Origin of the sequence: Paenibacillus aurantius, assembly GCF_032268605.1 — a bacterium.
Lineage (GTDB): Bacteria > Bacillota > Bacilli > Paenibacillales > NBRC-103111 > Paenibacillus_AO > Paenibacillus_AO aurantius.
In genome coordinates this window covers 918187-975857 of sequence record NZ_CP130318.1, presented here as the reverse complement: position 1 = coordinate 975857, position 57671 = coordinate 918187, and the positions used below count along the sequence as shown (strand labels likewise).

Genomic DNA, 57671 nt, shown 5'->3' with positions numbered 1-57671 from the left:
GCTGCGAAAAGGAGCCGAGGCGGCCGTTATCATGTTTTCGATAAATTCGTAAGTTTGGGGCTCCCCTACCAGAAGAATGTCTTCCGTATCGGTGAAGGCTTGGGCATAATTCCATTTCAAAGCAGCGGCCAGATGGGCCAGCGTTTGAATGCACGGAATCACTTCCATCCCGAACAGCGCCGCGTAGGCGTCGATTTCCTTAAGCTCTTCCTGCGTATACCGTCCCCTCATGTAACCAAAGTAAGGCATTCCCTCGATCTCATAGGTGTCCTCGGTGTAGAGCATGAGCATATTGAGGCCCATGGCGGCCATGATCCGAACAAACCGTTTCACGCCCTCGACATGCATGACGGCATTCCGGGAGCAGTCGAACATCGCCCCGTTCAGATCAAACTGAGGGTATTCCGTTATCCGAATGGAAGGTTGAGACCCGGCTAACTCCTCCCAACGCTCGAATACGAGGGACAATCCCCGAAAAAAATGGTGAACGGCACCGAAGCGGATGATGATTTCCTTGGCATTCATCTCCAGCTCCAAAGCATCCTGCCGTTCGGTTCGAATGGCGATAAGCGGGATGCCGGAATCTTCCGATAAAGAAAACTTCAGATGTCCGGCCATTTCCTTTACGCCGAGTGCGATTTCGTCCCTATCCCCTTGCAGATGGATAACCCGTTTCACTTCCCCGCCTCCTTCTCTCCAATTGTTCCCTTATTAAAATGCCAATTGTCCGCCGTCCACGACGATGGTCTCGCCTGTAATAAATGCGGCATCCTCCGATGCCAAAAAAGCGAAAACACCCGCCACATCCTTCGGCTTCCCTACCCGTCCAAGCGGGATTTTCTCCCGGACATACCTCTCGATAAATTCCGGGGAATCAATCGCCTCGCTCATCGGGGTCTGGATGTAGCCCGGGCAAACCGCATTGACCCGAATATGGCTGGAACCGAGCTCGATCGCCATGGTTTTGGTCAGCAGCACGACTCCCCCCTTGGAGGCATTGTAATGCGCGTACCCCGCCTCACCGACCAACCCGTTCGTAGAGGCCATATTGAGAATAACTCCGCCCCCCTGCCGGGCCATGACGCGCCCCACCTGCTGCGCCACCCAGAACATCCCGTTCAAATTGACGTCCATCACCTTACGCCAGTTTTCCGCTATAATATCGAGCACGGGCTCTTCCCAGGCGATTCCGGCATTGTTGACGAGAATGTCAATTTTGCCGTACCGCTCGACCGCCGCCGCGACCGCCCTTTCCACCTGTTCGGGGTCAGACACATCGGCGGTTAGTGCAAGAACGGGAGTTCCGCCGCCGGCAAGCTCCTTTTCCGTCTGACGCAAATCCGGCTCATAATCCGATACGAGAACAAGAGCGGCCCCTTCTTGGGCAAAGCGCTCCGCGATCGCCCTCCCGATCCCCCGTCCACTGCCCGTAATAAAAACGACACTTCCGTCAAACCTGCTCATTAGGCTTTCCTCCTATTCCGGCAGAGCCGCAATGACGTCTATTTCCACCAGGATGCCGTCAAGCTCACCGCCGAAGCAGGTACGCGCGGGCATCGGCGCTTCAAAGTATTCCTTGTACACCTCGTTAAAACGCCCGAAGTGACTCATATCCGACAAGATGACGTTGACTTTCACCACATGGTCCATCGAGCAATGGGCCGCTTGCAGAATAGTTACGATATTATCCAAGGTCAACCGGGCCTGTTCCTCTATGGTTTCTCCTGTGACGTAGCCCTGGGGATTGATCGGCCCTTGGCCCGATACGAATAAGAAGCCCTTGGATACAATCGCCTGTGAATAGGGACCGTCCCCCGGTGATGCATCCTTCGTAAAGATCGCTTGCCTCATCTTCCTTCTCCTTTTCCATCCGAAATTCCACACCATTCCAGAATGATGCCGGCGTATATTTCGGTTAATCGGCAGAGGGACTCTATGTCCACATACTCATCAGCCGCATGCGCGTTGGCTCCCGAAGGACCCAGGACAACCGCAGGGGTAGGACTGTATAAATTAAAAATAAAAGCATCACAAGCAAACGGGGCGCCATGAAAAGCGGGCTCCCCTGCGGTCACGCGCCGAACCTGTTCCCCCATAATAGGAAGAAGAGGCAGATCCGGAAGCACCTGCGAGCCGGGCAGGAACCGGATCATCTTCTGGAATTCGGGTAACGGCGCATCCGGGCCGAACTGGCGCCGATACCCCGTTAAGATCTCCTCCTTCAGCGATTCCTCCGTCGTTCCGGGATGGCACTCCACCCATACATCGATAGCGCATTCTTCGGGACCTACATCGCAGAGGGGGGAGGCCAAATCACCCGCCGCGGCCCGTGTCGGAATAACCGGAAGTTCACCGGACGACGTATACCAGGGAGCGGGCCCTCCTCCCTTGCTGCGATCCCTTTCGAACTGCTCCAGATAAACCAGAAACTTAGCCGCGTCGTAAAGAGGATTGCGGATCGTTTCTCCGCTGAAGGCCAGCCCGGTTTGGCCGCGGAAGACGAGCCGCCACAGCGCTCCTCCCCGTGTAGCCGGACAAATGGCCAAGTTGGTCGGCTCGGGAATGATGGCCGCGTCCGCGTTATACCCCATCAATCTCCCGGCAAGGGTTCCGTTCGCTCCGCCAAATTCCTCGTCTACCACGGATTCCAGAATGACATCCCCTAAAGGCCTCAAGCCCAGCTCCATCAGGCACTTCACGGCCATAATCGAGGCCGCAAGCCCTCCTTTCATATCGAAGGAGCCCAGCCCGTATACTCTCCCCTGTTCAACCCGCGGTTCCCAAGGCGACGCCAGCCAGCCCGGAGCGACTACCGCCGTATCGATATGACTGGAAAACAGAAGTGACCTGCCGTTGCCCTGTCCTTTCCAAACGCCTGCCACGTTAGGGCGATGAGTATAGTCCTTTCCAGGAAAATAAGCCGGGTGGGAACGAAAAACCGGGGCCACCTCCGGGGAGTACAGCCTGGTTTCGAGTCCCATGCCTTCAAACAGAACCTGGAGCTCCCTTTGGCATTCCCCTTCCGTTCCGTCCGTCACTTGATTGACCGTTGGATGGCGAACGAGCCGGGCCGTCAATTCGACTATTCTATGCCGCTGGCCGGCCACCCAGCCGGCTATTTGTTGGGATATCTCGGATATGACCATCCTCCTCCTCCCTCCTCCCTCTATCGAACTTTGCCGCGAGCCGATACCTTCCACAGTTCCACCACATGCCCTTGACGGACAGCGGCTACCTGGTCCGTCAGATTAACCACGGCGCAGCAGTGAACCGGGATAACTTCCAGCTGCTCTCCTATCTTCAGCCCCTGCTCTTCCGGTGCCAACCGCAGCATCCCGTGCTCCTCCGTCATCCATTCCAGCGTAATGCCCGGGCGTCCGGGTACATACCCCCGGCCGGTACCGATAGGAGAATCTTCCCCATCGCTCGAGAATACTTTCGTCCCTGCGTCGATAACGGCCCGATCCTCCGCAGGCCGGCTGATTACCGTCACTTTAACCGTTAAAGCACAATGCTCCAGCTTGTGAGCCCCAAGCTTTACCTGCATCAAATCCCCGAACACGTAAGTGCCGGGACGTATTTCGGTAATGCCCGGCATCCCCGCCACATGAGGGCTAGACGGAGTGGAGCCTGCGCTCACTACCGTTATCTCGAAGCCTTCCTTACGGAGCCGTTCGGTCAGTTCTCTTACCGTCTCCGCTTCCAGCTTAACGGTCCGGAGCAGCTCCTCCGTATCCCCTGCGTCGTACGATTGGCCAGCAAAGGTCAACAACCCTTCCAGCTTAAGCCAAGGATCCGCCGCGATGGCCCTCGCGATCGCCAGTACGTCTTCCTCTTGGGTTATCCCCACCCGGTTAAACCCGCTGTCTACCTCAATCAGAACGGAGACCGTCAAGCCGGCCATCCGTCCGGCCTCCGAGACGGCCTTCATCCCATCGTAGCTTTCCACGACTACCGTCAAATGAGCTTTTGGCAGAAGCTCAGCCAGCCGTTCTATCTTTCTCGGGCCGATGATCGGATACGCGATCAGAAGATTCCGGATCCCCCCTTCGATCATGGCTTCCGCCTCCCCAAGCTTGGCTACGGTAACGCCTGACGCCCCGGCCTCCATTTGCAAACGGGCGATTTCCGGCATCTTATGCGTTTTGGCGTGCGGCCTGAGCTTAATTCCGTTTTGGTCTGCCACCGCCTGCATGGACGCGATGTTACCCATGACCAAATCAAGATCGATAAGAACGAAAGGGGTATCCAGTTCGTTTGTTTGGATCATGCAAGCCGCTTCCACTCTTTCCATCCAGGATTTTCCGAATCCCTTTCTTGTTTTCCCGTACATTTTATGCTTAAATGAAAAAGGTTTTGATATAGCAAAAAGGAGGGGGCCGTTATGACTAAAAGAAAATATTCGGTACCCGCCCTGGAAAAAGGGCTTTCGATTATAGAGACACTGGCCAACTCCCCGGTTCCGCTCGGGGTAACCGATATATACGAAACCAGTAAGCTTCCTAAATCAACGATCTTTATGATCCTGACCACACTGGAGGAGTTGAATTATCTCCAAAAAGCGGAGGACGGCAAGTACCGGTTAACGTTGAAGCTGTACAACATCGGGATGGAGATGCTGTCCAAGATGGATCTTCGGAATATAGCCAGACCCCTCATGGAAGAATTAGCTGCCGAGCTCCGCGTTACGGTCCATCTGGCCATTCTCGAGAACGGTAAAGCAACCTATATCGAGAAGGTCAAAGGCCCCGGCTTCGTCCAGTTCTCCACCGAAGTCGGTCAATCCATGCCCCTGCACAACTCCGGGGTAGGCAAAGTTCTGGCCGCCTTCCTGCCTAAGGACACCTTGGAGTCCTATTTAAAGCTTCACGGCATGCCGGCGACAACGGAACACACGATCACCTCCCACGAAGCGTTCACGAAATTTCTTGAGAATGTTCGCGAGAGCGGTTTCGCCATCGAGGATGAGGAGGGTGAACTGGGTATAAGGTGCATCGCCGCACCGATTTACGATCATACAGGAGCGGTCGCTGCCGCCCTCAGCATTACAGCGCTGCGCAATGAGCTTCCGAGTATTTCTTTCCCGGAAGTTGGCCGGAAAGTGAAGCAGAAAGCCATGCAAATTTCTTTTAGATTAGGCTATGACCGGACAGAGGAAGAGTAAGGAACCAACAGCACCTTCGCTACTTTTCCGGGATTGCTCAGGAGCTTATCATACCATTCCGCCCCTTCCTCCAGAGGGGCTTCCACCACCCCATCCGTCAAGCCTATCCGTCCTTCGGCTAACCAATTTAAAGCCGTTTGGAAGTTAACCGCGGAGTAAGCGAAGGAGCCGGCAACATGAAATTCGCTGCGAATCATCGTATTGACCGGCAGGACGGACTCCGCTTCATGCAGACCCGTATAAATGATGCGTCCCCCGGGAACCGTTACCTCCATACACTGGCTGCGGGTAAGGGATGCGCCGACCGCATCCACGGCAATGTCCGCCCCTCCGCCTGTTCTCTTTAGGACTTCCGCCACAACCTCGTCCTTCCTCGGAGAGAGTGGTACCGCTCCCAGCGCCTCCGCCATTCCGAGCCGCTCGGCGTGCAGATCCACAGCATAGATCTCTTTGACGCCATACACCTTCAAGGCCTGAAGAACGAACAGCCCGATGGGCCCCATCCCAAAGATAACGGCTTTATCGCCGGGCCGGGGAGAGGCCAGCTCCGCCACGCGGACGCCGCATGCGATCGGCTCTACCAAAGCCCCCTGCTGCAGGGTAAGATGATCCGGCAGAGGGTGGACGAAGGCAGCCGGAATTTTCACAAGCTCGGCGTTGCTTCCCGGCAGCGCGGCGCTCAACAATTTCCGGCCCCGGCAAAGCTGCTGGCGGCCGCTGAGACAATAACCGCAATGCCCGCAGGTGACGAGCGGATTGGCCGTGACCCGCTGACCGGGCTGCAGGCCGAAAACCTTCGACGCGTTGGCTCCCGCCTCTACAATCGTCCCCGAAAATTCATGCCCGAACACGAGCGGCGGCTTACGCAGCGCGTTATGGCCTAAATACCCGCTCAACTCTGAGCCGCAAATACCGGAGAACGCAACTTGGATGACTACCTCATCCTCCGTGATGGAGGGAGGCGCGATCTCGCGAATCCGCATTTCTCTCGGTCCCTCATATAGTAAGGCCTTCATCGATGTACCTCCCGCTTTATCTCCTTGTAAGGCTGGTACTAAACTAAACCGCGTAAGCCGAAGCCCCGGTGTGGTAGCCCAGCATGATCTCCCTCAATCTTTCCTCCGTGACAGGCAGCAAAGGAAGCTTGGTCTCGAAGCTTGAGAACACGCCAAGCTGATGAAGCAGCGCCTTGGTGGTTGCAATTTCATCTCCCGGCCCAAACAGGTGAATAAACGGAAGGATCACTTGGGAGAAGATGCGGAAGCTTTCCTCTCGGTTTCCCGATTGATAAGTGTCCCAGCACTCCCGAAAGGCCTCAGGATAAACAATCGGAGCGATAATCATGTTTCCGTCTATGCCGGCCTCAAAGGCCCGAAAGCAAATGATATCGTCGCCGCCGAACACGGCCAGAGAGGAGTTCTTCTTCAAGCTGCGGATTTTCTCGAAATGGTGATCCGTCATCTTTACCGCTTTGATCTGCGGTACGTCCCGAACCATTTGCAGAAGCTGATCGGCGGTATAATGCGTCTTCGTCGTAACAGGGTTATCGTAAAACACCAGGTCAAGACCGGTTTGTTCCGCCAGCTCCCCCATGTAATCCGTGACCATCTGCAGCGAGTTCGGAAAATAATACGGACTCGGCACGAGCGCCGAACGGACCCCGCTTTCCTTGGCGGCAACTCCGATGGCAACCGCCTCGCGAAGGTTCGTATGCCCGAGTCCGACGACAAGCTCCTTGCCGTCCGGCATCCGTTCGGACAGGTACCGGACGATATCGATTCTTTCCTGCAGGAGAAGCGACGGGGCTTCCCCTGTACTGCCGCACACCACATAACCGTCGAGCCTATCGATGGTTCGTTCCATCAGCCGGTCGAATCCCGCATATTCAATGGCTCCGTTCAGGAAAGGCGTTGGAATAACAGGGATATTTCCTTTTAATGACATAAGCTTCTCCTCCAGGCGTCATTTTTCATAATACCGAAAACTTGTTTTATCCTATATTCAGAAAAAGGTCTCACCATGGCGGCTGCTAAAGAAGATAGGCTGGTTTGAAGCCTTACATACACCTCCTTACCCCTCTGCTAGTACCGCAAGGCGATCATCACAAATTCGACATACAGAAAAACAATTTGTTATTACAAAAAAAGTCTACACTGTCATTTCAGCTTCGTCAACCCGATTCTATCGGACCTGTATCACACCTGTCGTGTCAATTAAGCTATCATGCTGATGGATAACTAAGCGGAGAGCCTTGTCGAGGAGGTCCATCCCCATAACCAAAAAGCCTGCCGACAGACGGCAGGCTTCGGGAACTATCCTTTCCCGCAGCGGGGGATTAAATGGCGGCGAGCTCCTCGGGACGCATGGCCTTCAGCTGCTTCTCGTACAGCTCCCGGTACATCCCGTTGCGCAGCAGGAGCTCCGGATGGCGGCCCCTCTCGACAATCGTCCCCTGGTCGACCACGAGAATCTGATCGGCCCGGACGACCGTCGCCAGCCGGTGGGCGATAATAAACGTGGTGCGGTTCTCCATCAGCTTCTCCAACGCCTTGGTGACCAAATATTCCGATTCGGCATCGAGCGCCGACGTCGCTTCGTCGAGGATGAGAATGCGCGGGTTCTTCAGCAGGGCGCGGGCGATGGCAATCCGCTGCTTCTGCCCGCCGGACAGCCGGACTCCCCTTTCCCCGATGACGGTATCGTACTTCTGGTCCCACTCCATAATGAAATCATGGGCATGGGCCGCCTTGGCCGCCTCCATCACCTGCTCCTGATCCGCATGCGGATTGCCGTAGGCGATGTTCTCATAAACGCTTCCCGAGAACAGGATGTTGTCCTGCAGCACCAGGGCGATCTGGCTCCGCACGGCGAATAGGTCATACTCGCGCAAATCCCGCCCGTCCAAATAAACGGTCCCTTCATCCGGATCGTAGAACCGGGGAATGAAGTTGATGATCGTGGATTTCCCGGCACCGCTTGGCCCAACGAGAGCAATGACCTCTCCGCTTTTCGCCTCGAAGCTTACGTTAAAAAGGGCTTCCCGTTCTTCTCTAACGATCGGAGGAGGCTCGGGGGCCGTTTTCGGCGGAAGCCAGTAGAAGCGCTTCAGAGGGACCAGCGGCTTCACAATCTCGTGATCCCCCTGGCCCTTCGGTTTGGGCACCGGCCTTTCGGAGACGTACGTGAAGCTTACGTTCTCGAAAACCACGTCACCCCGGCAGGTGGGTAGCGGCAGCGGATTCTCGCGGTTCTTCACCTCCGGCTGCAGGTCGAAGACCTCGAAAATCCGTTCCACGTTGCTGAGCGAATTCTGTATGGTAACGTTTACCTCCGAGAACCGCTGAATCGGCCCGTACAGCTGGGAAAGATACGCCTGGAAAGCGATCAGCTCACCCAACGTCATGGCCCCGTTCAGCACCATCGTCCCTCCGGCCAGCCATACCAGGATGCCGCCCAGATCCTGGAAGCTTTGGCTCGCCCGCCCGAGCAGGTTGGACAGCAGCTGGGCCTTCACCGTGTAGCGGTAATGATGCTTCGCCTGCCGGTGAAACCGATCCGCCTCGATCGATTCGCGGTTAAACGCCTGAACGATCTTCATTCCGGCCAGGCGCTCCACGAGAATCCCGGAAATGCGCTCCATCTGCTGATGGACCGAACGCCAGGCGAACCGGATGCGGACGTTCAGGTTCGTAAACGTCAGGTAGTAAAGCGGCAGCAGACACAAGGACAGAAGCGCGAGACCGGGATCGAGCCGAAACAGCATAATGGCCGCAAAACCAACCAGAAACAGATCGACGAGCAGGTTCAGCACCCCGCCCCCGACCAGATTCTGGGCACCGTTCACATCGTTAAGCACCCGGGAGACGATGCTCCCCACCTGCCGGCTCTCGAAGTAATTCTGGGAGAGGGACTGCATGTGCCGGTAAAGCTGCTCGCGGACGTCCACGATCATCCGGCTGCCGAGCCGGGAGATGGCTACCTGGTGAACGAACTTGAGCAGATTTCCGGCGACGTATACCCCGGCCAGCACCCCTACCACCTTATGCAGCGTCCAGAAGCTCTCCTTGCCGGGGAGCACTTCGTCAATCATAACCTTCGTCATCCAAGGCACCGTTAGCGGGACGACGAACTGCAGCAGCCCCAGGGCGACGATGAAGCCCAACCGGATGCGGTAAGGCTTCAAGAACGACAAATAGCGTCGGAAGAGCAGCGACCGGCTCTGTTTCTCCAATCCTTCTAACCCCCTTAGGCAATGGAAAGGTTTTCCTAACTAATGAGATTCTAGTTGATCTGGAGATAATCAGCAATCGTATCCTCCCCCCTTTAGAGCTCCTTATTGGCATAAAAAAGACCGCTCACGCGGTCTCTTTGCCATTCGCTTATTTTTCCTCTTCCACGGTGCCCGGGTATATGTTTTTGCCGTAGAAGATCTCGTCCATCTCCCACTGTACGCTCTCCGTGATGTCCTTCTGCTCCTCGTGGCTCAGCTTATCCTTGGTGTAGCCGAACAGGTAATTGTTCAGGTCAAAGTTCCTCAGCTTGCATTTCGTATGAAAAATGTTCTCCTGGTACACGTTCACGTCGATCATGTGGTACATGTCCTTGGCCTCGTCCGGAATGTAGTTCTGGATGGAGCTGATCTCGTGGTCGATGAACAGCTTATGGCCGCTCACATCCCGCGTGAAGCCGCGGACCCGGTAATCGATCGTCATGATGTCGGTGTCGAAGGAATGAATGAGGTAGGTCAGCGCCTTCAGCGGAGAAATCTCCCCGCAAGTAGACACGTCGATGTCCGCGCGGAACGTGCTGATCCCTTCGTCCGGATGGTACTCCGGATAGGTATGGACGGTGATATGGCTCTTGTCGAGCTGCATCACGACCGTTTCCGGCAGCGGCCCCGGGGTCTCCTCGAAATTCTCCGTCGGCACCTCGACGACCGGCCCTTCCGAGACAAGCATCGTCACGCTGGCCCCCTGCGGCACATAGTCCTGTTTGGCAATGTTAAGCACGTGGGCGCCGATAATATCGGAAACCGTCTTCAGGATATGGGTGAGCCGGTCCGAGTTGTATTGTTCGTCGATATACTCGAGGTAAGCCTCGCGTTCCTCCTTGGTCTTCGTGTAGCAGATGTCATACATATTGAAGCTTAAGGATTTCGTCAAATTGTTGAAGCCGTGTAAGGTGATCCGCTGTTCCGGTGTAAGTTTCATGGCAGATGTCCCCTTTGTTCTGAGCGTAGTATGGTCCTTACGTACTTTTATACCCTATTCTCCCCGTGGAAAAACATGACCGCTTTTCTTGGAAAAGCCGTCATAGGAGAAATCGCTCGCAGGAAAACACAGGGGCAGCCAGGATGGAAACAGGACAACGGAGAGCGGCCGGGGCGTCTTATAACCCTTTCTAGAAAAAAGAAGAACCCCAGCCTCCCGAAATAACCGCTGGATAGAAAAGTGCCGCAGCAGTTGGATTGACTCGTCTGTGGCTTGCATCTGAGCTTTCGAACCGTTCATTCGGCAGTTGTCCTCAGGCCGGAGGCTCTTCCTCCTTACTCCAGCCTGCTTAATATCCGGGAAAGCTTGACCAGGACATACTCGAGATCCGCCTGGTCCTCCTCGCCAAGCCCCTCCAGCTTCCGGCAAAGGGTCCCGTGAAGCCCGGCCCACCGCTCGTAGACCAAGGCTCTGCCTTTCTCCGTCAGCGTAAGCCGGACCGACCGTTTGTCCGCGGCATCCGCTTCCCGCCGGACATACTGCTTCTGTTCGAGCCGGGTGATCAGCGGCGTCAGCTGCTGCTTCGACACCAGGATGGTCCGGGCCAAATCGCTCATGGCGATCCCCTCTTCCCGCTGGTACATTTCCTCGAGAACATGAACCTGCAGGTGGGTCAGTCCGGTCGAAGGCCGCCGTCCCGCGGTCCCGGCTCCCGATGCGTCCAGCTTGCGGTAAAGCTGGGGAATCAGCTGCAGGTACCCCGCCGCCATTGTGCTGATTTTGGTATCCATGGGTTGCCCTCCGATAAGGTCTATTGACAAAAAGTAAATGTTTCTTTATTTTTTAACTAAATAAACCCAGAAAATATACAATAATTCATTAATGATTATTTACTTTATCACAGCCGGCAATTTGGAACAACAGCCGCTCCCAAGGAGGATGAGAGATGGATAACCGGAAGGGACTTTCCCTTCGGGGCGTGGTGTATGATGTGGGAACGCACACGAGAGGAGCGGCCGCTTCCACCCGCGAAGCTTTCGACCCGGAGGTGGTGCGCCAAGAAATCCGCATCATCAGCCGCGACCTGCAGGCGAACGCGATTCGCCTGACGGGACGGGACATCGGCCGGCTGACGCTGGCTGCGGAAGCGGCGCTTGCGGAAGGCTTGGAGGTATGGGTCTCGCCCGAGCGGATAGATGCCGGGGAAGAGGAAACGCTGGCCCATTACGCCGAGTGCGCCAAAGCGATGGAGAAGCTGCGGAAGAAAACGCCAAAAATCGTGTTTGTGGCGGGCTGGGAGCTCAGCTTTTTTATGAAGGGGCTGGTTACAGGGGATACCGCCTTCGACCGGATTAGGACGGTCATGAACCCGTTTCGCCTTCTGATGAGCACGATCCGGCTGGGCTCGTTTCACAAACGGCTGAACGCCTTTCTAAGGAAGGCCGCCGCGGTGGTGCGGGAGCATTTTCATGGGCCGCTGACCTATGCCTCCGGCACTTGGGAGAACGTGGATTGGAGCCTATTCGACTACGTGGGCATGGATTACTACCGGGACAAAGCCAACGCGGCAGCTTACCGGAGCAAGCTGCGGGACTATGCCAAGCATGGCAAGCCGGTCGTCGTTCTGGAGTTCGGAAGCTGCACGTACACGGGGGCCAAGGACAAAGGCAGCTACGGATGGATTATCGTCGACCGGAATGTCACCCCGCCCCGGCTCAAAGGGGATTACGAGAGGGACGAAGAGGAGCAGGCTCAGCAGCTTCGGGAGCTGCTCGACCTGTACGGGGAAGAAGAGGTCTATGGGGCCTTCTGGTTTACCTTCGTCATGCCTACCTATCCGTACGACGAGAATCCGGCGCATGACTTGGACCGGGCGAGCTATGCCTTGGTCCGGAGCTTGAAGGGGCAAACGGGCACCGCCTACCCCGGCATGCCGTGGGAACCGAAGAAGGCCTTCTATGCCTTGGCGGAGCGATACCGGAAGAGCTAGAGCCTTATCCAGTACCTTAGTTGGCGGGAAAGCCTCTGGACGCACACGAATACCAATAAGGAAGCAGAACAACACTCACGGATAAGGCACTGGTTCGCTTGGCGGTAGGAATCGTGGACGCCGGTATGTAAAGACCAAGGTACCGCCAAGGGAAACGGAAGGAAAGGTGTGGGGTAAGGCACGGGAGCGGCCATCGTGGTAAGCCCTAAGAGGAAGCCGCTGGTCGTCCTTCGGCTCCCCCTTGCCTCACCGTCCGAGGGCCCGCTCCAGCTCCTCCTTCTGCCGAAGGTGATGGCGGAAGTGCATTCCGACCAGCGCCAGCCACTCCGACGCATTCAGCCAGCCGAAGCCTCCATGCCTCACCTTAAGGTTCGGGTTCACCTCGTCCACCCTTCCCTCCCAGTCCTGCATCCGCCGCATGACCTCCTCCAGTCCGCGCCGGTGGTCGTCGGCCGTTTCCGTATTGTCGGGAATGTCTCCGGGGAGCTTGATCCGGACAGGAGGAAACCCGCCGAGCCGGTACAATTCCTCGCCGAATTCCGTTTTGCCGAGCGGCTGTTCCTCCTCCGCTGCCGCACAGGCTTCCACGAAATCCAGATATTCGAGAGACGCCAGCACCAAATGGTTGTACAGCTGGCCGAGCGACCAGACCCCCTCCGCCGTGACCCGCCTCAGCTCCTCCTCCGTATACCCGGCTAAGGCTGCCCGGAAGATTTCGATCGTTTCCCTGTCGGTTGGCATGATTGTTTCCTCCCTGTTTTCTAATCTTCTAAATTATTTTATGATTTCTGCTTTTTCTGAATCAATCTTGATCATGCTCGGTGCACTTTTGGGATATTGGTCCATCTCTATTTCCCATATATGGCAATCTGCATCGTAATTCATACCCTTAATAAATGCCTGCTTTCCTTGTTTTTCCTTTAAAGCGATTTTTGCAGCATCAAGTTGAGATAACTTTGGAGATAGGCTTCCCTTGAGTATTTTTATTGTTTTTGCCGTTATTCTTGCAGGTAAGGAGTCTTCTACATTCCCATTATAGCTGACATTAATCTTTAGTCCGGTCTGCAATTTAGCGGAAATGAAAATAGTGAATGCCACCAAGGATGATTTAACGAGTTGGCTTGAGCTTGCCTCTGAAGTTGAATATCTATTTGGTCCCATGATCAGCGACCGGAAATTCCTTCAGGCCTTAGAGAAAAATATAAACCAACAATCCGCTTTTTGCATTAGGGAACAGGACGGGATGCCAGGTACCCGTTTACTTGGCGGGATACTTTTTTCTTCTTCAAACGCTCCAATCTATAAGATTGGATGGTTATCGGTTTCATCTAAAGCAAGAAATACGGGTGTCGCAAGCAAACTATTAAGACATGTATTAGAACTTGTGATGGCTCCAGCAGAAGTGCTTGTCACAACTTTTGGTGATGATATTCCAGATGGACAACCCGCAAGAAATTTATATTTAAAATTTGGTTTCGTTCCACAAGAGAAGTCTGTTCTGAACGGTCCAGAAGGACGTAGTCGTCAAAAATTTAAGCTGGTTATTAAGTAAGGATAATTCAACCAGCCATTGGTGGCTTGTTTGGTTTACAACAAACAGTCTATTTATCGCAGCCACAAAATAAAAAACTCACTCCCTGTACGATTGGTGTCATACAAAGAGTGAGTTCTTTATTTGTTATTCTTACTGCTTACTCCTCGTCAAACTCGACGTTGTGGTAAACCTGCTGAACGTCCTCGAGATCCTCAAGGGCATCGATCAGCTTCTCGAATTGGACCTGCGCGTCGGCGGGCAGGGTGACGGAGGTTTGCGGCAGCATGGTGAGCTCGGCTACGCTGAATTCCGAGATCCCCGCGTTCTTCAGCGCCTCCTGAACGGCGTGGAACTGATCGGGCTCCGCGTACACGATGATGTCTTCGTCTTCTTCGACAATATCGCGCACATCCACATCGGATTCGAGCAGGATCTCCATCACTTCGTCCAGCGTCTTGCCTGTTACGCCGATGACCGCCGAAGCATCGAACATATAAGCGACGGAGCCGCTTACGCCCATGCTTCCTCCGTTCTTGTTGAAGGCGGCGCGCACGGCGGGAGCCGTCCGGTTTACGTTGTTCGTCAGGGCGTCGATGATCAGCATCGAGCCGTTCGGTCCGAAGCCTTCGTAGCGGAGATCTTCGTAGTTCTCTTCCCCGCTTCCCTTCGCCTTATCCAAGGCGCGGTCGATGATGGCCTTCGGCACATTGTACGTTTTGGCCCGCTCGAGCACGACTTTCAGCGCCCGGTTGGCTTCCGGATCCGGCTCGCCCTTCTTCGCGGCCACATAGATTTCGACTCCGAATTTGGCATAAACCCGGCTGGTGTTGGCATCCTTGGATGCTTTCTTCTCTTTAATGTTATTCCACTTGCGTCCCATATCGGTCTCACTTTCTACCTTGTACTTTAGTTCCATTATATACGATTTCACTCTTTTTCTCTATCTCCTGCAGACGAGTCCCTCCTTTCCTATAACTTCGCGCAAAAAGAACCTGCAGCCCAAGCCGCAGGTCCTTGATTAGGGGGATTATGCCGTATAAGAACGCCTATCCTTGCTTAGTAAACGTTCCAGTAAATCATGAATTCATCGTAGTACGCTTCAGCGGTAGCTCCCGTAGTCGTGGTGGCCACCAGCCGGGAAGAGGTCGTCCCCGCCGGAGCGGTTGCCGTCAGCTCCACATCCTGCCACTGGTTTAAGTTACCCGTCACATGGATGGACTGGGAGCCTATCTCCGTACCGCTTGCGTTATAGAAACGGAAATACAGGCTCGCCTGCCCCTGCACCAGGTATACCTTCGTCCGGGCGGTGTAGCTCATCCCGGCTACGGCACTGGCCGGATCGCTTACGAGTGTGATGGCCGCGGAGGTGGACGTATCCTTGAGCTTCAGGCTCTTCGTTCCCTTGTAGGAGATGGCGCCGCTCTGCTCGTAGGACACGCCCGAATTGACCGGCGTCGTCATCGTCCAGTTCGCGATCGGAGAGCCTGCCGTCTCCATTCCCGGATTCGCTACCGTCACGGGAGAATCCGCATACGCGGAGAAGGTAATGTCGTCGTAATACACGACACTTTGGGATGCGCTCGTCGTGTAGGCATAGATTTTGGCCGTCGCTGCAGCGCTCGGCGCCGCCAGCTTGGCCTCCACCGTCTGCCATTGGCCGTACTGGGTGTTCACATGAATCGGCTGTTCCGCAATCTGGGCTCCGGAGCTGTCGTAGAACCTCAGCATAAGGCTCGCCGTGCCGGATTCAATCCACATTTTGGCCCGGGCGGTGTATTCGGCCCAAGGACGAACCGGGATGGGGCTGCTGTACAAGGCAACGGAACCCGACGGATTCGTATCTGTGATCTTGAGACTCCGGGTACCGCCCGTTTTTCTCAAAGTGGAAAGCTCATAGTAGCCGCTCGCCGAGGTGGCGAAAGCAGACGTCCATCCCGTCGGATTTCCCGAAGCATCCGCCGTCTCGAAGCCGGCGTTCGTAACCGTCAGGTAAGTTTCGGGAGGCCCCAATAGGGTGACGGCGTCATAGTAAGCCGTTGCTTGGGCGTAGGACGTGGAGAAGGCGAAGAGACGGGCTGTCTTGGCTGCGGCCGGTGCCACCGAATACAGGTTCACCTCCTGCCACTGGCCGGCTCCTCCGGTGATATGCCGTTCCTCGCTGCCCACATCGCTGCCGTTTCCGTCATAGTAGCGGATCAGGAAGCTGGCCTGCCCGCTGACCAAATAGACGGAAGTCCGGGCGTTATAGTATTCGCCCGCCACCACCTTCACCGCATCGGTCTGCAGGGCCACGGAGCCGGTGCTGGAGGTATCGGTGATTTTGAGGGAATAAGCGCCTGACTGGCTCTTTTCGTTCGTGACGGCATAGGTCGTTCCCGCCGTTGCGCTCCAGCCTGGAATCACTCCGGCGTTAACCGGCAGCTCGAAATCCGAGTTAAGCAGGTTCACCGTCTGAAGCCCGGGAGCGTAAGGAACCTGGTTCTGCACCTTGATCCGGTACAGCTTCGTGCGGTCGGTGCTCGAGATGTAATACAGGTGGCCGTCGCTGCCGATGTCGAAGCTGTAGGCATCCGCCAGGAACTTAGAATGCATCGTATAGGGATCTATGACGACCAGCCGTTCGTCCATCATCGCATAAAGAAACTGGTCGTCCGAGGCATGCATCTCGATGCCGCCCCATACCCCGTAGGTCAGCGTCCCGTCCGGGAACAGCTTGGCGGATTTGACAACCTGATTGGATTCCGGATCGAGGGCAAAGACGAAGTTCTCCGCCCCGCCCCACAGCAGGCCGTCCGGTCCGAATACGAGGCCTCCGATGAATTTCGGATTGGAGAGTCCGGGAAGATTAACCGAGATTTCTTTAATTTTCGTGGAAGTCGCCGTATCCCAAACGAAAATTTTGGCCTCCGAAGCGGTGGCCGTCGAGCCCAGCCCGTTGTTGATCGAGGTCGAGCCGTAGATCCTGCCGTTCTTGTAGGCAAGCGAGATGACGCTCTGGTCCTGCACCACATTCCGGTACGTCTGCAGCGCATTCGTCGACGGATTATATACCGCGAGAGCCCCGCCGGTCTGTCCGTAATCCGCTATGCTGCCCATGAAAATTTTACCTTCCGCCGGAATCATCGCGTGAACGCGGTCCTGCCCGCTGCCCAGCACCCCGATGTCAAGCGGATTGGTGTCGTCGCTTGGCGGCAGGGCCGGATTGAAGCTCTGGAACTTGGCGCCGGGATAGACACCGAAGTACATCAAGCCGTTCAGCGGAGCCATCCCTCCGGCCTGCCCGAGATTGATGAACGTTCGGGTCCCGGTCGCCGGATCGTAGATGCCTCCCTTGCTGCTCTGCATCGCACTGGTGTAGAGCTTGCCGCCGGGCCCGGTCGCCACCTTGCCGTTAATGGCCGGCAGCGGCTGGACGACAGGCGGATACTGCACGACCTTGTTCGTCTGCATATTGAAGAACGCCACTCCGCCACCGTATTGAATGGTCACGAGACTAAGCCCCGGAAGAGCCGGATCGTCAATGGTGGCCCAATTCGCCCCTCGAAGCCCGCTTCCGTAAAGCATTCCCGTTCCTTGAACGGTCTGAGTAGCGAGATTATACCCCTTCAATTCCCCGTCCGCCATGAAATAAATGTTCCCGTTGTACGACTGCTTGGCGACGTGCAGTCCGTTGACGTTAGAGATGACGGTCGGGGACCACGTTCCGGTCTGGGTATCGTACACATAGGCGTTCTTGGAATCGGAGTAACGGGCGAACAAATACCGGTCATCGACCATGTTCAGGTCATAGACCGTGCCCGTTTCCCCGAGCGAGGCCGCTATATTGGTTTTGGCTCCGGTCGACACATCCAGCTTCACAATTTGATCGTGAGCCGTCCCCGCATAAACATAACCGTTGCTGTACGCAATAGAGCGGACATACTCCTGGGAGGTGGCCCCGATCATCCGGCCGTAATCGTAGACTTGGGAGGTCGTCGGATTGTATTTGTACACCTTTCCCCCGGGATAGGTTCCTACATAAACGTTGCCGTCCGGAGCGATATCCGCCGACCATGCATAAGACTCCCCTGGAAAAGTAGCCGCTACCGCAACGGTCTGCGTGCTGGGAGAGTACTTCCACAGCCGGGCCCCTCCTCCTGCAGAAGCGATATAAACATCCCCGTTCGGGGCTACATCATGAGACCAGGTTTCACTTACATCGGGAAGAGGGAGGGTTCTCAGCAGGGAATAGTCGTCGAGATCGATGACGTTGAGCACGGACGGGCTGCCTTTAGCGGTTGTATACATCACGTCGTGGCCGTTCTCCGAGCCGACCGCCCCATTGAAGATAATGGTCGTTTCGACCGGGTCGGTCAAATATTCTGGGGCGCCAAACCCTTTCTGGGTGATGCGGTCAACCTGGGGACTGAGGGCGTAAGCCTTCGGCTCTCCCCCGAAAGACGGGATTCCGATGCCGATCAGAACGGCAGCCAGGGCGGCAAACACAGTTTTTCTAACCTTTGGCAATGAGATTCCTCCTCCATGATTTGGTTGAATCGGGTTCCGGGTTCCCATGCTTCCGGACAATCCCTCCTTTCCTTGTACTTATATTGTCTACAAACTAACTATATACCCATAATGAAGCGCTTACAAGTGGGAACTGCCGAAGATTAACAATTTTTTAGGCTCCAGGCACGCTCAACAAAAAAAACACTTCGGGACCCGAAGTGTTCCATCGTTCAGGAAAGGCTGATCGTCTGACGCCTGGCTTCCTTCCATACCCGGTAAATCTGGGAGGCGTCCTCCAAATGGGCGAGAAAGAAAGGAAGTTCCCTCCTCACCCGCTCCATCCCCTCCGCGCTGAGCCCCAAATGGGTGTGAAGTCGGAAATGGGAAACAATCTCGCGATAAAGATAATACCGGGAGGGCCGTTTCCCCTCTTCCCCGGGCCAATCCGACTCTGCCGCAGGCTCCCGGCCGGGAATCGTTAGAGAGGTTCTCCTTATCCGTGCCTGGATGCCTGCAGACAGCAGGAAGCTTACCAGGTCTTCCGCTTCTTCGTGAACAGGAGACTGCCGGTTGACCCCGAGTCCGATCGGCAGAACAAGGGTGGCCGGCCGGGCATCTTGGGGAAGCGGCGCCAAGTCGTAGGAGAACGGTGCCTGCTTGAACGCGTTCAAGCTGTAGTAAGTCGTCAGGATCATGGACACTTTGCCGCGCAGGAAGAGACTCTCCTCGTCTTTCTCGCTGTCGGCCGCCGCACCTGGGAATACCGTCTGATCGTCCATAAGATCGCGCAGGAGCGTCAGCAATTTCTCCAGCCGTGCCTTTCCCTCCGCATCCTCCGCTCCGTCCGGTGATCCTCCTATCGTCTGAAGAAGGAAGACCGGCCAGCGGTTATCCGACAGCGGATTGAAGTATAGGCCGTACCTTTGTTTGTCCGGATCGGAGAGACGTGACGCGGTCTGGAACAAGTCCAGCCAGGTCCAGTCTCCATCCGGCTCCGGAACCCCCGCCTCGGCAAAATGCTCCCGGTTGAAGCACAGCACAACGGGAGAATAAACGAAGGGCTGAAGGAGACGGTCTTCCCCGCGGACAAAGGCTTCCCGGAGCACAGACTCCTTCCCGCCCGGTTCCAAGGGCTTCATCCAGCCGGTCTCCCGCCCGGGAACCTCCAGGAAATGATTCATGTTCATCGTAAAAACATCCAGCAGGCCGTTCTGCTGGTAACGCTCCAGCGTGTCGAAATAATGATCATACGGCAAATAAACCGGCTGTATCCGAACCTGAGGATTTTGGCATTGGTATTCCTCCAGCAGCCGGTCAAACCCCGCTTGACGGTCCAAGGAGGAGTAGTACCCGACGTGGAGGACTCTCTCGCTCTCTGATTCTCTTTTTGGCGGCTCTTCCTCAGCGGCCAGCTTGACCCGGCTGCCCACCTTGGGCACTTTCTCAATGAGTCCCTCAGCTACAAGGAGATCCAGTCCCTTGCGAACCGAATTGCGGCTTAGGCCAAACTTTTCTCCGAGCTCCGATTCAGCAGGCAGATAATCTCCGGGCTTGAGGACTTCCCTCTCGATGTCGCCGCTTAGAACCCGAACCATATCGTCCAGCTTTATCTGGAACTGTATGCGGGTCGGCCGGTTTTTCATTGCAGCATTTCTCCTCGTTCTTCCTCTTTGGGACATGGACCCTGCCCAAGCATGGGGCATGCCCGCTTTGAGCAGAAGTTTACCATAGAGGAGGAGAAGGATTCAACCAATTGTAAATAATTGAAAAACCATCCAGCTTTGGAATGTCTCTGATTCTCTATTCGCCCAAGCGCCTGCGTTAGCCGAGTTCAAGACAAGCCGGTTCGTCCGGTCAGCAGCCTTTTGCCATCTAAAGCACCCGCTTCGCCCCCGGAACCCGGCGGAGGGCCCAGGCGGCCGTATAGCTGCAGAGGACGGCGGCCCCGCCGGCGGCCGCAAACTTCAGCAGCGCGGGAAGGCTGAGCCCGGTGAACGCGTAGCCGATGTAGGTAACGAAGAGTGCATGCAGGAGGTACACCGTGTAAGCATGCTCGGACAGCCACGAAGAGCGCAGCCGGGCCGGCTGGTTGAAGCGTTCGCGGAAGACAAAAAGCAGCACGTAGGAAAGGCTTAGCCCGAGCAGCGGGTCCACGGCGGCATAGAACGCAGCCTGCCACGTCCAGCCGCCGCCGAACGCCGGCGTCCCGCTCTCCAGGGCCCCGCCCAGCGCGAGAACGCCGGGCATCCCTGCCATCAGGACGAGGGCAAGCCGTCCCCACCTTTTGGCGGCGGACGCCTGCAGCGCCTCAAGCCAACGCCCGCGGTAAGCGGCGATCCCTCCCGCGTACAATCCGATGTACGCGGGGAAATAAGCAAGCTGGAGATTCAGCACGGTCTCGCCGACCGGGTAGACGAGGCGGATCGCGAAATTGGCGGCGGCGACCGCCGCCAGATAAGCGGCCATCCGCCGTCCCGTCAGCCGGGATACCCGAGCGGGCCGTCCCTTCGCGGCAAGACGCCGCAGCGCATATACCGCTGAGAAGAGAAGCAGGGCCGTAAGAAACCACAAGGGGCCGGTTTCGAAGCCTTTTACCCCAGCCAGGGGGTCCGCCAGCACCTCTTCCTTCCAATAGGACGCGAACGACCCCGGGTACCGGCCGGAAACGAACCGCAGCAGAGGATCGATAACAAGCATGAACCCAAGAAGCGGGAGGCCGAACCGGACCACCCGTTCCTTCAGGAAGCGTCCGGCTCCTTTGCGGTCGAAGGAGGCGGGCGTCACGTATCCCGAAATGAAGAAAAACAACCCCATAAAAAACGACTGGTTCACCGCGGTGAACAGCGTTAAGACAATCTCCGCGGCTTTCTCCCGGGCCGGGTCGATGTAATACCAGCTTCCCGCCCCTCCGTACGTAATCGCCGTATGATGAAACACCACCAGCATCGTCAAGACTACCTTAAGCCGGTCCAAATACTGCAATCGTGCCGCCATTGTCCATTCCTCCGTTAACTCTTGTTGCTTATACCGTAACACGGCCGAGGGAAGACCTCACCGAAAAATGCCCGCTCTCCCCCGCAAAACCTTTGCGGAACCACGCAAGGGAGATTTTCGGAACCCTCTCTTCGGTGTTCGGGGCTGTCCGGTGCCCGTGTATGCTATATTGAGAAAAGAAACGGAGGAACCCCCATTGAAATCGATTCTGCTGGTGGACGACCACCGCACCTTTCTGGCCGGCACGGCCTTTATCCTGGAAAAGTACGGTTACCGGGTCACCACGGCGGCGAAAGCGGCCGATGCCCTCCGCCTGATGGAGGAAGCCCCATTCGATCTCTTCGTGATCGACCTGAAGCTTCCGGAATCGAGCGGCTTTGAGCTGGCGGAAGCCATCCTGCGGTCGTTTCCCGAGGCGATTGTGGTCGTGCTCACGGGCGAGGACATTGCCGAGCACTTCGACCACCTTCTGGCTCTCGGGGTGACCGCCGTGCTGGAGAAAGCGCTCGGCGAAGAAGAGCTGGCCGCCTCCCTGCGCCTTGCCGAGCAGCGCCTCACGGTGCTGCCGGTGGAGCTGGCCCGGCGCCTGCGGGCGACCGGCTCCCCCGCGGACGGAGGCGCCGGGCCAACCGGGCCGGCGCTGTCCGAGCGGGAGCTCGCCGTGCTCCAGCTCATCGCCGACGGCTCCAAAAACAAAGACATTGCGGACCGGCTCTTCATGAGCCAGCGCAATGTCGAGTATCTTCTATCGGGCCTGTTCCGCAAGCTCGGCGTCCAGTCCCGCCAGGAGGCCGTCCTGAAGGCCGTTCAGGAGCAGTGGATCAGGCTGGGTTCCCCCTGATGGCCGCTGCCCGTTCCCGATCCAGCTCCCGGACCGGCAGGACGCAGACGGCCTTCATCCCCCGGCCGGGGGCGGAGTCGAGCTGCACCGAGCCGCCCGCCACCTTCAGCCGTTCGGCCATCCCCCGCAGGCCGAGCCGCTCGGCGGCCATGGCTTGCTTCAGCTCGACCCCCTTGCCGTCGTCGGCGTACCGGATGACGACGGCTCCGTCCTTCTGCCCGAGGAACAGGTCGACGGTGCCGGCTTCCGAATGCTTGCCCGCATTGGAGAGCAGCTCCTGGATGACCCGGTAGACCGTAACCATCTCCTCTTCTCCAAGCTCTTCCGTCAAGGGCTCCGCCCGGTAACGGAGCTCGAAGTCAGCCCGCAGCCTCGTCTTCTCCACGAGCCGGTCCACGGCCCGCCCCACTCCCCTCTCCGCAAGAAAGGACGGCATGAGCTCCCGGCACGTTTCGCGAATGAGAAATTCCGCGTTATCCAGACCGAGGAGCAGCCGGTCCAGGCCGGCTGCAAGCGGAGCGGGGAGGGCGGCGGAAAGCCCGTCGGCCAGGCGCCGGACGTGGAGCAGCTCCTGCAGCACCTCGTCGTGCAGATCGGAAGCGAGCCGCTTCCGCTCCTTCTCCGCGAGCTGCAGGAACAGCTTCGAAACCCACGGCTGCTCCACCCGGCTCCGCTCCCATTCGGCGAGCCGGTTCTCGAGAAGCGCGAAATAATCGAGGAAGATCGAGACATACCGCGCCATCAGCCGCAGGGCCGACCACTCCCGGCCTTCCCTGGCGGGAAGCTCCCCCTCCCCGGCCGATAGAACGAGGTACCGCTCGGCGCCGCTTCTCCGTCCGGCGGCGCCCAAGAGGAAGCCGGGCAACTCTGCCACCTCCCCCGGGTGCAGCACGCCGCCCGGCTGGCCCGCCCGTTCGCGAAGGGCCCGCTCCAGCACCACCCGCTCCTCCTCCGTCATCGGCTCTCCCGCCACGCGGAGGCTTCCGCTGTCCGGGTCTCTCACCATCAGCCGGAAAACCGCCGGCGCGAAGTAACGGGCCCCTTCCCGGACGACGCTCTGCTCCAGATCGGGAACCCGATAGGCCCGGGTCAGCACCGAGAGCCACTCGTCCAGGCGATGCCTAAGGTCTGCTTCCTCGCCTAGGGCCGCGTTCTGAAGCTCCAGCCGGCGGACGGCCGCCCGGTTGGCCTCCAGCGTCCGCAGGAAGCGCCGCAGGAACAGAAGCCCGTACAGGGCCAGCAGCTCGAGCAGCGCCCACGGGAAGGTATCCTCAAGCGCTTGCTCCCAGAACACCGGCAGGTACCCGAGCGGCCGGCCCAGCAGCGCCTCCAGCCCGTCCTTGCCGATGTCCGGAAGCAGCAGGAGGAGAAACAGCAGCACCCCCCAGGCCAGCCAGCGCAGCTCCTGCGTCTCCGGCTCCCGCCTCAGCCGGAGGAGAAAGCGGGGAGCCGTCAGAGCGATATTGGCGAACACCAGCAGAAGAAACAGGGCGTTCAGCCAGGCGAAGACCGGCTCCTCCGCCCCGAAGGCCGTGGCTGCCGCAATGGCCGCCCACAGAAGGCCCGCTGCGGCCGTCACCGCCCGGCTTCCCTGCGACTCCTGGTCCGTGAGCAGACGGCGGACGAAGGAGAAGGCCAGGAAGGCGGTCCCGCATTTGATCGCGAGCGAGCCGTAAGGAACCTCGGGCAGCTCGCCGAACAACAGCCTTCCTTCGTCCCATTCCGCGAACAGCTGAGCTGAAGCGAACAGGGCAAAAAGCCCCAGTTGCCCATAACCTCTTTCCCTCATGGCCGCCGCCATCCCGACAAACACCAGCCCCGCCGTCAGGAACAAAAGGGCGAACGCCCCGTCGTCCAGATGGCGCCTTAGCGTATTGATCACAGGAGTAGCGCCCGGCAGCGGCTGGAACAGCCTATAGTTGATCCAACCGTTCAACAGCAGCACCCCCGCCGCAAGGGCGGCCAGGAGGCCGGCCGTTTTGATTTTCCCCATTCTTCTCACTCCGTCATGGCTATGTCTTACCTTCATTATATAGAGGGCACTCCCCGCCGGAAAGACGCAGGGTGAATCCCGGCTGAGCCGTCCCGCCCGCTGCTCGCCGAACAACAGCTTTTCTTCGTGCCGTTCCGCGAAAGCAGCCCGTCCGTCTGGAACAAGAGGTTGAACGCCCCATCGTCCGGACGGCGCCTCAGCGTGTTTACTTACACCCAACAAAAAAACGCCGCCGAAGCCGCGTTTTCACTGAGTAAGCCTCTTCCGTTTGGCGGGAGGCTTACCGGTTCGCCCTCAGCCATTTGTCCACCATGATCCCGTAGATCTCTTCCAGCGGCTGACGGAGGGTGTTCTGGGCGATGTTGATCGGAGCATCCACCATTCCCCGGTTCGCTTTCATCAGCAGGCGCTGAAAGCCGGTGCGGCTTGCCAGGAAGCGTTCCGTGTCGTGAAGCTTCAGGCCGATAAAAGGCTGGCCCATGAATTCATAAGGGACGATTTCACGGATTTCCGTCCACTTCAGCTCTCCTCCCCCAATGGCGGAAGAGTTGTCCACCAAGCCCTCGTCGGCAAGGACCAGGGAGGGCTTCTTGTTGACTACCCGGGAGATCAAGTATAGCAAGCATCCCCCAAAAAACAGAACGCTGGCCGCCCCGATCACCACCAGCACAAAGGAAGTCTCGTCCTCGGCCAGGCCTGCCAAGATGAACACAGCGCCGAGCACGACGAAGACAAGGGAAAGCACGCTTAACCCTACCAGCTTGCCTGTTTTCGGATAAATGACGATCTCTTGATTGGTTGGAATCATTCCCATCCTCCTCTCCCTCTGTTACCTGTCTTTCTTACGCCTACAAACCGCGGATTCCCGGGTACCGGTCCTCCAGCGTACGGATAAGCTCCCCGTAGGTCTCGCGCAGATCCTCCATGGTTGTCAGCTCCGGGACCTGCTTTCTCTCCTCCGGAGAGTGCTCCGCCAGCACGCTCCCCAAGCTGTCGTAATGAAATTTCAGCTCCTTGTAGGTCTGCCCCAGCTTCTCCATGACCACTCCGATTAACATCTGATAGTTCTCCATCTTCCCACCCCCTGCCCAAGGTCTCTTCCATTCCCTCATCATACCTTACCCGGCCGGGAGGGAAAACCTCTCACGATTTTCAAGAAAAACTCCGCTGCCAATATTCGTGGATCCCTGCAAAAACGCCCCTTCCAAGCGGCCGGCAGGCTGCAGGGAAAGGGCGTTTGGCGAATCCATTTTGAGGCTTCCTGTCCGCAGGATTAGGAAGGGGAAGGAAGAAGCGATTCGCCAGGAAGCATGGCGGTCGTCCCTCATTCCTGAAGCAGTCCGTCTTACGTGGACGGATTGCCGTTCTCCGGGTCTTCGTGGACCATCTCGCTGATGCGGCGTCCCACCTCCGCGAGCTCCTCCACCGACTTGTGGTTCAGCTCGATCAAGCCCTCGATGGAAGCACTCATCTCCTTCATTGTGGCAGCCGTCTGGTCGCAAATCGCCACGAAGCCGGTAGTCAAATCCGCCGTGGAACGGTTCGAGGCCTGCACGAAGCCGATTGCCTCGTCCAGGGACAGCGTCCGTTCCTTCAGCGTCTCGATCGAGCCAAGGATACGCTGGAATGCCTCGCGGGTCTGCCCCGTCGATTCCGAGCTGGTCTTCACCTGCTCGGCGATGCTGTGCACCGTCTCAAGCGTAACGTTCGACTGATTGGACAGATCGGCCAGGTTGCGGGAAATCCGGTCGGCCGATTGGGCGGCGGAATCGGACAGCTTGCGGATTTCGCTGGCGACGACCGCGAACCCCCGTCCGTGCTCGCCGGCCCGGGCCGCTTCGATGCTTGCGTTCAAGGAAAGCAGATTGGTCTGTTCGGCGATCTCCCGGATATCCTGGTTGAAGCCGGTCGTTTCGCGGATTTTGGCGTTGAGCTCGTTCATGTTCGCGGTCAGCTCCCGGGTGAACGTCAGGAAGTCCCCGATGACCTGCTCCAGGGTATGGACGATTTCTCCGCCCTGCATCGAGGTTTCCTCCGCAACGGAGGCATCCGCCTTCAGGTCCGAGACGGAGGAGATCATCCGGTTCAGGCGGTCGCCCGTCTCCTGAATGTGATTCATCATTTCCATTCCGGCCGCTGCCTGCTCCTTCGAGCCGGCCGTAATTTCTTGAAACGCCTGCCCCATGCTGCGGAACTCTGTATGGTTGCTCCCGCTTGCCGCCGCTATCGCGCCGACTTCTCCCGAGATCTGCTGGGTCTGACGGAGGATGAAATCCTTCTGTTCTTTCATCTGCTCGGTAATCCCGGCGAGGCTGCTGGAGGCACGGGTAATGTCCTGCATCATGTTCCCGGTGAGCTTGGGGAAGAACAGCAGCATGACGCTGGCGAGAAGGAATAGGTACAGGTACGAGATTGCCGTTTCCAAGGTGATTCCCAGGGAGGGCCCCTGTCCGAAGAGAATGAACAGCGTCAGCACAAGAGCGCAGCCGGCTCCCGTCAGAATATAGGTTCTCTGCATATAGAGCATGGACAAAATCAGGATAATGAAGGAGGCGAGCAAATTCGTCATATCCGGCTTAGCCACCGCGATAAGCAGCGTTACCAGCATATACCCGCCAATCGGCACATATGGCGCATAAACGTGGGCTTTCTCATGCTTGCTTCGGAAATGGAGGTACCAGAAGGCCGCCTGCATCAAGACGCATCCCAGTGTACCGATCAAGAACACCGGCAGCGACTTCAAAGCCGCCAGGCTTACCACCGACAAGATGGAATTGATCAACAGGATGCGAAACACCAATCCGTTCTTTCTGCGTAAATCTTCCTTAACAATCTGACTTAAATCACTCATAAACGTCTCCCATCCCATTAGCATTCGTAAAGATCACAACTATACAACCTTTATCGGATGGAAGACCTGTAATGTTTAGGAGGAACCGGCAAAAGAAAAGACCAGCCTCCTCCGGCTGGTCTTCCCCGTTATTCCAAATCCCACTCTTCGTCAAGGCCCCATTCCTCATCAAGGCCCCACTGCTACCTTTTTAAATCGATAAATAACGATCTATCCGTTTGTGCTGCGTGCTAACAAATGGTTTAGGTTATCATCGATAAATTGATTATCGGCACGGTTGATTCCGCGTCCGGCAAAATGGCCCCAGATCGACAGGATTGGTTTAAAGACGGCATTAGGTATAAGCTTAGCTTCGTATTCATTATCGTCCGCTGTGCAGAAGAGGTCTGTGCTTCCCGGCATGATGCAGGAAAGAGCTTTAATACTCTTAAGTGCCTTATCGAAATCTCCGTTATAGGAGGGATTTGCACTAATATCGGCATGTTGGCCTGTCCATAGCATCGCCAGGACATTATGCGGATCCATCCTCATAAAGCTATCTTCCCAGACGCCGGTAACAAAATCTTCCAAGGAGTCAAATCCCATCTCACGATAAAGCTCCTCCATATAAAACGCATGCGATAATCCCCATCCCGCATAGACCCGGCCAACGGCGCGCATATCGGCAAAAGTCAGCAGGTTTAGTTTACTTGAATCGAAACCAACTGCAGCCATCAGCGCAGCTTTCATACCGTCCAGGACCACAAAGGTATGGGGCCACGGCTTGGCAATTCCCCCGAAAGGTGCCATTCGTTCCACCATCTCTGGATAACTCGCACCCCATTGAAAGGCCTGAATGCCTCCCATGGACCACCCAACTACGAGAGCAATCTTTTGAATGCCGAATTTTTCGGTAACCAGGCGATGCTGGAACTTAACATTGTCATAGATGGTCACCTGCGGAAAGTTAGCACGGTCGAATGGCGGAGGCGTGTTACTGGGAGACGAAGATAATCCGTTACCAAGCAGATTTGGAACGATGATGAAATATTTCTCCGGATCTAGTGCCATCCCACTCCCCATTAACCATTCATTTTGAACATGCTGGTCGCCAAAAGCAGTTGGATAGATGATAACATTGTCTTTCTTTTCATTTAATCTTCCATAAGTCTTATAAGCGAGAAAAGCACTCGGGAACGTCACTCCTGATTGCAAGGTTACGTCACCCAGATCAAAAATTTCATAATCCATCGTGTTGTTTGCCCCTTTCACAAGGAAACCATACCTTTGGGATGTATTCTTGTTGTTAGTATAGATCCGTGATACTCTCAATAAAAATGAATGGAATTCATAGCAGGATTCAATAATATTGAAAGTTAAGGGGGATCGTATAATGGAGCTGCGCCAACTGAATACGTTCCGCACGGTTGCCTCCACGTTAAATTTCACTCGGGCTGCGGAAGTGTTGAACTACGTCCCTTCCAACGTCACGATGCAAATTAAAGCACTGGAGGATGAGCTTGGTGTCCGCCTCTTTGATCGCTTGGGCAAGCAGCTCGTTCTCACTACTGCGGGCAATCGCTTTTTAACTCATATCCAAGGCGTTCTTGACAAATTGGACGAGGCTCGCAGCGTCGTTCATGACAATGAAAATCTAAGCGGCACCCTAACGATAAGTGCCAATGAGGTTATTTGCGCCTATCGGCTTCCAGCTGTCTTTCAACAGTTTCGTTCGCAGCATCCGGGAGTACGTCTGATCTTCCGCTCCGTTCCGAATCAAGAGCTCAAGCAAACCCTCTTTGAGGGAACCGCGGATATCGTCTACATGTTGGACGAACCCATTCGTTCGACCGGACTCACCGTGGAACCGTTGCTTGAAGAAACTTTCCGCTTGTTCGCTGCTCCCGATCACCCGCTCGCCAAACGAACGGTGCTAAAGCTGGAAGATTTTCACGGGCAAGTGTTCCTGACCAATGAGAAAGGTTGTCCCTATCGAACCATGTTTGACCGGTCATTTGAGAAAGAGGGCATGGATAGCATTACGTATTTAGAATTTCACAGCGCCGAGGCCATTAAACAATGTGCCATTTCAGGAATCGGTATTGCCTTTCTACCAGAAATCGTAACGGTAGCCGAAGTGGAGCGCGGGGAACTGGTTCCCCTTTCATGGCAAATTCCTGACTTGCACGTGTATACACAGATGTTGTGGCATAAAGACAAGTGGCTTTCTCCAATCGTGTTATCTTTTATAGAAGCAGCAAGGGAAGTACTTGCCTTACAAAATGAAAATAAAACACCTGAATGCAACGATGTTACCGATTGATTCGAGTACTTGTAAGGATAAGGACCCGAAAGCTTCCCTACTCCCCCTCCGTAAGAAGTCGGAGCACCCCGCCGATGCTGTCCCGGACAATATACTGCGCCCGGTCGTCATAAGGGGTTGCCTCGCGGTTAAGGAGGATGAGCCGGTTCCCGGAATAGTGCCGGATCAGCGAAGCGGCCGGATTCACGGTGAGTGACGTCCCCCCGACGATCAACACATCCGCCTCTGCGATGGCCTGCACCGCCGCTTCCAGCACCCCGGGATCGAGATTCTCCCCGTACAGCACGACATCCGGCTTGACCGTTCCGCCGCAGGCCGTGCAGGCCGGTACCCCGGGGCCGCTTTCCAGCACGTAAGCGAGATCATGGGACCGGCCGCAGCTCGTGCAGAAATTGCGGTGCACCGATCCGTGCAGCTCCAGCACCCGGCTGCTTCCCGCCGCCTGATGCAGCCCGTCGATGTTCTGCGTGACCACCGCCGCTAGCCGTCCTTCCCGCTCCAGCTTGGCGAGAGCCTGGTGAGCGTCGTTAGGCTTGGCCCCGGGATGAAGCATTTTCGCCCGGTAAAACGCATAAAACTCCTCCGGATGCGTGTCAAAAAAAGGACGGCTCAGCATGACCTCGGGCGGGTAGGCCGTCCCTTGAGCCGTCCGGTACAGACCGGAGGCCGAACGGAAATCGGGAATCCGGCTTTCCGTCGAGACCCCCGCTCCGCCAAAGAATACGGCCTTCCTCGCCGCTTGGACAATGTTTCGGATTTCCGCTATGTTCATAATCACTCCGGCCTCCTTCACGGGTAGTATGCAGCGTTCTTTCGTTTCTGCCATTATACCACTTTATGGTAGAATTCCCTCCCATCCTTCGCTTTCATCTGTTCGGCTCCCAGCCTGCCAAGGCACACCCTCCCTGGCTCCTCCTCCCGTTTCCCGCAGGTGATTGACGTAAAGTACACTCCCATATAATATTAGAATAATGTCAAGGCCTCCGCATCACCGGTACCTTCCTACGCTTTAATGCTTTCTTACATAAAAGCAGGTACGGCGTGACGCATTAATCCAAATCCGTCTTACGAAAGGGGTTCCATTGTTATGAAGAAATTATGGCTGTCGCTCGTGACCACGGCCGTGCTTCTGACGGCTGCCGGCTGTGGAAGCAAGCCGGCCGACAATACACAGGGAGCGGGAGGCTCGTCCTCGCCCAGTCCGTCCGCCGAAGCGAAGAAGAGCTATACGGTCGCCATCTCCCAGATTGTCGAGCATCCTTCGCTTGATGCCACCCGCAAGGGCTTTCTCGATGCCTTGAAGGAGGGCGGACTCGTCGAGGGGACTAACCTGAAGGTGGATTTCAGCACCGCCCAGGGAGATCCCACGAATAACCTGTCCATCGCCCAGAAGATCGCCTCCGGCAAGAACGACCTCGTGCTGGCGATCGCCACTCCTTCCGCCCAGGCTGTCGTCCAGCAGGTGAAGAACGCGCCGGTGCTGTTCGCGGCTGTAACCGATCCGGTCGGAGCGAAGCTTGTAACCAATCTCGACAAACCGGGCGGCACGGTGACCGGGGCATCGGACACGAACCCGCAGGCCATCGCCAACCTGATGGACTTCATCGCCGCTAACTTTCCCAAAGTGAAGAAGGTCGGCGTCGTCATTAATGAAGGGGAACCGAATGCCGTCGTGATGACCGAGAAAGCGAAGGAAGCTTTGGCGAAGAAGGGCATCGAGCTTGTAAAAGCTCCCGTAACGAATACATCCGAAGTGAAGCAGGCCGCCCAGTCGCTCGTCGGGCGGGTGGATGCGTTCTACATCACGCTGGACAACACGGTGGTAAACGGCGTGGATGCCATTATCCAGATCGCGAACGACAAGAAGATTCCGTTCTTCTCGAGTGACCGCGATACGGTCGAGAAAGGCGCCTTCGCCACGGTCGGCTTCAAATACTACGACCACGGATACCAGGTCGGCCAGATGGCCGTCGACATCCTGAAGAACGGCAAGAAGCCGGCTGACATGAAGATTACGGTGCCGGATAAGCTGGACGTCATCCTTAACCTGAAGGCCGCTGCGGCCCAGGGCATTACCGTGACGGATGCCATGAAGAGCGCCGTGAAGGACCCCAAGACGAATATCATCCAATAGCAGATAAGAGAGGGTGGACCGTTAAACGCGTCCGCTCTCTTCCCTTAAAGGAGGACAAACACCATGATGGACTCGATGAACGGAGCGGTGGAGCTCGGCCTTCTGTACGCCCTGATGGCGCTTGGGGTTTACATCACCTTCCGCATCCTGGACTTCCCGGACCTCACCGTGGACGGGAGCTTTACGACGGGGGGCGGCATTGCCGCCATCCTGATCGCCCACGGTACCGCGCCCTGGCTTGCCTGCCTGGCCGCTCTGGGCGGGGGACTCTTGGCCGGCGCCTGCACGGGCCTGCTGCACACGAAAGGGAAGGTCAACGGCCTCTTGTCCGGGATCCTGATGATGATCGCCCTGTATTCCATCAACATGAGGATTATGGGCAAGCCGAACATTTCCCTGCTCAGCACGGATACGGTATTCACTCCCCTGTCTCCGCAATACCTGATACCGGTTCTCGCGGTTCTGGTGATCGCCGTGAAGCTCCTGCTCGATGCTTTTCTCCGGACGGACCTCGGCCTCGCCCTGCGGGCGACCGGCGATAACGCGCGGATGATTCGCTCCTTCGGGGCGAACACGGACAACACGACCATCCTCGGCGTCAGCCTCTCGAACGGGCTGGTGGCCCTTTCCGGAGCTCTGATCACCCAGCAGTCCGGCTTTGCCGACATCTCGATGGGCATCGGGATGATCGTCATCGGACTGGCTTCGGTCATCATCGGCGAAGCGATTTTCGGCGCACGGACCGTCTTTCTTGCCACGCTCGCCGTCGTGCTCGGCTCCATCGTCTACCGCATCGTCATCGCGCTCGCCCTGCGGGTCGAATGGCTGGATGCCTCCGATCTGAAGCTGATCACGGCACTGATCGTCATCGTGGCGCTGGTCCTGCCCTCCCTGCAGAGAGCCTGGAGGCAGAAGGCCGTCGCCCGCAAGCGGTCCGCCGATTTTGCCGCGGTGGCGGCAAAATCTTCGACGGGAGGTGGCCGCTGATGCTGCAGCTAGAGAATGCCTCCAAGCTGTTCAATGCCGGCACGCCGGATGAGAAGCTGGCCCTGGTCGGCGTCAGCCTGACGCTGAACCCCGGCGATTTCGTGACCGTGATCGGCAGCAACGGCGCCGGCAAGTCGACGCTCATGAACCTCATCTCCGGGGTCATGAAGCCGGACTACGGCCAAGTGTTCCTGCAGGGCAAGCCCATCGGGGATTTGCCGGAGCACCGCCGCAGCCGCTGGATCGGCCGCGTGTTCCAGGACCCGATGGCCGGCACTGCGCCGCGGATGACGATCGAGGAGAACCTCGCCATGGCCTACTCCCGCGGAAAGCGGCGGGGCTTGGGCTTCGGCGTCACCTCCGCGAAGCGCAGCTTCTTCCGCGAGCAGCTGAAGCGGCTCGGCATCGGGCTCGAGGACCGGCTGCGGGCGAAGGTCGGGCTGCTGTCCGGCGGGGAGCGGCAGGCGCTCAGCCTGCTCATGGCGACCTTCACCCGACCGGACATCCTGCTGCTCGACGAGCACACCGCCGCCCTCGACCCGGCCCGCGCCGAGCTGATCACGCGGCTCACCGAGGAGCTCGTCCGGGAGATGAGCCTGACGACGCTGATGGTCACGCACAACATGGAGCAGGCGATCCGACTCGGCAACCGCCTGATCATGATGGACAAGGGCCGCGTCATCCTCGATGTGGACCGGGATCGCAAGAAGACGCTGACCGTCGAAGAACTCCTCGACGAGTTCGCGCGAATCAGCGGACACAAGCTGGCCGACGACCGCGTCGTGCTCGGCTGAACGATCAAAAAGGACATCATTCCCGCCAGGGGAAAGATGTCCTTTTTGCTGCTGGTTATGGGCCGGCTGATGGTTCAGCCCTTGACCGCTGTTACACCCAGGGTGTGGTAGCCTCTGGAGCGGGGGCCCCTCCTGAGCCGGATTTCTTGAAATCCCGCCTGACGCATGCAAGGCAGAAGAACCCGGTGGATCTTCCTCCGGATGGCCGGCGAGACCCTTCCGTTCTTCCCATCCGACCAAGTAAGCAGGATCGTCCCACCGGGGGCAAGCACGCGGCAGCTCTCGGATACCGCCCGGGACAGGTCTCTCCAGAAGTACAGCGAATGGATGCTGAACACCTTATGGAACGATTCGTCCGGCCAAGGGATCGCCGCCGATACGTCTCCCTGCCGGATATGGACCCGGCAGGCTGCCGCGCCTTGCCGGTTGCGTCCGGCAGCCGCTTGGACCATGGTCTCCGAAAGGTCGAGGCCGGACACCCCCCCTTCTTGACCCAACCGGTTGTACAGCAGCTCGATAGCCTTCCCGGCGCCGCAGCCCAGCTCCAGCACCCGGTCGCCGGGCTGCAGGTTCAAACGATCCAGCGTCCATAAGGTCTCGGGTCCATGCTGGCGTACCATCAATTCGCCGGTCATCCGTCCCCTTACCCCGGAAGGATTCCCGTATTGGCGGTCTACCGTGCTTATTCTTCGGTTGATCATGGCTGGGCCCTCCTTCTCTTCTCTAGTGTCCTAAAAGGCAGGAGGCGCGCCGGCGGATCAGGAGGCATTCCGGCCATGCGTCCTCCCCGATCCCGTCGGCCCGGCGGGCTGCCCGGTCCAGACCCGCGCCGGAAGGCGGAGGGAGAAGCGGCTGCCCTCTCCTTTCCGGCTTTCGAGCGAGAGAGAGCCGCCGAGCAGCCGGGCAAGCTGAAGGCTCATCGACAGCCCCAGGCCCATTCCGCCGTATTTTCGGTTCAGCGCGCCCTCCTCCTGCTGGAAAGCCTCGAAGATAAGCTGCTGCTTGCCTTCGTCGATCCCGATCCCCGTATCGCTGACAGCAAAGACGATCCACTCGGACGGACCGGAGCCAGCCCCGGAAGGTAAGCTTCCAGGCAAGGCCTTTTCCAGGCTTACCTCCAGCGCAATGCTCCCTTTTTCCGTGAATTTCACCGCGTTAGCAAGCAGGCTGCGGAGGATTTGGTTGATTTTACGGGAATCGGAGGCTACGGCGAAGGGAAGCCCTTCTCCCATCCTCAATTGAAAAAGAAGTCCTTTGGCCGCCATCCCGGCCCGGACCTGGTGATCGATCATCTGAAGAAGCTCCTCGAGAACGACCGGCTGGTCCATCACCTCCATCTGGCCCGCCTCAATCCGTGAAAGGTCCAGGATGTCGTTGATCATCTGAAGAAGCTCGTTTCCGGAGACGTGAATGAGCCCCGCACACCGGGCGGTCTCCTCCGGAGACGTCGTATCCTCCTGGTCGCGGATGAGCTCGGACAGGACGATAATGCTGTTCAGCGGTGTTTTGAGCTCATGGGACATATTGGCGATAAATTCCGACTTGTAACGGGAGGAGGCGACCAGCTGGCGGGCTTTCTCTTCGAGCTCACGCTTCGACTGCTGCAGCTCCCCGGTTTGCTGCTGGAGCTTCCGGTTCACCCGGTTAAGCTCATCCGCTCTTCTCCGCTCCTTGGAGAAATCCCAAATGATAAACACGAACAAGGCGCTGAGCGCGAGACCGAGGGGGTACGTGTAGTACGCCACATGACTTAAATAATACCCGGTCGGAATGGCGCCGAAGGCGACGATTCCCAACACCTGCAGCGAATTGATAAGCACGATGGAGAGCAGGGCTTTGCGCCAATAGCTCCAGGCCCGGCGCCGGTACAGATGGACCAGGAAGGCGGCAAGCAGGCCGAGCAGCATAATGTTGAGGGCCCCCGTTATGCTCTGCGGGTTAACTCCCGAAATAAAGAACCGGCAGACGGCTATCCCGGCCCCGATCAACAGCAGGGGGAGCGGTCTTCTGAAGAACAGGGTGCCGTATACGAGAGGAACCACGCGCAGATCAAACAGCGTAAATTGGCTTCCCCGCACCCCGAAAACCATGGTCAGCCAGCCGGCCATCACAAAGGCGGTCAGGAAGGCCGCCTGTTGAATGCCCCAGGAAGCGTGCCGGAGAACATATTTGTAGCCCAGATTGGAGAGATAGGCGAAGGTGATCAGAAGACTGACGTTGATGATGAAAGGGATGAAGATAGAAATGACGAACCCTCCTGCCGCTAACCAGCTTTAAATTTAACTCCCCTAATCATTCGCCCGCCAAGCCGGAAATCCTTCATGCCCTTAAGCAAGCTATTCCTTCAGCCCCATCCCCTCGAAGGAACGGATCACCGCTTTCGTCTCTTCCGGAATCGGGGTGCTTCTTCCGGTTGTCTTGTCGACGAGCACAATGGTGCCGCGTCCCGCGGCTTTCAGCTTGTCGTTCACCACCACGGCGTATTCGATGTCCATGGACGAACGGCCGAGCTTGGCCACCCGGACATGGAGCTGAAGCGGATCCTTAAGGAACAGCTCGGCCAAATATTGGCACTCGAGGTCCGCCACGACCGAAACCTGCTGTTCGCCGAACAGCTCATCCGTCAGCTTCAGATTCTCGAAATATTCGATACGGCCTTGCTCAAAGTACATAAAATAGCTAACATTGTTGACGTGCCCCAGCATATCCGTCTCGCAGTAGCGGATTTTGATCGGGAGGGAAAAATGAAACTGCTTAAGCCAGCCCTCTGGATCCGGCTGGATGAATGCGGCTTTGGCCATCGTTTGAATACTCCTTTCTTAGCTGCCCTTCTGTCCTGTTTAAGTAAGCCTTAGAAAAGGGAGGGATTCCCCATCTTAGAAACATACGTTCCTTATCTTCTGTTTCCCCTCTTTGCCCTCATGGGAGGTCTGTTCTTCACCATAGGCGTGAAAACCGCTTTTGCCGCCCGCCACCGGAAGCGCCACTGGGCGCCGTCAACCGGTGTCGTGGTGGACTATAAAGACGTGGTGACCCGCCGGCATCGAGGAACCAGCCTAAACCGGTATTTGAAGGTCCGTCATTCCGCCTATGGAATGGCCAATGAATTCTGGAACCGTTACGGAAGCAACCTCGTGAAACAGAAAGAAGGGGACGAGATCCCCATTCTGTATAACCCGGAAAATCCGGAGGATGCCATTGTGACCGGTCCGGTCCATGGAGGCGGGCTGTTCTCTCTTCTTTTCGGAGGAATCGGCTTTATCTTTATGATGATCGGGCTGATCGGCTGTGCGTTCCTTTTCTGGTTCCGTTTGCGTTAGGGGCCTGCTTTCGCCCCCGTACCCGCTATTTGAACCAGCCTTTTTCCTTGAAGCGCATGATGGCCTCGATCCGGTTCGTCACGTGAAGCTTGTCGAGAATCACGGAAACATAATTGCGGACGGTGCCGGTCGTGATGCTGAGCGTATCGGCGATGTCCTTCGTGGTTTTGCCTTCGGCAATGAGAACAAGCACTTCCTTCTCCCGTTCCGTCAAAGGGTTCTCGTCCTGGTAGACTTCGTCCATCAGCTCCGCGGCATACATCCTCCGGCCCGCCATGACGCTGCGGATGGAATCGGCAAGCTCCTCGCTCGGGCTGTCCTTCAGCAAAAAGCCGTGGGCGCCCGCCCGGATCGCCCGCTCAAAATACCCCGAGCGCGCGAAGGTGGTGAGGATGATCACCTTGCAGCCGGAGCCCTTCAGCTTATCGGCCGCATCCAGCCCGCTCATCAGCGGCATCTCAATGTCCATGATGCATACGTCCGGCCGGTGCTCGTGAACCAGCTTCACGGCATCCTCCCCGTTCGCCGCCTTCCCCACCACTTCCATGTCCTCTTCCAGATCGAGCAAAGAGGCCAAAGCCCCAAGAAGCATACGCTGGTCTTCGGCTATGACGATTCGAATCATGCCTGCACCTCCGTTTCGGCTTGGTTCCATACGCCCGGCACCTTCATCACGATTTTCGTGCCGCCCGCTACCGCAATGTCCAGGCTGCCGTTCACAAATTCCAGCCTTTCCTTAATTCCCCGCAGCCCGTTTCCTAGCCGGAGAGGTTCGCCTGCAATCCCCTTCCCGTTGTCCTCGATTGTGACCACCAGGTCGGCGGGCGACGGCTCGATGGCGATCCGGCAGAAAGAAGCGCCGCTGTGCTTAACCACGTTCGTCACCGCTTCCTTCAGGCACATGCTGAGGACATTCTCGCTCATGAGGGAGGTGTTCGTCAGGTGGGGATCGCCCTCCACCGTCAGCTCCACCTCGGCGGCCTTCAGAATTTGCCCGATCCGGTAAATCTCCTCTTCGAGCCGCAGTCCCCTCATCTGGGTGACCATTTCCCTCATTTCCTTCAGCGCCGTACGCGCCGTCTGGCGGACGTCCTCGATCTCGATCAGGGCCTGCTGCGGATTTTTCGGTATGAGCCTGCCGGCTAGATCGCTCTTCAGGCCGATGAGCGACAGCTTCTGGCCGAGCGTATCATGCAGATCACGCGCGATCCGCTGCCTCTCCTCGAGCTTCACGAGCTCGGAAAGTTTCCGGTTGGCCACCTCGAGCTGGCCTTGGAGCTTATCGCTGCGGTTACGCGAATAGGTGGTGACCGGGAGCAGGATGACGGCAATCAGACTCAGGAGGACGAAGGGCAGCTGACTTAGGAACACGGGATTTTTCGAAACAAACCCGAAGTTGACCGCCACCACGGTGGTGAGCAGATGAACGGTATACAGCGTGATAAATCCCGCCTTGTTCTGAATGTTCCCAATAAAGAAAGCAAGGAACAAAGAGAAATAGACATAGCCGAACCACAGCGTCATCGTGATGGAAATGACAATTTGCACGCTCGTCCAGAAATATACCGTCCACCCTCTGGATATGAACGAGAGCACATAGCAGACGAAGAACAGCATGATCATGCTGACGCCGATCGCCACCTGGTAGGGGGACGAGGAGCGGAATATGAAATAGAAAGGAAGAATGTAGAAAACCACCCAAACATAGGGACTGAGCCCCGTGTTTCGATGGAAGATTTGGTACCATTTCTGCATGAGGGCCGTTCCCCTTCCCTCTTCATTTATTGCGTTGTAAGAATAGAATACCATTTTCCCGCCGCACTTAACACTGGAACTCCTTCCCCGGACCCGGAAGGCGGCGAAGAGGGCCCCGGTGAGGGACGGATAGGGCTTCCGCAAGTTCTCCATCCCCGGAAGAGGCGGATAGAGCTCCGCCAGTTAGCCGCCCCCGAAGGGGCGGCTTCAAGCGCCGTAGTATTTCAATTCATCAGCCTCCGCCCTGTCGGGCCGCGTCAAGCGGCGTAACGAGAGCGGGATTCCGCCAAGCGGTGCCGCTTGGCTTGCCGGAAGGTAACGAATGTTTTGGACTGCTCGTCCCAAAGCTTGTAACGAAGCGATTTCAGCGAGAGGCCGATCGTGATCGTAGTGGCCTTCTGCAGCGGCGGCACGGCCTCATGGGCTTTCTCCAGGTGATAGTTGGGCACCTTGGGATTCAGGTGGTGAACGTGATGAAAGCCGATGTTACCGGTGATCCATTGAAGCGGCTTCGGGAGTTTGTAGTAGGAGCTGCCTTCGACGGCCGCTTTCACGAAACTCCATTCATCCTCTTTCTCGAAGTACGAATCCTCGAATTGGTGCTGAACGTAGAACAGCCAAATGCCGAGCAGGCCCGAGAAGAAAAATACCGGCCCCTGCACGAGCAGAAAGGCCTGCCACCCGATCAGCTGGATCAACGAGGCATAAAGAAGGACGATGCCCGCGTTCGTCACATACGTGTTAAGGCGCTCCTTCCGCCTCGCCCCGCGCCGGTTAAACCGGTATTCGATCAGGAAAACCGATAGAGGCCCGAGCCCGAACATAACGAGCGGATTGCGGTATAAGCGGTAAGCGATCCGGCGCCACAAAGGCGCAGCGGCGTATTCGTCCACCGTAAGGAGCCACATATCCCCTACGCCTCTTTTGTCCAGGTTGCTGCTGGTGGCATGATGAACGGAATGGCTGTGCTTCCACTGCTGATAGGGTACAAGAGTTAGGATGCCCGTAAGGGTGCCGAGAAAATCGTTGGCCCGCCGGCTACGGAAGAACGACTGGTGGCAGCAGTCATGAAAGAGGATAAACGTCCGCACGACGAAGCCTGCCGTCACCAAGGCGAGAGGAATCGTCAAGATATACGAGATGGAAAGGCTTAAATAAGTTATATACCATAGGAGCAGCAAAGGACCGATCGTATTGAGGATCTGCCGGATGCTTGTTTTTCTATCGTGGTGCTCATAAGGGGCTACGCTTTTCTTCAATTGAGAGATGCTGTCTGTATGCATAAGGCTCCTCCTTAAGGATGTTCTGGCATTCCACTATCCTTTCTCTATTATAGGAAGGAGGGCCCAAGGGCGACAGTCACAGACGTCAAGGGAGATAGATGACATTTGTCATGGTTGCCGCCTGCGGCAGGAAGAGGGAGGCGCGGATAAGCCGAAATCTCTGAAGCAAGCAACGAATGTATGTTCGTTCCAAACCTGCTATAATGATAGCTATAAAAAGGATCAACGGACCTTGCCGGTCCCTCCCGTCTGACAAGACGGTTATCAAAGTAAGGGAGTTACCGCTATGAGCCCGTTTACGGAAATGGACGATTCCCAATGGAGCCTGCTTGTGCAGGATGTGAAGGAGAATTTTGACGAGGTCACCATCAAAAGGGGCTTCGCTTATTTCAAGCAAGGAAGAGTTACCGGTTCGGCGGAGACCGCCCCCCGTGAAATTGCCGCCTGCGTAGAAGGCTCGGACCTCTACCAGGTGAACATCCACCTGGATTTCTTCGGCATGAGCGGCTGCTCCTGCCCGGTAAGCAGCTGGTGCAAGCACATGATGGCGGTTCTGTTCGATTATGCGGAGAAGCAGGGACGCTCCGTGCCGGTACTCGTCAACGCCAAGTTTCACGCCGAGCCGCCTCCTCCCCGTGCCGTGAAGCCGAACCGGCCGGTTCCTCTTTCCTCCTCCGGCCTGGTTTCGTCCGGACAAGAGAGGAAGCGCCTGGAAATGGCCTCCCGGGTTTCCGAAATGAGCGTACCGGAATGGCACGATTATGCGGAGCTGTGCGCCCGGCCCTATGAGTGGGAAATCCGAAATACCGCCTATGGGAAGAAGATATGGAAGGCGGCCGTCCAGGCCCTCCCCTCCCTAGAGGCGCCTGTCCAGCTGCTTTTTGAACAGAACCTGCGGCTTTTCCTCCTGAAAAAGGTGCTCCTGCCTTCCACCCCCGGCTTGAGCGCTTCTCTGTCCTACATAGGATATTTCACCCACGAGGCGGCCTCCTTCCTATCCGGGGAACTCGAGGACGGCTGGCGGGAAGTGAGTACTCTTCCGGCGGAACGAGAGCCGGCTCCGTTTATTCAGGGAACGCTGGACTGGCTGCGTGCGGAGATGCTGGCCGAAACGAGAGCGCAGCACGAGATGGCCCGTCACTATCTGTCGCTATGGCAAACTCTGCTCAATAGGGAGAAGCGGGTCGAGCCGGAGAAAATTCGGGAAGAGATTGGAAGATTGGAAGCGGCGGCCGGGGGAAAGGAACGGTTGAGAACCCGGGTGCTGTTCGCCCAAGCTCATCTTTATTACGGGCTCGGAGAGATCGACAACGCTTGGTCCCGGCTGATGGAAGCCTACCGGGCCGGGGGAATCCGTTATGAAGAGCTGGACGGGTTTCTTCAGGTGCTCCGGGAGAAAGAAGAAGCGGCGGCGCTCGCCCGCTGGCTGGACGAGCTTCTTCCCGAAATAGCCAAAGAGACCGGACACGCGATAAAAGGCTATGTGACGCATTGGGAAGCCGTGATCGAGAAACAGCCGGAGCTGGAGCCCCGTCTGTGGGATGCCCTTGCCGCCTTACTCCCCCGTACCGCTTCTCTATATGAAGAGAAGCTCCAGCAGTACGGCAAGTGGGAGCAGTGGGGAGACTATTTGCTCAGCACGGGCAAGGACCCCCGGTCCTACCGGGCCAGCGAGCTTCAGCCTCTCGAGAAGCACGCTCCCCATGTTCTTCTGCCCTTCTATCACCAGGCCGTGGAACGGCTCGTCGGGGAGAAGAACCGGGACAGCTACAAGGCAGCGGTCCGGCTGCTCAAGCGCCTCTCCAAATTGTACGCCCGCCTGAAAGAAACCGGCCGCTGGGAGCTCTTCTTCGAGAGCTTCGCCTCGCAGCACAGCCGTCTTCGCGCCCTGCGGGAAGAACTTCAGAAAGGAAAGCTGATCCCATGAACATATCGCTAACCACCCTCACGGTTGAAGTGGAAATCACGGCGCACGGAGATGTTCTTCTAGGCGGATCCTTGCCGGATGGAGCGCTGCTCTTGGGGACGGCCTTGAAGCACCGGCTTTTTGCCCGGCATAAGGAGTCCTTCTATGGAACCGGGCTAGAGGTTCTGGAAGCGGACGGCGTGGAGTTCGTCCACCTTCCCGCGGAGCAGGTGATTCCTTACTTTGCCGGCCCCGGTCTCCTCCGCCATATCGAGTGGAGCTGGAACGCGAAGGGGGCAGCCCTTCTCGCCAAAGCCCCCCTTCTCGCAAAATGCCTGGAGGAAAAGCGTTTCGTTCCCGACTTCACGGCCTTCCGGGAAGGAAGGCTGGAGTGGACCTGGGACGAAGCCTCCTGGTCGCCGGAGGAGCGGGCCGAGTGGGAAGCGGCCGGGCGGCCCGGCCCTTCTGAGGGAGCCCCGATGGCCGGAGAGTCCGGGAAGGCGAACCGGCCGGTCCCGGAGACGGTGCCCGCGGAGGACCGCCTTGGGCCGGGAGCCGTCGACGCGGTAAGGCTCGCAGAAGCGGCTGGAGAGGTCGATGGCCCCGGGATGCCGGACCCCGTTCCCCCGGAGGAGGCGGGATTCGGCAAGGGCTTGAAGGCAGCGTTCTCAGCGGCCGTCGCCCGCCGTTACTACGCCGAGGAGCCGGCCCGCGCCGACCTTCGCCGCGACTATCCGCTGCTGTTCGCGGGCGACGCGGCGGCGGCAGCGGCCGGCCTTGACGCGGAGTCCTGGCTCCGCACGGTCGGGTGGAAGCCCGACACGGCGCCGTTCCGCCCCGTCCTGCAGCTCTCGGAGCCGGACGAAGACCGCCTGGACTGGCGGCTTCAGCTCATACTGCAGGACAAGCGGAACGAAGCCGGGCTTACCCCCGTGCGGCTCGCCGCGGACGGCCGCGCCCACGGCGTGTGGCCCGGCGGCTGGTCGGCGCACGTCGCAGAGCGCTCCACCGGCTGGCTGGAGCGGCTTCGCGCCGTGCTCCCGGCCGGACTGCTGGCCGGCGGCGAAGACGTACTCGGCCGTCCGCTCGGCGAGGAGGACGCCTGGGCCTTCCTCACGGAGGAAAGCACCCGGCTCCTCGAGGCGGGCTGGCCCGTGCTGCTTCCTTCCTGGTGGGAGGACGCCTCGAAGAAGAAGCCCCGCCTGAAGGCCAAGGTCGCGGAATCCGCCGGCTCCCCGTCGGGCGGCTCGCTCTTCGGCCTCGACGCCATCCTCGAATACGACTGGCGGATCGCCATCGGCGAAGCCGAGCTCACCGAGGCCGAATTCGAGGAGCTCGTCGCGCAGAACAAGCGGCTTGTCCGCTTCCGCGGCCGGTGGGTCGCCCTCGACCCCGCCCTGCTTAAGCAGATCCGCCAGATGATGGCGGGCATGGACCGCGAGCAGGGCTTGTCCTTCCAGGACGTGCTCCAGCTCCACCTGCTCGGCCAGGCCGGGGAGGAAGACGGTGGGGCGGCCGAGGAGGACGGCCGGGTCGCACTTCAGGTGGAGCTGAACGAGCACCTGGAGAAGCTCATCCGCGGGCTGGGCCAGCCGTCCGAGCTGCCGGGGCTCGCCGTGCCGGCGGGTCTTCGCGCGGAGCTGCGCTCGTACCAGCGGGACGGCTTCTCCTGGCTCGCGAACCTGCGCCGCTTCGGACTCGGCGCCTGCCTGGCCGACGACATGGGCCTCGGCAAGACGGTGCAGCTCATCGCCTACCTGCTGCACGTTCAGGAGACGGCGAAGTGCGGCGGCACAGGCGTCCCTTCCCTCATCCTCTGCCCGACCTCGGTGCTCGGCAACTGGCAGAGGGAAATCGCCCGCTTCGGGCCGTCGCTTCGCGTTCTCCTGCACTACGGCCCCCGCCGCCTGAGCGGAGAAGCGTTCGAGGCGGGGGCCCGGCAGGCCGACGTCGTGCTGACCTCCTATGCCACGGCCGCTCTCGACCAGGAGCTTTTGCAGGGCTTCACCTGGGAAACGATCGCCCTCGACGAAGCCCAGAACATCAAGAACGCCCAGACCAGGCAGTCGGCGGCGGTCCGTCTCTTCCCGGCCCGGCACCGCATTGCGCTGACCGGAACGCCGATCGAGAACCGGCTCTCCGAGCTGTGGTCGATCTTCGACTTCCTCTCGCCCGGCTATCTGGGAAGCCAAAAGGCTTTCGGGATCCGCTTCGCCGGCCCCATCGAGAAGGAGCGCGACGAGAAACGCACCGCCCAGCTGCAGAGGCTGATTCAGCCGTTCCTGCTGCGCCGGAAGAAGAAGGACCCGAGCATCCAGCTTGACCTGCCGGACAAGAATGAGATGAAGACGTACGTTCCATTGACCGCCGAGCAGGCGGCTTTATATGAACAGACGGTTAACGATCTTATGGAACGCATCCAAAAGCTCGAAGGGATTGAGCGCAAAGGAGCGATTCTCGCCACGCTTACGTACCTGAAGCGGGTGTGCGACCATCCCGTGCTGATGACGAAGGAAGCGGTGCCCGGTCTGACGCCCGAGGCCCGCGGAACGCTGGACCGGAATGCGCTGATCGCCCGCTCTTCGAAGCTCGAGAGGCTGCTCGCCATGGTCAAGGAGCTGCGCGAATCGGACGAGCGCTGCCTGATCTTCACGCAGTACCTGGGCATGGGCCACCTGCTTCAGCTTATCCTCTCGCAGGAGCTGGAGGAGCCCGTGCTGTACCTGAACGGAAGCACGTCCAAAACGGCGCGCGACCGCATGATCGACCGGTTCCAGTCCTCCTCCCTTCCGCCCGGCGAGCAGCCGAACGTGTTCATCCTCTCGCTGAAGGCGGGCGGAGTCGGGCTTAACCTGACGGCGGCCAACCATGTGTTTCATTTTGACCGCTGGTGGAACCCGGCCGTCGAGAACCAGGCCACCGACCGGGCGTACCGGATGGGCCAGAAACGCGACGTCCAGGTGCACAAGTTCATTGCCATCGGGACCTTGGAGGAGCGCATCGACGAGATGCTCGAGAACAAGCAGCAGCTGAGCGATAACGTCATCGCCACTTCGGAGGGCTGGATCACGGAGCTTCCGACGGAAGCCCTGCGCGAGCTGTTTACGCTGCGCAGCGAGTGGGTCGGCTAATGTCCTCTTCTAGACAGCAGAACCACAACACGAAGAAACCCAGCCGCGCCCGGCCGGGTTTCTTCGTGTTGTGATACGACGGGGTCGGCCAGATTTAAGGGAACCTCCAGTGCCGTGCCGGCTCCGGCGGTTCATTCCACCACCCGGGCTACCTTCCTGCTGCACGTCGAGCAGACACCCTCGAGAACGATCCCGTAAGGCATCAGCTGGACCGTATAGTCCTTGATCCGGACCACTCCGCAATTTCCGCAGAAGACATTGGAAAGAAACCTCTCCTGAACATCAGGCTGAACCTCTCGCCATCGTTTCATCCCCTCCAGAGAGGTAACCCCGGACAGACGGGCATATTCCTTCCGGGCCTTCTCCTCAAGCAGGATTTCCGTGACATGCTCCCTTGCTTCCGGGCTGGATTTTACTGCTTCGATCAGAAGCTCCATCAGTTCCTCCGGCGAGCGCTCCTTCAGCTCCTTTTTAAGCTGAGGAAGCGTCAGCTTCCATCGGTTGGCTATGCTTTTCCCCTCCTGTCGGTTAGAAGACTCTCTTCTGTTTCTCCTACCCTTTCCTGATCAAACGCCTCGGCGGTTGCCCCAGAGCCACGTATGAAGCTGGGGAAGCACACGGACGTTCCGCATAGACCGGTCCTCCATTACACATCCGACCAGCCATTCGTATCGCCCGAGCAGCCCGTGAAGCAGGCGGCCCTGATCCTCTTCCGCCACATCCGGGTTGCCCGGCTGCAGGAAAAAGGGGACGCCCGGATAGCGAAGATGCACCGTGCGGGCATAGGCCAGGTCGGCGTCGTCCATCACGACTACCTTGAGGGAGACGGACGTTCCGCGGGCGTTTCTGCCATCTGGCAGCCGCCCCCGGCTCCCGGCGGCCACCGTATTCTCCCCGGCCGTCCCTCCCTGCCGAGCGGCCGGCTTTCGGAAAGAATGCTCCTCCCCCGCCGGGCCGTCCTTTCTGTGCCTTTCTTCAGATAAGGGGACCTCTCTCAGCTTGCCGACAATGGCATCCAGAACTCTCCAGTCCGTCTCCATGCCGGAGCTGGGAGGCTTGGGCGACAGCGTCAGATCATCGATGGCCGCGAACCAGTCCTGCCAGCGGCTGCCCTGGGTTTCGAGTGCGACCGACCAGCCTCTGGCATGCAGGGAGTCGATCAGCTTCCCCAGGCCCCCGAGGAGGGCCGGGTTTCCGCCCGACAGGGTAACATGGTCGAACGTCCCGGCTCCCAGCCGGTCAAGCTCTTCCAAGATTTTCTCAGGAGCCATCCAGCGGATGTCCTCCTTGCCCGAGCCGTCCCACGTGAAGGCGGAGTCGCACCAGGAACACGAGTAGTCGCAGCCGGCCGTGCGAATGAACATCGTTTTGCGTCCGATCACCATGCCCTCTCCCTGAATGGTCGGTCCGAAAATTTCCAGGACGGGGAAGCGGTCACCCTTCATGCCGGACACCTGCCTTCGGCCGGTAAAGAACGTAGCTTGTCGGGGTCTCCCGGAGAAAGACCTGGAGGCAGACCGGCCGGTTTTCCCTCGTATCCAAGTAGTCTTGAATCAGCTCGTAAATCGTTCTCGCCACGATCTCCGTGGTCGGGAAGCGGGACGGATCGGCATCGTCGAAGAGCGGATCGTCATTCAGGCGGGTATGATCGAACCGGTCGTGAATGAGCTTTTTGACCACGGAGAAATTGACCAGGAAGCCTAGGGAATCGAGCTCGTCTCCGGCGATCGTCACGTTGGCAAAGTACGTATGGCCGTGCACCCGGGCGCAAGCGCCCGCCTCCTCATGAGGAACCGAGTGGGCGGCGGCAAAATGGAAGTCCTTGTTCAATTCATAAGCATAAGGATGGGCAACGGAAGGGTAGATTTGCTGTATCATTGTGCTTCTTCTCCGTCCCGGCCCGCCAAGTATTGCTCGAGTCCCCTTCGGCGAAGCCTGCAGGCAGGGCATTCCCCGCAGCCGTCCGCCATCACCCCGTTGTAGCAGGTTAAGGTTTTGGTCCGGACGTAGTCCAGGACCCCCATTCGATCCGACAGCGCCCACGTTTCGGCCTTGTTCAGCCACATGAGGGGAGTCTCGATGACGAAGGAATAATCCATCGCCAGGTTCAGGGTCACGTTCAGCGACTTGATGAAGATATCCCGGCAGTCCGGGTAGCCGCTGAAATCCGTCTCGCACACGCCGGTGACGAGATGGCGCCCTCCCCGCTGCTTGACGAGGACGGCGGCAAATGAAAGAAAGAGCAGGTTGCGCCCGTCCACGAAGGTGGTCGGCAGCTGGCCCTCCTCTTCCTTGATGTCCATGTTGTCCCGCGTCAGGGCGCTCGGGGCGAGCTGGTTCAGAAGCGACAGGTCCAGCACGTGCTGCCGGACGCCGAGCTCCCGGGCGATATCCGCCGCGCATTCGAGCTCCCGCTTGTGGCGCTGTCCGTATTGAAACGTGACCGCCTCCACCTCGGCGTAGCGCTCGCGCGCCCAGAACAGGCACGTCGTGCTGTCCTGTCCTCCGCTGAAGACAACAAGGGCTTTATCTTTAATCATGAATTCATCTCCTTAGTTTTTTATAGAGGGAGTTCGCGAACCTCTCCCGGCGGGAAGCGTCAGTGTCTTCCCCCGCCGGATTTCTTACGATTTCGTTCGTAACTATACCACAGGCGGTAACGCCTTGCACATGGATTTTCCTGCCTACAGCTTATACCCGGTCAGCACCTGGTTGATGTCCCGGGCTGTGGTTTCGAGCGTTTCGGCGGAAGCGGCAATCTCATCCATGGACGCCGTCTGCTCCTCGACGGAAGCGGCGATCGCCTCCGCACTTCCGGCCGTCAGGCGGGAAACCTCCTGAACATGCCCGACTCCGTCCAAAACCTGTCCCCACCGGTCGGCCAATTGCCGGTTGCCCTCGGCGGCGGCGGAAATTTGCTCGAGCAGGTGGCCGGTTGCCGCCCGAATCCGGTTGAAGACAGCCTCCACTTCCCCGAAAGCGTCCATGCCCTCGCGGATATCCCCGTCTTGAAGCTCCCGGCTGCGGACGATTTCCTGAATTCTTTCCCGGATTTCCGACACCATCTGCGTCACATCGCCAGCGGCGGTAACGGAATGCTCCGCCAGCTTGCGGACCTCTCCCGCCACCACGGCAAAGCCCCGGCCCGCTTCCCCGGCCCTCGCCGCTTCAATGGCGGCATTGAGGGCAAGCAGCTGGGTCTGGTCCGCTATCTCGGAAAGAAGCGTCACAATCTCTCCGATTTTCTCCGATTGGAGAGCTAGCTGTTCGATCACCTCGTGGCTCTTCCGGGTGTTCGTCTGGATCACTTTCATTCGGTCCGTGGCCGTATTCAGCATCGCGAGCCCGGTCTCCACCTGCCGGCCGGCTTCCCGGGAGGTCCGGTCGGTCACCTCAGTCAGGCCGTTCGCCCTCTCGACCGTCCGGGCCAATTCGCTGAACATCTCGCCGATCCAGGCCAGCCGGCGGTCGGAATCCTGGGCCCGCTGGGCCACCGCCTGCGTTTCTTCGGCAATATGGTGATTCACCACGCCGGTTTGGGCGGTGGAGCGGGACATCGTTTCGGCGACGACGCCGAATTCGCGCAGCGCCTCCACCATCCGACCCATCGTGTTCTGCAGCGTCGCCAGCATCGCATTGGCCGCCGACGCCAAGGTGCCGATCTCGTCACGGGAGCCTTCCGGCAGCCGCAGGGTCAGGTCTCCGCTTCCTTCGCCGATAGCTGTTAGGGTGCCTTCGAGCTTCTTAAGCCGGCGGAAAGGGCGGGAAACGATGAGCAGGACCACCAGCCAGGCCAGAAACAACCCGATCAGAGCGGCTCCGGCTGTGACCTGGCGGATATCGGAAAGCATTTGATTGGATAGGGCCACAACAAAGCCTTGTCCATTCGACAGCGGGGACACAAAAAAAGTGACGCCCTCCCCGTTCCACGAGCCGAAGCGGGAAACGGTCATTCCCGAGGCCAGGGCGGAAGCCAGGCTTACTTTTGTATTATCATCCAGTTCCTTCCAAGAATCCTCGCTGGCGTAGAGGACGGTTCCATCCGCTCCCACCACCCCCGAGAGCCGCACATCCGCTCCCAGCCGGTTCTTCATCTGGTCGATCAGCGGCTTGACGCCGATCGCGTTCTCGAGCTTAGTCAGCTTCTCTCCCTCTCGGCCGACTTGGACGATACGCGGCGAAGCGGATGACCAGCTTCCGACCCCTGCGTACTTGTACACCTTCCCGTCCAGGCTGCGCTTCTCCGCCCCCTGGGCGACGGAAGAGCGCTTGCCCGTAATAAGGTCCATGAATTCATAAGCCTGTCCTTTCGGATCGGCGGCAAAGCTAAAGTCGACCTGCGGTCCCGCATTGGTCAGCACGACCTTGCCCTTGTCATCGGAGATCCACAGCTCGTCGATTCCGGCTTTCCGGCTCAGGGCCGTCAGGTCCTCGTACCCGATCTTCTTCTCGGTCAGGTACGAAACCAGGGTGGCCTGGCCGAGCATTTCCTTTTCCATGACCTCTTCGGCGGTCTTTCGGGCGAGCATGGCATTCTCCACGCTCATCCGTACCACCTCGGCCGTACTTGCGCCCTTCCGCAGCAGACTCTCCTCCGTCATCCGGTAGAGGATCAGCGCCATTCCCGCGATCACCACGGTAACGACCAGCATGACCGGCAGGATGATTTTGTACTTTAGCGACAGCTTGCTTAGCATAACACCCTCCTATTTCCTTATTTTCCCTTTGTGATATTCTCCAGATTTCGACACATTCCTTCTTGGACCTTTAGTTTTCGGGACTTTTTTCCTATGTAGATTCTGTGAACGGGCTCCCATTAAAAAAAGCTTTCCGGCCGAGGAGTGCTCTACCGGAAAGCCGTATTATGTCGTTTTGCCTTCGCAAAAGACCCCATGGCGTCCTGTCAATCGCGTGTTGTCCACTCTAAAGTCGATTGCGGCTTAGCCTTATTACTTCAGACCGGCCCAAGCCGGCTCCCGTACCTCCTGCCAGCGTCGGAGAATGGCTTCCATCTCCCTCTCCTCCAGCTTTCCTTTGGCGGCCTGTTGAACATTTTGCCGGAAATGCTCCCTGTTCTTCGTGCCGACGATCGCCGTATGCACTTGGGGGATGGACAGGGTGAACCGGAGGGCGGTCTCCAGAATGTCGTCGGCCGGCTTCTCCAGGAAAGGATAAGAGAGCTTCTCCAGCCGCTCCTTGTAGTCTCCCGGCGTGTTGAATTCCGACTCGTCCCGCTTCCAGACGACGTTCGCCACCGGGCGCTTCGCGATGACGCCGAGTCCGGCCTTCTCCGCCTCCTTCAAGGTCAGATGAACCGCCTCCTGGTCGGCGATGTTGACCGAGGTCTCGATGGCGTCGTATTCCCCCGTCCCAATGGCATACAGCATATCCGTGCTGTCCCCGCTGTAGCCGATATAGCGGACGAGCCCCTCCTCCTTCAGCTTCTTCACCTCAGCGATCAAGTCCCCCTGGCGCAAAATCGCCTCCGAGCAGCTGTGAATCAGCACAAGGTCGAGGTAATCCGTCTGCAGACGCTTCAGGCTGCGCTCCACACTCGGGCGGACGGCCCGGGCATCCCAGTCGGGATAATCCAGCCCGACCGACTCTCCTTCCCCGCATTTGCTGAACAGGTAGTAATCCTTCCGGCGGTTTCCGATGGCGCGCCCGATGTATTCCTCGCTCCGGTCGTAGTAGGAGGCCGTGTCGATGACCGTTACCCCCAGCTCCAGCACTTCCTCCAGCAGGCGGCGGACCTCCTCGAAGGCGACGCCTTCCTCCATCCCGATGGGCGCCGCACCGAAGCCCAGAACCGACACGTTCATATCCGTCTTTCCGAATTTCCGTTTTTCCATGCTTCAAGCACCTCCGTTGGTAGTAAGTTCCTCCCTTTTTACCCATTTGTAAGGAAGAAGAACCTTTCCAAACACGAGATGACCCTCTTAACAGGGAGGCCGGGCTCCTGCTGTAGGAAGCCAAAACAAAACCCGCCCTGGCTGGCCAGAGGCGGGTTTCGTTTGGTTTTGACCGGAGCTGCGTAAGCCTACACCATGATTTTGCAGATGTCGTTCGTGAACTCGACCGGATCGCCGACCGGCAGGCCTTCGATTAGGAGGGCCTGGTTGTACAGCAGGTTCGTATACAGCGCCAGCTTCTCCTTGTCGCTGTCGTGGGCGGCCTTCAGTGAGCGGAACACGTCGTGGTTGACGTTGATCTCGAGCACCTTGTCGGCCTGGATGCCCTGGTTGTTCGGCATCGCCTTCAGGATCTTCTCCATCTCGATCGTCAGCTCGCCTTCGGTGGACAGGCAGACGGGATGGGTTTTGAGCCGCTTGGAGGCTTTGACCTTCTTGACCTTGCCGTCCAGAAGCTTCTGCATGTCCTCGAACAGATCCTTCGCGGCGCTTTCTTCCTCCTCCGGCTTGTCCTTGTCGCCTTCGGACTCGATCCCGAGATCTCCGCTCGAAACCGACTTGAACTCCTTGTCCTGGTATTTCTGGATCACCTTCACGGCGAACTCGTCAATGTCGTCCGTCAGGTACAGAATCTCGTAGCCCTTGTCCGACACGAGCTCGATCTGCGGAAGCTTGTCGATGCGCTCAATGGACTCGCCGGCGGCGTAGTAAATATACTTCTGGTCCTCCGGCATCCGGGATACGTATTCGTCAAGCGTAACCAGCTTCTTCTCCTTGGAGGAATAGAACAGGAGCAGGTTCTGCAGAAGCTCCTTGTTGGCGCCGTAGTCGCTGTAGACCCCAAACTTCAGCTGGCGGCCGAACGCCTGGTAGAAGGTTTCGTACTTCTCGCGCTCGTCCTTCAAGAGGCTCTGCAACTGGCTCTTGATCTTGTTCTTGATGTTCTTCGCAATGAGGCTCAGCTGCCGGTCATGCTGCAGCATCTCCCGGGAAATGTTGAGCGACAGGTCCTCGGAGTCCACCATCCCCTTCACGAAGGAGAAATAATCCGGCAGCAGGTCCGGACATTTGTCCATGATAAGGACGCCGTTCGAGTACAGCTCCAGGCCCTTCTCGTATTCTTTCGTGTAGTAGTCAAACGGCGTGTTCTCCGGAATGAACAGAATCGCGTTGTAGACGACCGCCCCGTCCGCGCTGATATGGACATGCTTAAGCGGCTTGTCGTAGCCGTAGCGCTTCTCCGCATAGAAGTTCTCGTAGTCCTCGGCGGTCAGCTCATTCTTGTTCTTGCGCCAGATCGGAACCATGCTGTTGACGGTTTCCTCTTCCGTGTATTCCTCGAACTCGTTCTCGGCGCCTTCCTTCGCCCGCTGCTTCTTGATGTCCATCTTGATGGGGTAGCGGATAAAGTCCGAATATTTCTTCACGATGGCGCGGAGCCGGTATTCCTCCAGGAACTCGTCGTACCGGTCGTCCTCCGTGTTCTCCTTGATCTTCAGGATGATCTCGGTGCCCGTCGTCTCCTTCTCGGCCGGTACGATCGTGTACCCGTCGGCTCCTTCGGACTCCCACTTGTAGGCTTGTCCGCTTCCGTGGGCGCGGGAGATCACCGTGACGACATCCGCCACCATGAAGGCGGCATAGAAGCCGACCCCGAACTGGCCGATGATGTTGTGCCCTTCCTTCGCCTCGTTCTCGCTCTTGAACGCGAGCGACCCGCTCTTCGCAATCGTTCCCAGGTTCGCCTCGAGCTCCTCCTGGGTCATGCCGATCCCCGTATCCGTCAAGGTTAGGGTGCGGCTCGCCTTGTCGGCCGTTAATTTGATATAGTAGTCCTCTTTGTTGAACACAAGCGTTTCGTCGGTCAAGGCTTTGTAGTAAAGCTTGTCGATGGCGTCGCTTGCGTTGGAGATCAATTCCCTCAAGAAAATTTCCTTCTGCGTATAAATCGAATGGATCATCATGTCCAGCAGGCGCTTGGACTCCGCCTGGAACTCTTTCTTTGCCATGAATGGGTCTCCTTTCGGTTTGCCTAACTTAGCGGCCGGGCCGCCTGCTTTAGCACTCATCCCTCATGAGTGCTAAGTCTTCTTTCTATATATCATATCCCTCTTTTGACTGTCAATAGATGGAGAGGGACCAGCAAGGCTTCCATCCGGACAAACCAAAGAAGCCGTCGCCTAAGCCAGCCAGGCTGACTTAAGGGACGGCTTCTCGTACCTTCCGGGAATGTTGTTCCTTATCGGGCTTCCCTATTGCTTATCGGCTCCGCTCTGCAGGAACAACTTGACCGATTTGATTTCATAAGGCGCCAGCTCAAACGAAACGGGAATCCCCATGTTCTTCTCTCCCGCTTCCCGTTCCATGAGGTCGGTCTCCTGCCACCCGGCAAGGGAAGCATCACTCGTCAGGGTAACGCGGCCGCGGGCGCCGGCGAATTCATGCAGGCGGATGAGGATCGCGTCCTCGTCCTCTGCCTTTTTGACCGCATCGATCCGGACATGCTCGGAGGACGGCGTACAGAGGGAGAAGCGGGCCGGACCCGCCGGCTGACCGGATACCGCTTGAACCGGATTGTTCAGATACCAGGCCGCCTGGACGGTCCCTCCCTGCAGCCAGTCACCCTCATGCGGAAGCAGCGCGTACGTAAACTCGTGCTCCCCTTGATCGGCCTGGGGATCGGGGACCATCGCCGACTTGATGAGCGACAGCCGCAGCACGTTATCCTTGATGTCGTAGCCGTACTTGCAGTCGTTCAGGAGACTGACCCCGTAATGCCGCTCCGATAGATCGGCCCATTGGTGCCCGACCGATTCGAAGCGGGCATAATCCCAGCTGGTGTTCCAATGCGTAGGCCGCTTCACATTCCCGAACTGAATGTCGTAGGTCGCTTCCGACGCATGGATGCGGACGGGGAACGCCACCTTCAGCAGCTGGCGCTGTTCGTGCCAATCTACCTTGGTCTCGAAATCGATCCGGCGGTGGCGGGCGTAGACGATCATCCTCTGGCGGATCACGGACCGGCCGTAGGCCCACCCGAACCGGAGGACCATGCGAACCGGCCCCGCCTCCTCCACCTCGAGCTCCGTCAGCTGATGGATCTCTCTCTTCTTCTCCTGATAGAAAATATCGATGTCCCATGCCTCGTGGCGCCCTTTCGGCTTGTCCTCGAACACCTGCAGCACGTTGCCGCATGCGCCGAAGGCCAGCACCTCCCGGTCCGCCAGACGGTCATACAGCCGGGTCAGCTGCCCCGACTCGTTCCATTCCATCTCGTAGAACGGCGTCCGAAGGCTTTGTCCGTCCCATTCAAAAGGAAGCTCCCGCCGCGCGGCATCGGCCTCCGCTCCGGCGGCCGCCGGGGTGAAGCGCAGGGCGACGTAGCCCATGGCGGGCAATCCCTCCACGTCCACGGTCCAGCCCTCCCCGCCCCGCTGGGCCGCCAGGGCTTTACCGGAATCGTCCGTCCAGCTTCCTTCGCCGAATCCTTCGGCAGCGGGTATCGAAACGGCCTCGTTCCGGCTCCAAGAGGCGCCGTTAAACAGCGTGACCGACCGCCCTTCGCCCCCGGAAGCGGGCTCCAGCAACTCCTCCGCAGCCTGGTTCCAGACCTGTCCGGCTATACGGAACGCTTCGGCATACTCCTCCCGGCTGTCCTGATACACCTCCGCAATGGAGGAGCCGGGGATGATGTCGTGGAACTGGTTCCGGAGAATGATCTTCCAGCCCTCGTACAAGTCCCGGTCCGGATAGAGGCTCCACTTCGACTGCCGGAGGCAGCCCAGCACCGCGAGCCATTCCGTTTCGCGATACAGAAGCTCAAGCTTCCGGTTCGCCCGCTTGTTGTACGCCTGGCTCGTGTACGTGCCGCGGTGAAGCTCCAGGTACAACTCCCCTCTCCACGTGTGGACATAGCGGTCGGTCGAGTCGATCTGCTCCTTCAACCGGTCAAAATAATCGTCCGCTCTCCCCGTGACGGCTTGAGGCAATCCCGGCATGTTCTGCAGCCTGCGGCGCATCTCCAGCATTTCCCGGTTTACGCCCCCGCCTCCGTCCCCGTAGCCGTAAGACAAGAGAAGCTCCCGGTTGATCTCCTTGTCCCGGTAGGCGTCCCATATCCCTTCTATGGAGGCAGGGGTTACGCTGCCGTTGTAAGTATAGTAGAACGCCCCTTCGCTCGAGCCCGGATCGGGGGTGGTGATGAAGTGGGTCAGCACCTCGGTGCCGTCGATCCCCCGCCAGCGGAACGTGTCATGCGGCATCCGGTTGTACTGGTTCCAGCTGATCTTGGTGGTCATGAACATGTCGATTCCCGACTTCTTCAGAATTTGCGGCAAAGCCCAGCTGTAGCCGAACACGTCGGGCAGCCACAGGTACTTGCATTCGATTCCGAATTCGCTCCGGAAGAATCGGGTTCCGTACAGAAGCTGCCGGACCAGGGATTCGCCTGAAGCCAGGTTGCAGTCGGCTTCCAGCCACATCGCTCCTCCCGCCTCCCAGCGTCCGTCGGCGACCCGCTCCTGGATCTGCTTATACAGGGCCGGGTAATCGGACTTGATGTAGTCGTACAGCTGGGGCTGGGTTTGCAGGAAGACATAATCCGGATAGAGCTCCATCAGCCGCAGCACGGTCGAGAACGAACGGGCCGCCTTCTCCCGGGTGTGCTTCAGCCGCCACAGCCACGCTACGTCGATATGCGTATGGCCGACGCAGGTGACCTTGACCGGATGGCCGGCCGGCATGGCGTCCAGCTGCTCCCGCAGCGTATTCCGTGCCCGCTCCACCGATTCGTAGAACGGGGCCGAGCCGGGCTCCGACCAGTCCACCTGCAGGAAGGCCCGGTCCAGGGCGGCCAGAAGCTCATGCCGCTCCGGCCGGCTCTCCTGCAGCTGACCGGCCGTTTCGAGCACGGCGCGGCTCGTGTAGTACAGGTCGTCGGCCGCCTCATCGAGCCAGCACAGCTCCGCCTGCTCGAGCTGATTCTCGATCGGCTCGGCCTTCCCGTAGCCGTTAAGGCCGGACCAGAGGCGGAACTGGAACCGGGTCCTCGCTCCGGCACAATCGGGAGGCAGGAAGACCTCCTCATGATTGGAGTCTACTCCTTGATAAGGTTCGCCGTTCAGGAAGAGGAGCGATTCGAACCCGCTGTTCCCTCCTCCTCCCGTCCGGCCGAAACGAAAGCGGCCCAGCACCTTCCGGCCCTTCCATCCGACGGGGATGTCCGCTTCGAACGCCAGCCAGCGGTACAGATCCCGGCCGGTCCAGCGGTCTCCGAGTCGGACGCTCTGCCATTCGCCTTCTTCCGTCGGATAGGCGCCGATCTCTCCTTCGGGATCCGGCTTCATTCTCATCTGGGCAACCGGAACCGAATCGCGGTACCGGAACGGCTCCATTTCCTTGATTCGCGCCGCCAGTTTCTCTTTCGTCCAAAACATTCCTTCCACCCTTTCTTTCCCTTACTCCCAAAAAAGCCAATGTCTCATTATCCGCCCGATTCCGCGAAAAGAAAAGACGGTCCCGTCAAGCTCCTGAAGCGTTTTGGGCGGTTCCTTGATGCCCGCCTGCTCCAGCTCGTTCTTCGCCATCAGCACAACCTCGAGGATCTGATCGGGCGTGAACGGCTTCTGGATGTAGTCGAACGCCTCGAGCCGTAAAGCCTGCTGGACATATTCAAAGCCGGAATATCCGCTGAAGAAGATGATTTCTCAATCAGGATGCTCCGACAGGATGGTCCGGGCATTTCTAGGCCGCCCATCTACGGCCTCCGGAACCGCGTTAGATTATAGTATACGGGCCGCTCCCTATAAAGCAGGAGCGGCAAATTCACTGTCCACCCCCGGTAAACCGATTGCCTTCGGTCCGTAGGCCGGAAGATGGGTACACGCGCTTAGACAAAAAAACGGCCTTCGGCATCATGGTCATGACGTCGAAAGCCGCTTAGGGGTGTTTGGATTATGGATAGCAATGGCTGGAGAGCAGCGGAAAGGCCCTGCAGCCCGAGGACCGGTCTGTTTCGGCCTCTCGGCCGACAAAGGCAGGCTTGCCGGCTAACCGAACGCCTCTTCTCTTCCGGCAGGCGTGCCGGCTAGCCGAGCGCTTTTCTCTTGCGGCAGGCATGCCCGTTAGCCGAACGCCACTTCTCTTCCGGCAGGCTTGCCTGTTAGCCGAGTGCCGCTTTCCTTCCGGCAGGCTTGCCGGCTTGTCTCCTCCACCGCCTTCCGGCGAGATAGGTAACGAGCAGGCATTCGACCAGCGTCAGGGCGAGATAAGCGAGATCCTGCCATCCGCTCATGCTCTCCACACTCCAATTAAGCACATAGAGGTTTAGGGCCATTAAGGGAATGTGGGCGCAGAAGGTGGCGACGGCAAACCGGTTGATCCACCCGTGGTAACGGCGGACGGCCTGGCTTCTCACCTTCAGAATGCCGTAAAACAGAAGCAGGGTATTCGGCAGCAGGCTGAGGGCGAGCCGGTAATCCGGGCTCCACTCGGCATACCTCATCAGAAACCAGGCCTCGGCTGCATTGAGCCCGATGAGCGGAAGAAGATAGGGCCGAAGCCGGACACGCAGGAAAGCCTGCTCATAACGGCCCAGCAGAACGCCCGCCATAACAAAAGGGAAGCCGAAGCCGGCATACCGGGTCAAGGCGAGCTCGAGATACCCCGCCTGGTCGGCATTCAGGAAAGGCAGAAGGACTGGAACCAACCCGCCGTGCGGACGTAAGCTTCCTCCGAGAAGTTGAATGACGAGGAAGCTCCCCAGGGCAAGCAGGCCCGCTAGGCGAAGACGGCCGGCGCGCCACAGAAGATAGGCCGCCGCGATGCCGAAGAGCAGCGGGGGGATAAACCAGAACTGGACGAACGGCCCGTTCACCAAGAACATAATCACCAGAATCTTCGCTTGGTTGAGAATGGCCGTGGGGCCGAAGCCTCCCCGGACAAGCTCGGGAATCGTATGCTGCGCCGCAAATAGCAGGCAGAACAGGAGATAGAGCAGGCTGAGCCGCTTCAGGTAGCGGCCCGCATACCGGCGCGGATCGGCCGCGTGGGACCAGCCCTGGTAGGCGAGGAAGCCCGCCGTC

The 57671-nt window shown here is 58.2% G+C and carries 49 protein-coding genes and 1 riboswitch (2 of these 50 only partly in view); of the genes, 11 read left to right on the top strand and 38 right to left on the bottom strand.

From position 1 onward, the window contains the following. The 5 genes in view from MJA45_RS04730 to MJA45_RS04710 are tightly spaced (at most 33 nt apart) and all read right to left on the bottom strand, a layout consistent with a single transcriptional unit that may run on beyond the window. A protein-coding gene (locus MJA45_RS04730; protein ID WP_315606135.1) for a beta-N-acetylhexosaminidase crosses the window boundary here: on the bottom strand, positions 1-678 show its beginning. It extends 1257 nt beyond the left edge of the window; only the first 678 of its 1935 coding nucleotides appear in the window; its start codon is at positions 676-678; its stop codon lies beyond the left edge, outside the window. Between the two features lie 33 nt (positions 679-711). Further along, positions 712-1464, bottom strand: a complete 753-nt coding sequence (locus tag MJA45_RS04725) for an SDR family NAD(P)-dependent oxidoreductase (protein WP_315606134.1) — start codon at positions 1462-1464, stop codon at positions 712-714. A 12-nt stretch (positions 1465-1476) separates the two neighbouring features. Next, a complete protein-coding gene (locus tag MJA45_RS04720; RefSeq protein ID WP_315606133.1) occupies positions 1477-1851 on the bottom strand; it encodes a RidA family protein in 375 nt (124 codons plus the stop codon). After that, positions 1848-3146 carry a M20/M25/M40 family metallo-hydrolase gene (locus tag MJA45_RS04715; RefSeq protein WP_315606132.1) on the bottom strand — a complete coding sequence of 433 codons (1299 nt, stop codon included), beginning with the start codon at positions 3144-3146 and terminating at the stop codon, positions 1848-1850. The genes MJA45_RS04720 and MJA45_RS04715 overlap by 4 nt, the downstream gene beginning before the upstream one ends. Positions 3147-3166: 20 nt before the next feature. After that, on the bottom strand, positions 3167-4294 hold the full coding sequence (locus MJA45_RS04710; protein ID WP_315606131.1) for an alanine racemase: 1128 nt from the start codon (positions 4292-4294) through the stop codon (positions 3167-3169). A gap of 90 nt (positions 4295-4384) precedes the next feature. Here MJA45_RS04710 and MJA45_RS04705 point away from each other — a divergent pair, with 90 nt between their 5' ends. Next, positions 4385-5164: an IclR family transcriptional regulator gene (locus tag MJA45_RS04705; protein ID WP_315606130.1), complete on the top strand. Its 780-nt coding sequence runs from the start codon at positions 4385-4387 to the stop codon at positions 5162-5164. Here MJA45_RS04705 and MJA45_RS04700 read toward each other — a convergent pair. The 5 genes from MJA45_RS04700 to MJA45_RS04680 form a co-directional block, all read right to left on the bottom strand. Beyond that, the gene (locus MJA45_RS04700) at positions 5140-6180 is read right to left on the bottom strand and encodes a zinc-dependent alcohol dehydrogenase (protein ID WP_315606129.1); all 1041 of its coding nucleotides are present in this window, start codon (positions 6178-6180) and stop codon (positions 5140-5142) included. The genes MJA45_RS04705 and MJA45_RS04700 overlap by 25 nt on opposite strands. Before the next feature lie 43 nt (positions 6181-6223). Beyond that, a complete protein-coding gene (locus MJA45_RS04695) occupies positions 6224-7108 on the bottom strand; it encodes a dihydrodipicolinate synthase family protein (protein ID WP_315606128.1) in 885 nt (294 codons plus the stop codon). A gap of 391 nt (positions 7109-7499) precedes the next feature. Next, positions 7500-9395: an ABC transporter ATP-binding protein gene (locus tag MJA45_RS04690; RefSeq protein WP_315606127.1), complete on the bottom strand. Its 1896-nt coding sequence runs from the start codon at positions 9393-9395 to the stop codon at positions 7500-7502. Positions 9396-9543: 148 nt separating this feature from the next. After that, positions 9544-10374: an adenosylmethionine decarboxylase gene (speD, locus tag MJA45_RS04685; RefSeq protein WP_315606126.1), complete on the bottom strand. Its 831-nt coding sequence runs from the start codon at positions 10372-10374 to the stop codon at positions 9544-9546. A 335-nt stretch (positions 10375-10709) separates the two neighbouring features. Continuing rightward, positions 10710-11165 carry a MarR family winged helix-turn-helix transcriptional regulator gene (locus MJA45_RS04680; RefSeq protein ID WP_315606125.1) on the bottom strand — a complete coding sequence of 152 codons (456 nt, stop codon included), beginning with the start codon at positions 11163-11165 and terminating at the stop codon, positions 10710-10712. Positions 11166-11320: 155 nt separating this feature from the next. On the opposite strand from MJA45_RS04680, the gene MJA45_RS04675 reads away from it, so the two are divergent. Continuing rightward, a complete protein-coding gene (locus MJA45_RS04675; RefSeq protein ID WP_315606124.1) occupies positions 11321-12364 on the top strand; it encodes a glycoside hydrolase family 113 protein in 1044 nt (347 codons plus the stop codon). Positions 12365-12610: 246 nt separating this feature from the next. On the opposite strand, the gene MJA45_RS04670 is transcribed toward MJA45_RS04675, so the two are convergent. Further along, positions 12611-13105: a DinB family protein gene (locus MJA45_RS04670; protein WP_315606123.1), complete on the bottom strand. Its 495-nt coding sequence runs from the start codon at positions 13103-13105 to the stop codon at positions 12611-12613. Between the two features lie 33 nt (positions 13106-13138). Next, the gene (locus tag MJA45_RS04665; protein WP_315606122.1) at positions 13139-13432 is read right to left on the bottom strand and encodes a hypothetical protein; all 294 of its coding nucleotides are present in this window, start codon (positions 13430-13432) and stop codon (positions 13139-13141) included. A gap of 19 nt (positions 13433-13451) precedes the next feature. Here MJA45_RS04665 and MJA45_RS04660 point away from each other — a divergent pair, with 19 nt between their 5' ends. After that, positions 13452-13916 carry a GNAT family N-acetyltransferase gene (locus MJA45_RS04660; protein WP_315606121.1) on the top strand — a complete coding sequence of 155 codons (465 nt, stop codon included), beginning with the start codon at positions 13452-13454 and terminating at the stop codon, positions 13914-13916. Between the two features lie 139 nt (positions 13917-14055). On the opposite strand, the gene MJA45_RS04655 is transcribed toward MJA45_RS04660, so the two are convergent. The 4 genes from MJA45_RS04655 to MJA45_RS04640 form a co-directional block, all read right to left on the bottom strand. Continuing rightward, positions 14056-14778, bottom strand: a complete 723-nt coding sequence (locus MJA45_RS04655; RefSeq protein ID WP_315607938.1) for a YebC/PmpR family DNA-binding transcriptional regulator — start codon at positions 14776-14778, stop codon at positions 14056-14058. Between the two features lie 176 nt (positions 14779-14954). Beyond that, on the bottom strand, positions 14955-18404 hold the full coding sequence (locus MJA45_RS04650) for a carbohydrate binding domain-containing protein (protein ID WP_315606120.1): 3450 nt from the start codon (positions 18402-18404) through the stop codon (positions 14955-14957). A 212-nt stretch (positions 18405-18616) separates the two neighbouring features. Then, a complete protein-coding gene (locus MJA45_RS04645; RefSeq protein ID WP_315606119.1) occupies positions 18617-20029 on the bottom strand; it encodes an extracellular solute-binding protein in 1413 nt (470 codons plus the stop codon). Between the two features lie 229 nt (positions 20030-20258). Beyond that, positions 20259-21380 (bottom strand): acyltransferase family protein, encoded by a 1122-nt coding sequence (locus tag MJA45_RS04640; RefSeq protein WP_315606118.1) that lies wholly within the window; start codon positions 21378-21380, stop codon positions 20259-20261. Positions 21381-21576: 196 nt separating this feature from the next. On the opposite strand from MJA45_RS04640, the gene MJA45_RS04635 reads away from it, so the two are divergent. Then, on the top strand, positions 21577-22221 hold the full coding sequence (locus MJA45_RS04635; protein ID WP_315606117.1) for a response regulator: 645 nt from the start codon (positions 21577-21579) through the stop codon (positions 22219-22221). On the opposite strand, the gene MJA45_RS04630 is transcribed toward MJA45_RS04635, so the two are convergent. The 5 genes from MJA45_RS04630 to MJA45_RS04610 all read right to left on the bottom strand — a co-directional run bounded on the left by MJA45_RS04630 (position 22202) and on the right by MJA45_RS04610 (position 28295). Continuing rightward, positions 22202-24214 carry a sensor histidine kinase gene (locus MJA45_RS04630; RefSeq protein ID WP_315606116.1) on the bottom strand — a complete coding sequence of 671 codons (2013 nt, stop codon included), beginning with the start codon at positions 24212-24214 and terminating at the stop codon, positions 22202-22204. The genes MJA45_RS04635 and MJA45_RS04630 overlap by 20 nt on opposite strands. Before the next feature lie 280 nt (positions 24215-24494). Beyond that, positions 24495-25022, bottom strand: coding sequence for an STM3941 family protein (locus MJA45_RS04625; RefSeq protein ID WP_315606115.1), 528 nt, complete (start codon positions 25020-25022; stop codon positions 24495-24497). 40 nt (positions 25023-25062) lie between these two features. Then, positions 25063-25287 (bottom strand): hypothetical protein, encoded by a 225-nt coding sequence (locus tag MJA45_RS04620; protein ID WP_315606114.1) that lies wholly within the window; start codon positions 25285-25287, stop codon positions 25063-25065. A 272-nt stretch (positions 25288-25559) separates the two neighbouring features. After that, entirely contained in the window at positions 25560-27065 is a 1506-nt protein-coding gene (locus tag MJA45_RS04615; protein ID WP_315606113.1) for a methyl-accepting chemotaxis protein, read from the bottom strand. 210 nt (positions 27066-27275) lie between these two features. Continuing rightward, complete coding sequence (locus MJA45_RS04610; RefSeq protein ID WP_315606112.1) at positions 27276-28295, bottom strand: alpha/beta fold hydrolase; 1020 nt, start codon at positions 28293-28295, stop codon at positions 27276-27278. Between the two features lie 142 nt (positions 28296-28437). Here MJA45_RS04610 and MJA45_RS04605 point away from each other — a divergent pair, with 142 nt between their 5' ends. Further along, the gene (locus MJA45_RS04605) at positions 28438-29367 is read left to right on the top strand and encodes a LysR family transcriptional regulator (RefSeq protein WP_315606111.1); all 930 of its coding nucleotides are present in this window, start codon (positions 28438-28440) and stop codon (positions 29365-29367) included. 37 nt (positions 29368-29404) lie between these two features. Here the strand turns inward: MJA45_RS04605 and MJA45_RS04600 are convergent, their stop codons facing one another. Then, the gene (locus MJA45_RS04600) at positions 29405-30139 is read right to left on the bottom strand and encodes an NAD-dependent protein deacylase (protein WP_315607937.1); all 735 of its coding nucleotides are present in this window, start codon (positions 30137-30139) and stop codon (positions 29405-29407) included. Between the two features lie 315 nt (positions 30140-30454). Between MJA45_RS04600 and MJA45_RS04595 the strand changes: the two genes are divergently transcribed. The 3 genes from MJA45_RS04595 (at position 30455) to MJA45_RS04585 (ending at position 33282) form a co-directional block, all read left to right on the top strand. Beyond that, a complete protein-coding gene (locus MJA45_RS04595) occupies positions 30455-31501 on the top strand; it encodes an ABC transporter substrate-binding protein (protein ID WP_315606110.1) in 1047 nt (348 codons plus the stop codon). 63 nt (positions 31502-31564) lie between these two features. Next, on the top strand, positions 31565-32488 hold the full coding sequence (locus MJA45_RS04590; RefSeq protein WP_315606109.1) for an ABC transporter permease: 924 nt from the start codon (positions 31565-31567) through the stop codon (positions 32486-32488). Beyond that, on the top strand, positions 32488-33282 hold the full coding sequence (locus tag MJA45_RS04585; protein WP_315606108.1) for an ABC transporter ATP-binding protein: 795 nt from the start codon (positions 32488-32490) through the stop codon (positions 33280-33282). The genes MJA45_RS04590 and MJA45_RS04585 overlap by 1 nt, the downstream gene beginning before the upstream one ends. A 74-nt stretch (positions 33283-33356) precedes the next feature. On the opposite strand, the gene MJA45_RS04580 is transcribed toward MJA45_RS04585, so the two are convergent. The 3 genes from MJA45_RS04580 to MJA45_RS04570 all read right to left on the bottom strand — a co-directional run bounded on the left by MJA45_RS04580 (position 33357) and on the right by MJA45_RS04570 (position 36083). Continuing rightward, positions 33357-33983 carry a class I SAM-dependent methyltransferase gene (locus tag MJA45_RS04580; RefSeq protein ID WP_315606107.1) on the bottom strand — a complete coding sequence of 209 codons (627 nt, stop codon included), beginning with the start codon at positions 33981-33983 and terminating at the stop codon, positions 33357-33359. Positions 33984-34040: 57 nt separating this feature from the next. Next, positions 34041-35405, bottom strand: a complete 1365-nt coding sequence (locus tag MJA45_RS04575) for an ATP-binding protein (protein ID WP_407083143.1) — start codon at positions 35403-35405, stop codon at positions 34041-34043. Between the two features lie 213 nt (positions 35406-35618). After that, entirely contained in the window at positions 35619-36083 is a 465-nt protein-coding gene (locus tag MJA45_RS04570) for an acyl-CoA thioesterase (protein WP_315606105.1), read from the bottom strand. 147 nt (positions 36084-36230) lie between these two features. On the opposite strand from MJA45_RS04570, the gene MJA45_RS04565 reads away from it, so the two are divergent. Next, on the top strand, positions 36231-36602 hold the full coding sequence (locus tag MJA45_RS04565) for a DUF3592 domain-containing protein (RefSeq protein ID WP_315606104.1): 372 nt from the start codon (positions 36231-36233) through the stop codon (positions 36600-36602). 25 nt (positions 36603-36627) lie between these two features. On the opposite strand, the gene MJA45_RS04560 is transcribed toward MJA45_RS04565, so the two are convergent. The 3 genes from MJA45_RS04560 to MJA45_RS04550 form a co-directional block, all read right to left on the bottom strand. Next, the gene (locus MJA45_RS04560; RefSeq protein ID WP_315606103.1) at positions 36628-37227 is read right to left on the bottom strand and encodes a response regulator transcription factor; all 600 of its coding nucleotides are present in this window, start codon (positions 37225-37227) and stop codon (positions 36628-36630) included. After that, complete coding sequence (locus MJA45_RS04555; RefSeq protein ID WP_315606102.1) at positions 37224-38357, bottom strand: sensor histidine kinase; 1134 nt, start codon at positions 38355-38357, stop codon at positions 37224-37226. Before MJA45_RS04555 ends, MJA45_RS04560 begins: the two co-directional genes overlap by 4 nt. Before the next feature lie 257 nt (positions 38358-38614). Beyond that, positions 38615-39640 carry a Delta(5) desaturase DesA gene (locus MJA45_RS04550; RefSeq protein WP_315606101.1) on the bottom strand — a complete coding sequence of 342 codons (1026 nt, stop codon included), beginning with the start codon at positions 39638-39640 and terminating at the stop codon, positions 38615-38617. 286 nt (positions 39641-39926) lie between these two features. Between MJA45_RS04550 and MJA45_RS04545 the strand changes: the two genes are divergently transcribed. Then, positions 39927-41567 (top strand): SWIM zinc finger family protein, encoded by a 1641-nt coding sequence (locus MJA45_RS04545; protein ID WP_315606100.1) that lies wholly within the window; start codon positions 39927-39929, stop codon positions 41565-41567. After that, entirely contained in the window at positions 41564-44677 is a 3114-nt protein-coding gene (locus MJA45_RS04540; protein WP_315606099.1) for a DEAD/DEAH box helicase, read from the top strand. Before MJA45_RS04545 ends, MJA45_RS04540 begins: the two co-directional genes overlap by 4 nt. A 131-nt stretch (positions 44678-44808) precedes the next feature. On the opposite strand, the gene MJA45_RS04535 is transcribed toward MJA45_RS04540, so the two are convergent. The 10 genes from MJA45_RS04535 to MJA45_RS04490 form a co-directional block, all read right to left on the bottom strand. Then, entirely contained in the window at positions 44809-45114 is a 306-nt protein-coding gene (locus MJA45_RS04535) for a hypothetical protein (protein WP_315606098.1), read from the bottom strand. Between the two features lie 129 nt (positions 45115-45243). Next, positions 45244-46122, bottom strand: coding sequence for a 7-carboxy-7-deazaguanine synthase QueE (queE, locus tag MJA45_RS04530; RefSeq protein WP_315606097.1), 879 nt, complete (start codon positions 46120-46122; stop codon positions 45244-45246). Next, the gene (locus tag MJA45_RS04525; protein ID WP_315606096.1) at positions 46112-46555 is read right to left on the bottom strand and encodes a 6-carboxytetrahydropterin synthase; all 444 of its coding nucleotides are present in this window, start codon (positions 46553-46555) and stop codon (positions 46112-46114) included. Before MJA45_RS04525 ends, queE begins: the two co-directional genes overlap by 11 nt. Next, complete coding sequence (queC, locus tag MJA45_RS04520) at positions 46552-47217, bottom strand: 7-cyano-7-deazaguanine synthase QueC (protein ID WP_315606095.1); 666 nt, start codon at positions 47215-47217, stop codon at positions 46552-46554. The genes MJA45_RS04525 and queC overlap by 4 nt, the downstream gene beginning before the upstream one ends. 6 nt (positions 47218-47223) lie before the next feature. Further along, a riboswitch (PreQ1 riboswitch) is annotated at positions 47224-47267 on the bottom strand. 94 nt (positions 47268-47361) lie between these two features. Further along, complete coding sequence (locus tag MJA45_RS04515; protein ID WP_315606094.1) at positions 47362-49374, bottom strand: methyl-accepting chemotaxis protein; 2013 nt, start codon at positions 49372-49374, stop codon at positions 47362-47364. 252 nt (positions 49375-49626) lie between these two features. Next, the gene (locus MJA45_RS04510; RefSeq protein ID WP_315606093.1) at positions 49627-50529 is read right to left on the bottom strand and encodes an aldo/keto reductase; all 903 of its coding nucleotides are present in this window, start codon (positions 50527-50529) and stop codon (positions 49627-49629) included. Positions 50530-50717: 188 nt separating this feature from the next. Continuing rightward, positions 50718-52598, bottom strand: coding sequence for a molecular chaperone HtpG (gene htpG, locus MJA45_RS04505; RefSeq protein WP_315606092.1), 1881 nt, complete (start codon positions 52596-52598; stop codon positions 50718-50720). A gap of 243 nt (positions 52599-52841) precedes the next feature. Continuing rightward, complete coding sequence (locus MJA45_RS04500) at positions 52842-56024, bottom strand: alpha-mannosidase (protein ID WP_315606091.1); 3183 nt, start codon at positions 56022-56024, stop codon at positions 52842-52844. Positions 56025-56045: 21 nt separating this feature from the next. Further along, positions 56046-56174: a hypothetical protein gene (locus MJA45_RS04495; protein WP_315606090.1), complete on the bottom strand. Its 129-nt coding sequence runs from the start codon at positions 56172-56174 to the stop codon at positions 56046-56048. A 575-nt stretch (positions 56175-56749) separates the two neighbouring features. Then, positions 56750-57671, bottom strand: partial view of an acyltransferase family protein gene (locus tag MJA45_RS04490; protein ID WP_315606089.1) — the 3' portion only. 161 nt of this gene lie beyond the right edge of the window; the window shows 922 of its 1083 coding nt (coding positions 162-1083); its start codon lies off the right edge, out of view; the stop codon is at positions 56750-56752.

Excerpts from the sequence above, each read along its gene's own strand:
- MJA45_RS04725 (WP_315606134.1), bottom strand. The coding sequence starts at position 1,464 with ATGAGCAGGTTTGACGGAAGTGTCGTTTTTATTACGGGCAGTGGACGG.
- MJA45_RS04720 (WP_315606133.1), bottom strand. The coding sequence starts at position 1,851 with ATGAGGCAAGCGATCTTTACGAAGGATGCATCACCGGGGGACGGTCCC.
- MJA45_RS04715 (WP_315606132.1), bottom strand. The coding sequence starts at position 3,146 with ATGGTCATATCCGAGATATCCCAACAAATAGCCGGCTGGGTGGCCGGC.
- MJA45_RS04710 (WP_315606131.1), bottom strand. The coding sequence starts at position 4,294 with ATGGAAAGAGTGGAAGCGGCTTGCATGATCCAAACAAACGAACTGGAT.
- MJA45_RS04705 (WP_315606130.1), top strand. The coding sequence starts at position 4,385 with ATGACTAAAAGAAAATATTCGGTACCCGCCCTGGAAAAAGGGCTTTCG.
- MJA45_RS04700 (WP_315606129.1), bottom strand. The coding sequence starts at position 6,180 with ATGAAGGCCTTACTATATGAGGGACCGAGAGAAATGCGGATTCGCGAG.
- MJA45_RS04695 (WP_315606128.1), bottom strand. The coding sequence starts at position 7,108 with ATGTCATTAAAAGGAAATATCCCTGTTATTCCAACGCCTTTCCTGAAC.
- speD (WP_315606126.1), bottom strand. The coding sequence starts at position 10,374 with ATGAAACTTACACCGGAACAGCGGATCACCTTACACGGCTTCAACAAT.
- MJA45_RS04680 (WP_315606125.1), bottom strand. The coding sequence starts at position 11,165 with ATGGATACCAAAATCAGCACAATGGCGGCGGGGTACCTGCAGCTGATT.
- MJA45_RS04675 (WP_315606124.1), top strand. The coding sequence starts at position 11,321 with ATGGATAACCGGAAGGGACTTTCCCTTCGGGGCGTGGTGTATGATGTG.
- MJA45_RS04670 (WP_315606123.1), bottom strand. The coding sequence starts at position 13,105 with ATGCCAACCGACAGGGAAACGATCGAAATCTTCCGGGCAGCCTTAGCC.
- MJA45_RS04655 (WP_315607938.1), bottom strand. The coding sequence starts at position 14,778 with ATGGGACGCAAGTGGAATAACATTAAAGAGAAGAAAGCATCCAAGGAT.
- MJA45_RS04645 (WP_315606119.1), bottom strand. The coding sequence starts at position 20,029 with ATGAAAAACCGGCCGACCCGCATACAGTTCCAGATAAAGCTGGACGAT.
- MJA45_RS04640 (WP_315606118.1), bottom strand. The coding sequence starts at position 21,380 with ATGGCGGCACGATTGCAGTATTTGGACCGGCTTAAGGTAGTCTTGACG.
- MJA45_RS04630 (WP_315606116.1), bottom strand. The coding sequence starts at position 24,214 with ATGGGGAAAATCAAAACGGCCGGCCTCCTGGCCGCCCTTGCGGCGGGG.
- MJA45_RS04625 (WP_315606115.1), bottom strand. The coding sequence starts at position 25,022 with ATGATTCCAACCAATCAAGAGATCGTCATTTATCCGAAAACAGGCAAG.
- MJA45_RS04620 (WP_315606114.1), bottom strand. The coding sequence starts at position 25,287 with ATGGAGAACTATCAGATGTTAATCGGAGTGGTCATGGAGAAGCTGGGG.
- MJA45_RS04615 (WP_315606113.1), bottom strand. The coding sequence starts at position 27,065 with ATGAGTGATTTAAGTCAGATTGTTAAGGAAGATTTACGCAGAAAGAAC.
- MJA45_RS04610 (WP_315606112.1), bottom strand. The coding sequence starts at position 28,295 with ATGGATTATGAAATTTTTGATCTGGGTGACGTAACCTTGCAATCAGGA.
- MJA45_RS04605 (WP_315606111.1), top strand. The coding sequence starts at position 28,438 with ATGGAGCTGCGCCAACTGAATACGTTCCGCACGGTTGCCTCCACGTTA.
- MJA45_RS04600 (WP_315607937.1), bottom strand. The coding sequence starts at position 30,139 with ATGAACATAGCGGAAATCCGAAACATTGTCCAAGCGGCGAGGAAGGCC.
- MJA45_RS04595 (WP_315606110.1), top strand. The coding sequence starts at position 30,455 with ATGAAGAAATTATGGCTGTCGCTCGTGACCACGGCCGTGCTTCTGACG.
- MJA45_RS04590 (WP_315606109.1), top strand. The coding sequence starts at position 31,565 with ATGATGGACTCGATGAACGGAGCGGTGGAGCTCGGCCTTCTGTACGCC.
- MJA45_RS04585 (WP_315606108.1), top strand. The coding sequence starts at position 32,488 with ATGCTGCAGCTAGAGAATGCCTCCAAGCTGTTCAATGCCGGCACGCCG.
- MJA45_RS04580 (WP_315606107.1), bottom strand. The coding sequence starts at position 33,983 with ATGATCAACCGAAGAATAAGCACGGTAGACCGCCAATACGGGAATCCT.
- MJA45_RS04570 (WP_315606105.1), bottom strand. The coding sequence starts at position 36,083 with ATGGCCAAAGCCGCATTCATCCAGCCGGATCCAGAGGGCTGGCTTAAG.
- MJA45_RS04560 (WP_315606103.1), bottom strand. The coding sequence starts at position 37,227 with ATGATTCGAATCGTCATAGCCGAAGACCAGCGTATGCTTCTTGGGGCT.
- MJA45_RS04555 (WP_315606102.1), bottom strand. The coding sequence starts at position 38,357 with ATGCAGAAATGGTACCAAATCTTCCATCGAAACACGGGGCTCAGTCCC.
- MJA45_RS04550 (WP_315606101.1), bottom strand. The coding sequence starts at position 39,640 with ATGCATACAGACAGCATCTCTCAATTGAAGAAAAGCGTAGCCCCTTAT.
- MJA45_RS04545 (WP_315606100.1), top strand. The coding sequence starts at position 39,927 with ATGAGCCCGTTTACGGAAATGGACGATTCCCAATGGAGCCTGCTTGTG.
- MJA45_RS04540 (WP_315606099.1), top strand. The coding sequence starts at position 41,564 with ATGAACATATCGCTAACCACCCTCACGGTTGAAGTGGAAATCACGGCG.
- MJA45_RS04535 (WP_315606098.1), bottom strand. The coding sequence starts at position 45,114 with ATGGAGCTTCTGATCGAAGCAGTAAAATCCAGCCCGGAAGCAAGGGAG.
- queE (WP_315606097.1), bottom strand. The coding sequence starts at position 46,122 with ATGAAGGGTGACCGCTTCCCCGTCCTGGAAATTTTCGGACCGACCATT.
- MJA45_RS04525 (WP_315606096.1), bottom strand. The coding sequence starts at position 46,555 with ATGATACAGCAAATCTACCCTTCCGTTGCCCATCCTTATGCTTATGAA.
- queC (WP_315606095.1), bottom strand. The coding sequence starts at position 47,217 with ATGATTAAAGATAAAGCCCTTGTTGTCTTCAGCGGAGGACAGGACAGC.
- MJA45_RS04515 (WP_315606094.1), bottom strand. The coding sequence starts at position 49,374 with ATGCTAAGCAAGCTGTCGCTAAAGTACAAAATCATCCTGCCGGTCATG.
- MJA45_RS04510 (WP_315606093.1), bottom strand. The coding sequence starts at position 50,529 with ATGGAAAAACGGAAATTCGGAAAGACGGATATGAACGTGTCGGTTCTG.
- htpG (WP_315606092.1), bottom strand. The coding sequence starts at position 52,598 with ATGGCAAAGAAAGAGTTCCAGGCGGAGTCCAAGCGCCTGCTGGACATG.
- MJA45_RS04500 (WP_315606091.1), bottom strand. The coding sequence starts at position 56,024 with ATGTTTTGGACGAAAGAGAAACTGGCGGCGCGAATCAAGGAAATGGAG.
- MJA45_RS04495 (WP_315606090.1), bottom strand. The coding sequence starts at position 56,174 with ATGGCGAAGAACGAGCTGGAGCAGGCGGGCATCAAGGAACCGCCCAAA.